Origin of the sequence: Pseudoalteromonas sp. BSi20311, assembly GCF_000239875.1 — a bacterium.
In the GTDB taxonomy this organism is placed as follows: Bacteria; Pseudomonadota; Gammaproteobacteria; order Enterobacterales; family Alteromonadaceae; genus Pseudoalteromonas.
Map to the genome: position 1 here is coordinate 1 of NZ_BADU01000134.1, position 54,221 is coordinate 54,221.

A 54,221-nucleotide genomic window follows, 5' to 3' on the forward strand; every position below is an offset into this window, starting at 1 on the left:
CGAACTGATCTTTAAGATCTAGACTATTGAATATAGGATCTCAGCGCGTTTTCATGCTAGAATTTGCGCAATTTTTTTGTACTCGATAAGTAGCACTGTAATGATCTTAGATGATATTCGCATCGTTTTAGTTAATACCTCACATTCTGGCAATATTGGTTCTGCGGCACGCGCCATGAAAACCATGGGATTATCAAAGTTATACCTTGTAGATCCAGCCTGTGAAATAGACAGTCATGCCAGCGCACTGGCTGCAGGTGCTACTGATGTACTTGGTAATGCGGTTATTGTTGATACGGTTGCCGATGCGATTGCTGATTGTGCATTAACGATTGGTACTAGCGCCCGCTCACGTACGTTGTCGTGGCCTATGGTAGAGCCGCGTGAATGTGGTGAAAAGCTTGTTGGCGAAGCCGTAAATGGCCCTGTAGCGCTTGTATTTGGTCGTGAAAACAGTGGTTTAACAAACGAAGAATTACAACTGTGTAATTACCATGTGTGTATTCCTGCTAATCCAGAATACAGCTCGCTAAATTTAGCGATGGCAGTACAAACCTTATGTTATGAAACGCGTATGGCATTTTTAAATCAACAGCCTAAAGCGGAACAGCAAGAAGACGAAACCCTATATCCATCGTCTAAACAAACAGAATTGTTTTACGAACACCTTGAAGACACCTTGTTTAAAACAGGCTTCATCATTAAGCAGCACCCAGGCATGGTAATGACTAAGCTACGTCGTTTGTTTAATCGTGCTCGCCCTGAAGATGCAGAAATGAACATATTACGAGGTATTCTTACCTCAATTAATAAGTCTATAAAATAGCAATTAGTTATAAATAGCGCCCTTTATTGCTCTACTAATACTTGACTAAATTACTCAGGTAATTACAATAGACCCAATACTTGACCAAAACAGTCGGGTATTACAAGTTTTTTAGAACCTAGAACCTAGAACCTAGAACCTAGAACCTAGAATACTTGACTAATCTACTCTGGTAATTAAAATTTGCACTCTTTTGTGCGGGGGGCGTTATGAAGTTAACATCAAAAGGCAGATACGCCGTTACAGCCATGCTGGATGTTGCACTACATGCAAATATAGGCCCTGTAGCGCTTGCAGATATTTCGCAGCGCCAAGAAATTTCTTTGTCTTATCTTGAGCAATTATTTGCCCGTTTACGTAAAAATGGGCTAGTGAGTTCTGTTCGAGGTCCTGGTGGGGGCTATTTACTAGGACGTGAGGCCGATGTAATTTCAGTTGGCGATGTTATCAATGCGGTAGATGAATCTGTTGACGCTACTCGGTGTCAGCGAAGCAATACTGGTTGTCAAAGTGGCATGCGTTGTTTAACCCATACATTGTGGTCAGACTTAAGCGCACGAATTGAAGAATTTTTAAATAATATTACCTTAGCTGAACTGGTTGAAAAGTCGGACGTTAAAGCGGTCGCTCTTCGCCAAGAAAACAGCGTTAATGATGCAATTAAGCAGTTGGAAAATATTCAAGTAAGCTGTCAACTTTAAGGTTGACCTGCAGCGGAGAGAGAAATGAAGTTACCGATTTATTTAGATTACGCAGCAACTACGCCCGTTGACGAACGAGTTGCCAAAGAAATGATGCAGTGCCTGACTATGGACGGTAATTTTGGTAATCCAGCATCGCGTTCACACCGTTTTGGTTGGCAAGCTGAAGAAGTCGTTGACCAAGCACGTACTGACATTGCTGATTTAATTAATGCAGACCCACGTGAAATCGTATTCACATCGGGTGCAACAGAATCAAATAACCTTGCTATTAAAGGTGCAGCTCAGTTTTACAAGAAAAAAGGTAAGCATGTTATTACCGCTAAAACTGAACACAAAGCAGTTATCGACACATGTCGTGAGCTTGAGCGTCAAGGGTTTGAAGTAACCTACATGGACGTTGAAGAAAACGGCCTACTTGATCTGCAAAAATTAGCAGACACCATGCGTGACGACACCGTGCTTGTAAGTATTATGCATGTAAATAACGAGCTAGGTGTAATCCAAGACATCAATACTATTGGTGAAATGTGCCGCGAACGTAAAATTATGTTCCATGTAGATGCAGCACAAAGCGCGGGTAAAGTTTTAATTGACGTGCAACAAACCAAAGTAGATTTTATGTCATTCTCGGCGCACAAAGTATACGGCCCTAAAGGCGTAGGTGCTTTGTATGTTCGTCGTAAACCACGTGCACGTTTAGAAGCACAAATGCACGGTGGCGGCCATGAACGTGGTATGCGTTCTGGTACATTAGCAACTCATCAATTAGTGGGTATGGGCGCAGCATTTAGAATTGCAAAACAAGATTTTGAAAAAGATCACGCACACATCAGTGCGTTGCGTAAACGCCTAATCGACGGCATTTTAACGGATATGGACGAAGTGTACTTTAACGGCACGCAAGACCAATCAGTACCTGGTATTGTCAACATTAGCTTTAACTTTGTTGAAGGTGAGTCGTTATTAATGGCTGTTAAAGATATTGCGGTATCGTCAGGTTCAGCCTGTACATCTGCAAGTTTAGAGCCTTCTTACGTATTACGTGCATTAGGTCGCAACGACGAGCTAGCGCACAGCTCGATTCGTTTTAGTATTGGCCGTTTTACCACCGAAGAAGAGATTGATTACACCGTTGAGCTAATGAAAAACTCGATTGGCCGTTTACGTGAAATGTCTCCTCTTTGGGAAATGCACCAAGAAGGTGTTGATTTAGATTCAGTTGAATGGGCGCACCACTAATTAGTGGAGCCCATACCTAGCAGGTAGTGAGGATAGAATTATGGCTTACAGTGATAAAGTAATCGACCACGTAGAAAACCCACGTAACGTAGGTGCTCTAGATAAAAACGATCCGTCAGTGGCAACGGGTATGGTAGGCGCACCAGCATGTGGTGACGTAATGAAGTTGCAAATTAAAGTGTCAGCAGAAGGCGTGATTGAAGATGCAAAATTCAAAACGTACGGCTGTGGTAGTGCAATTGCTTCATCTTCACTGGTAACAGAGTGGGTTAAAGGCAAAACATTAGACGAAGCTGCAACTATCAAAAACACCGATATCAGCGCAGAGCTAGAATTACCGCCAGTGAAAATTCACTGTTCAATTTTAGCCGAAGATGCAATTCAAGCAGCAATTGCAGATTACAAAAGCAAACATACAAACTAAGAGATATTCATGGCAGTGACATTGACAGATGCGGCAGCAAACCGCGTACAATCATTTTTAGCAAACCGTGGTAAAGGCATTGGCCTGCGAGTTGGCATTAAAACGACGGGCTGTTCAGGTCTTGCTTATGTTCTAGAGTTTGTTGATGAGCTAAACGATGACGATGAAACATTTGCGGCCAAAGGCGTTACTTTAATTGTTGACGCTAAAAGCTTAGTTTATATCGACGGCACTGAGCTCGACTACACTAAAGAAGGCTTAAATGAAGGGTTTAAATTTAATAACCCTAACCAAGCCGATGAGTGTGGCTGTGGCGAAAGCTTTACCGTTTAAGCTCAAACTTGTTTTAAGATATAAATAAGCCCTGCCAGTTAATGTAGGGCTTTGTCATTTGTGAGAAGTTATGCGTTATTTTGAGTTATTTGCAATACCGGTTGACTACAATATTGACTTAGCAATGATCAACAAGCACTACTTAGAACTTCAACGTGCTGTACACCCTGATCGTCATGCTAATGCCAGCAGTCGTGATAAATTAATGGCCGTACAAAGTACCGCTGAAATTAACGACGCATTACAAACACTTAAGCATCCGGTTAAACGTGCAGAATATATGCTGAGCGAGCTGGGCGTTGATATTCGCGCTGAGCAGCAAACACTGCAAGATCCCATGTTCTTGATGCAACAAATGGAACTGCGCGAAGAGCTTGAAGAACTTCCCTCTGCAAGTGATCCAGATATCGCTATTGCTAATTTTGAATCACAAATAAAGCAATTAAAAGCCCAGTATAGCAACGAATTGGCTGAGCAACTTGCAAGCAACGATGAGCAACAATATCAACACGCTGCTGACAACATTCGCAAATTAAAATTTGTATATAAGTTACAAGACGAACTTGAACGCATTGAAGACAGTTTATTTGACGATTAATTACTTGCTGCAAAGCGAGCAACACGAGTTTAAAGAGCATTATGGCATTATTGCAAATTGCTGAGCCGGGGCAGAGCGCGGCACCACATGAACACAAATTAGCCATTGGAATTGATTTAGGCACTACAAATTCATTAGTGGCAACCGTACAAAGCGGCGAAGCACGCACTATTACTGATGAGTCAGGCGAAGCAATGTTACCGTCGGTTGTTCGTTATCAAGCCGGTGGTATTACTGTGGGTAGCGATGCGGCTCAAGCTGCAACACAAGACCCTGCAAATACACTTATTTCGGTAAAGCGTTTTTTAGGTAAAACACAGGCTGAAATAGAGCACAGCTACGGCCAATTACCGTATCAATTTTGTGAAGATAATGGCTCGCTTGCTATTCAAACTGAGGCTGGAAAAGTCAGCCCAGTTAAAGCGTCAAGCCACATATTAGCCGCGTTGAAAGCGCGTGCAGAACAAAGTTTTGGTAATCAAGAAATTTTAGGGGCTGTTATTACCGTTCCTGCGTATTTCGATGATGCTCAGCGTCAAAGTACTAAAGATGCCGCAGAGCTTGCTGGCATTAATGTATTACGCTTGTTAAACGAGCCAACAGCGGCGGCTGTTGCCTATGGTTTAGATTCGGGCCAAGAAGGTATCATTGCCGTTTACGACTTAGGCGGTGGTACATTTGATATTTCTGTTCTTCGTTTACACCAAGGTGTGTTTGAAGTAATGGCAACCGGCGGCGACTCAAGTTTAGGTGGTGACGATTTTGATTCACTACTCGTTGACTACTTTAAGCAGCAAACCGGTGTATCAGCGTTATCACCTTCGGTTTTACGTTTATTTATTAACAAAGCCAAAGCCTGTAAAGAAGCGTTAAGCCAATACGCAAAAGTAAATGTAGGGCTTGAATTTGACGGGCAAAACCACACGGTAGAAGTAACGCGCGAAACATTCGACGAAATGGCGATGCCACTGGTTAAAAAAACACTGCGTTCGTGTCGCCGAGCTGTTAAAGATGCTGGCATTGAAAACGAAGAAGTTTTACAAGTTATTATGGTCGGCGGTTCAACGCGTATGCCACTGGTACGCAGCCAAGTACATAGCTTTTTTGATAAAGAACCGCTAACCTCAATCGACCCTGACCGCGTTGTGGCATTGGGTGCAGCACTGCAAGCAGACGTGCTCATTGGCAATAAGCCAGACTCAGATATGTTATTGCTGGATGTGTTACCGTTGTCGTTAGGCCTTGAGACCATGGGTGGCTTGGTTGAAAAAATCATTCCACGCAATACCACTATTCCAGTTGCACGTGCGCAAGAATTTACTACGTTTAAAGATGGTCAAACGGCTATGTCGTTGCATGTATTACAAGGTGAGCGTGAACTGGTTGACGATTGTCGATCGCTGGCAAAGTTCAGCTTAAAAGGCATTCCACCTATGGCTGCGGGAGCGGCGCATATTCGCGTTACCTTTAAAGTAGATGCTGATGGTTTACTAAGCGTATCAGCCATGGAAAAATCAACCGGCGTTCAAGCAGAAATACAAGTAAAACCGTCGTTTGGTTTGTCTGACGACCAAGTTGCTAATATGCTTAAAGAGTCGATGAGTAACGCTAAAGTCGACATGCAAGCGCGTATGCTTAAAGAGCAACAAGTTGAAGCGCTTCGTGTAATAGAAGCAATGGAAGCCTCTTTAGCAGCTGATGGCGATTTACTTGAGCCTGAGCAACTAGCGGCGCTAAAAGTGGAAATAAACGAACTTGCAAAAGTACGCGAGAGTGCACAAGAGCCAAGCGAAATTAAAGCAGCCATTGAAAAAATGGACAATGCGAGTAGTGATTTTGCCGCGCGTAGAATGGATGCATCAATTAAAAAAGCCTTAACAGGCCAGTCAGTAGACAATATATAAGAGAGATTAGAATGCCACAAATTGTTTTTCTTCCCCATCCGGAGTTGTGTCCTGACGGTGCTGCAATAGAAGCGCCCGCTGGCGAAACGGTACTTGATATCGCGCTTAAAAATGGCATTAGCATTCCTCATGCCTGTGAAAAGTCATGTGCATGTACAACCTGTCACTTAGTGATCCGTGAAGGTTTTGACTCATTAGATGAAAGTGACGACCTAGAAGATGACATGCTAGATAAAGCTTGGGGTTTAGAGCCTGAGTCACGTTTAGGTTGCCAAGCAATCATTAGAGATGAAGACTTAGTGGTTGAAATACCTAAGTACAATCTCAATATCGTTAATGAAGAACACTAGTTTTTAATTAACGACTATTATATTAAAAGCCGCTGTTTGATACAGCGGCTTTTTTGTTTTAGGCGAAGATTTATGCCGCGCAGACAAATCTTTTGTAGACGTAGAGCTTTCTCAAGTTAGCCTTGCAGCGGCTCATTGTTTGATTTTTTAGTGATTTATTCACCACAGAGGGCACAGAGAAAGTGAGCAAAGGCAAAGGTTTAGTGTTATTTACCTTAACCCCTCGGTGTAGCGCGAAGCGCCTTTGTATTCTCTGTGGTGTAAATATTTTGTAGGCGGGGCTTTACGCCGCGCAAATGTGGTTAAAGGTAATAAAATTATGCACAAAGAGGTTAAGAGACGCTGCGCTTTTAGAGGAAGTGACAAAACAATTAATCACTCAGGCTAATGGTTAGTGCTTTCTCATTTTCTTCTCATTCACTTCTCTTTGTGCATATGCTTTTTAAAGCGGTTTTATTCCGCGTTTGTTAGTAATTTTATTTACCACAGAGATTACAGAGTGCGCAGAGGAAGTGAATAAATACAAAGGTTGAAGGTAAAGGGTTACGGGCGGCAGGTAAATTAAAATTAAAAAGTCTTGTAGCGTTAACCACAAGGCTTTTTTAATTTATCGAAGCCCGAAGCTCGAAGCTCGAAGCTCGAAACCCGAAGCCCAAAAACCAAAACCCATTTCGGAGGTATATTTTGAGTGATCTTATTTTTTCAGACTCGTTTATTAACGGTGAATTTTATCAAACCAACTCACGCTTTAGCGTTGATGATCCGGCCACCGAACAAAGTATTGTTGATGTAAGTGATATTGACGAGCAAGGCGTAAAAAATGCCATAACAGCAGCAAAAGGCGCTTTTGTAAAATTAAAAGCCACCAATGCGACCGAGCGAAGTGACACCTTGATGCGTTGGTATGATCTAGTGATAAAGCACAAACAAACCCTTGCTACACTTATGACTAAAGAGCAGGGAAAACCGCTTAAAGAATCGCTTGGTGAAATAGATTATGGCGCCGGTTTTATTAAGTGGTTTGCAGAAGAAGCTAAACGCAGCTACGGCGATGTGATCCCCGCCACCGATAACAGTCATCGTTTAACTAGCTTCAAGCAACCTATTGGCGTGGTAGCAGGTATTACGCCATGGAATTTTCCTGTTGCTATGGTGACTCGAAAAGTCGCGCCGGCTTATGCCGCGGGCTGTAGTTTTATACTCAAGCCTTCTGAGCACACACCATTATGTGCTATCGCTTTAGCTTATTTAGCTGATCAGGCTGGCTTTATTAAAGGTGCATTTAATGTGCTTGTGTCACAAGATGCCAAAAAGGTTGGCAAAATGCTGACAGACTCAGAGGTGGTACGTAAGTTTACTTTTACTGGCTCTACAGGTGTTGGTAGCCAATTACTTAAGCAATGTGCCGACATGGTTAAGCGTACCTCAATGGAATTAGGCGGCAATGCGCCGTTTATCATTTTTGATAATGCGGATCTGGATGATGCGATTGACGGGCTTATGGCGGCTAAATTTAGAAACAGTGGCCAAGCATGTGTAGCCGCAAACCGCATTTTTATTCAGCGTAGTGTTATCGATAAAGTATTGTCGAAAATTACGCCTAAAGTAGCTGCATTAAAAGTAGCCAATGGGTTTGAAGAGGGCGTAGATATTGGCCCGCTAATTTACCCAAAAGCGAAAGATAAAGTGCAGCAGCTTGTGCAAGATGCACTTGATAAAGGCGCAGACCTAATAGGGGATAACAGCAGTTTAGGCGGCAGCTTTCAAAACCCGCTCATTGTTACTAATGTAACGACTGAAATGGATATATACCACGAAGAAGTATTTGGCCCTGTGCTAACGGTCATCCCTTTTGATGAAGAAGCAGAAGTGCTTGCGCTTGCTAATGATGTGCCCTATGGTTTAGCCGCTTATTTTTATAGCCAAGATTTAAAACAAGTTTACCGCATTAGCGAAGGGCTTGAATTTGGAATGATAGGCGTAAATGAAGGGGTAATATCAAACCCCGTTGCTCCGTTTGGTGGGGTAAAACAATCTGGCTTAGGGCGAGAGGGTGGACACCAAGGACTTAATGAATACCTAGAAGAAAAGTACGTGTGTATTAAAATTTAATAGCAATCCGCGATTTTACGCTTAAGGTTCTTAGGCTGTGTTTCGGTAACGTTTGTTTATTACAATAATATGGCGAAATCATGAACTTTTCTTTTTGCTATTGATACAGCAAGGACTAAGTGCTACCTTTGCCACATATTTTTTGTTAATAAAACAACACTAAAAACCAAATAAAAAGTAAAAAAATTTCTATAAGTAGAAATGCCCCCGTGTGTAAATGCCACCATTTGGTGGCATTTTTTTTAGCCCCTTTTTTGGCGAACCTTATCGCTTCGGTCTAAAATTACTCTAACAATTGTAAACATGAACATCGACATGGCCAACGCACTTGGCGTAAATAGCGTGGCAGAAGGCGTTGAAGAAACGGCGCAATTCAATTACTTAAAACAACGTGGCTGCGACTTGTTTCAAGGCTATTTATTTTCAAAGCCACTGCCTATTGCACAGTGGAAAGAACGCCTTTAATAAACGGCAACGGAGCGCGGGCAACGGGCAACGAGTTTCGGGGAACCACCGCGTTTTAATTGTTTTGTAGATACCATCTCTCTTTATAGGCTTCAAGATCGTATTTAACTTTCTTGGATCTTAAACGCTTCTTGATTTTTTATTACACCAAAACATATATGAATGAGTTTACGCATATTGGCGCCAATGATTTGCATCGACGTTTTGCCATTATTCAGCAAGGCTATTTTTTGCTGTTGTATCTTATAATTCCACTGCCCAGCGACTACTGCTGCCATATAAAGTTTACTTCTTATTTTTGAGGGCCCTAGCTTGCTCATAGTTGTACGGCCCTTCATTTTCCCAGACTCATGCAGCCGCGGTATTAAGCCACAGTAGGCAGCAGCTTGCTTAGCTCTGCTGAAATTTTTAGCGGCGAATATATACGTCAGCTCCCGAGACATAACAGGCCCAATACCGGGGATTGTTTCTAGTAACGTTCTATTCTTCTTTAAGTCAGGAAAGCTATTTATGTGACTATCAATATCTGACTTAAGTTTTTTTATCTCATCATCTAGAAAGTTAATCGTTTCTTTTAATGATTGAGTGACTCGCTCAGATGTCGCATTAAACTCACTTGCTTCTAATCGATTCTGCTCTCGTTGTTTATTGGACTCCAATGCATCAAGTCGACGCAGTAAGGCTTTAAGCTCTCTAATTTCCTTTGCTTCAGGTTGCCAGAAGTTAACGGTTGATTGCTTAGCATAACCGTAGCTTGCAAGCATTATCGCATCTGACCTATCTGTTTTATGAACAACATTTAGAGCCTCAGCATATTTTTTTGCTTTGCTAGGGTTAGCGAGAATAATATTGAATCCTTGCTGGTATAAAAAGTACATTAACGGCTCATGGTAAACACCGGTTGGCTCTACCGTGATAACGATTTCCTCAGCTATAGTTTTGGTTGTACTTAAAAGCCATTGCTTAATTTCCCTGAAAGCTAGGTGGTTATTTTTAAATACTTTTGTTTTCTTTTTATTAGTGATTGGATCTCTCAGCCAACATAAATCAACTTTATCTTTACTGATATCAAAACCAATAAACATCATCTCTACTTACTCCCCTTGTACATACAGCATCAACTTAATCTAAGAGTGCTTGGATACCATTCAGTTTGTTGAGAATTGGAAGCTAGGGCTTAATCTACGGCTCAGTATCAAGTACTGGGCGGGGCTACAAGCTCACTAACTTCCGATGTAATAAATGATAGCTAATCATCTATTACAGAGAGATACAAGGCGGGGCTTTACGCCGCGCACATGTAACTTTTTTAAAGATTAAAGGCGAAAGGTTACGAGCGACGTGGCGCGGGTAAATTAAAATTTTTTGTAGACGTAGAGCTTGCTCACGTTAGCCGCAGGGCGGCTTATTGTTATATTTTTTAGTTATTTTATTTACCACAGAGGTAAAGAGAACACAGAGGAAGTGATTAAAGTGACTAGGTGCTAGGACTTATAGCCCGCTATCCGCCCGTGGCTTTTCTCTGTGTAGCGCGTAGCGCCTCGGTGTTCTCTGTGGTAAAAAATATTTTGTAGGCGGGCTTTACGCCGCGCACATATAGCACGGTGTTAGGGTTAAGAGTAGCCCGTTACACGCAGCTCGTGGCTTTTCTCGGTGTATCAAATAGATAAACTATAATTTGATTTTTAATAATGAAGTTATGAATTAACTTTGAATATTACTGAGGATACTTAGAAATAGTGGGGCGATTGACGGGGCTCGAACCCGCGACAACCGGAATCACAATCCGGGGCTCTACCAACTGAGCTACAACCGCCACATACATACACCTTGTTTGGTGTGGCGCGCATAATACATAATATCCCCATGCTTGTGAAGCAAAAAATCAAAAAAATTAAACTTATTTTAAGTATTCTATATTTAAGCTATTGGCAACGGGCAACGGGCAACGGGCAACGGGCAACGGGCAGCTCGAATCCCTAATCCCGCGCAAGATTTTCTTCTCTGCGTAGCGCCCCGGTGTACTCTGTGGTTCAAAATGGTTTGTAGGCGGTGGTTATCCCGCGCATTTTATTAAACCTGCGCGAGGTAAACTCCCGCCTACGGGCATAAAAAAAACCTTGCTATATTAACCGTAAGGTTTTTAAATTCCTCGAACCTTGTAAAACGCTGTTGCAAACACGTATTAAAGATTTACAATACAACAAACAATATCGCTAAACTGCTAAATAACACGATCAGGAGTTAATATGGATTCAATACTCAATTGGCTGAATGAAAATTCAGGCTTAATTTTACACTATGGTATTCAAGCAGTCATAGCGCTTGTTATATTTTTACTGGGTGGACGAATTGCTAAATTTTGTGCAAAGTTAACCGAAAAAGCATTCGACAAGAAAAAAGTAGATAAAGCGGTTTCATCGTTTGTCTCTAGTATTGTATATGCCATTGTATTTGCAGCCACTATTTTAATGGCGCTGTCACAAATTGGCATAGAAACCACGTCATTCATTGCGATTTTAGGTGCGGCAGGTTTAGCCGTTGGCTTAGCACTGCAAGGGTCGTTATCTAACTTTGCGTCAGGCGTATTAATTATTCTACTTCGCCCATTTAAATCAGGTGACTATGTTGAAGCGGGCGGTAAAGCCGGTACGATTAAAAAAATCGAAATATTCTCAACTGAAATGCGCACTCCTGACAACAAAGTAATTGTAATGCCAAATTCAAAAATCATGTCAGATGCAATCATTAACTACTCACGCGAAGCAACTCGCCGCGTTGACCTTGTGATTGGTGTTGGTTACGACGCCGATTTGCGTAAAGCAAAAGAAGTACTTAAATCAGTACTAGATAACGAGCCACGAATTTTAAAAGATCCTGCATATAACGTATCGGTTTCTGAACTTGCAGATTCAAGCGTTAACTTTATTGTGCGCCCGTGGGTTAAGTCAGAAGATTACTGGCCAACATATTGGTCGTTAATGGAAAACATTAAAATAGCGTTAGACGACGCAGACATTACCATTCCATTCCCGCAAATGGATGTTCATTTACATAAGCAAGACTAATTTTTAAAATATTTATTTTATTAAGGCAGCGATCATATGAGATTGGTTAGCATGTGCGCTGCTTTTTTTAATAAGTATACATATTATATTTACAGGGTTATTTTTTAATGAAACTTAAGCTTTTATCAATTTTAGTAGCAGCCTCAGCTACAACCAATGCATTTGCAGCAGAAGAAGAACAAAAAACCTGGGAAGTTACCAGTGAAGTAGGCGCTATTATTACCAGCGGTAATACCGAAACAACCACCCTAAAAGGCGGTATTAAAGTATTACATAACTTAGAAAATTGGAACAACGAGTATAAGTTAGACGGCATCTACAAAGAAGACGAAGTAGAAAACGAAAACGGTACTAAAGAAAAGCAGCGTACTAACGAAAAGTACTCTATTTCAGCGCAGGGTAATTACAAATTAAATGAGAAACACGCTCATTTATTTATTTATGGGTCGCACGTATCTGATTACTTTGGCGCATACCGAAGCGAGTCGGTTATTTCAGCGGGTTATGGTTTACGTTTATTAAACGAGTCAAACATGAAACTAAATGCTGAAATTGGTCCAGGTTATAAGTACTTTAAATACCCAGATGTAAGCGAAGAGGTTGATGAAAACGGCAACTCACTAGCGGGTGAATACGAAGGCGAAGTAATTGCCTTAGGTAAAGTAGATTTTAGCTGGAAAATTTCAGACAACGCCCGTTTTACTCAGTTAGTGTCTGTTGAATATGGTGATACAAACACTAAAACTCGCTCAGAAACCGCACTGCTGACTAAAATTAATGGCTCACTACAAATGAAAGTAGCCTACAATATCACTAATAACTCAGATGTTGCTGACGATAAAGAAGCAACTGATACAGAGACCTCATTAACATTGGTGTATAGCTTTTAACCAATAGCGGTTTTAATAACAATTATGTAATAAAAGAGGCGGTTGCCTCTTTTTTAATTACGCGAAAATGGTGTATAATTCGGGCATTATCGACTGTAGACCTAGGGAAATACCTACTCGTGAACGTTTTTAAACACTTATTTAGTGCTTTAGTATTAATATGTAGCTTTAGTGCATTAGCATTCACCCCGAGTGCGTCGCAAATAGAGCAATTTAAAAAGCTACCAAAGTCTCAGCAGCAGGCATTGGCAAAGCAGTACGGTGTTGATCTATCGGTAATAACTGGGTCAAGCCAATCAAGTAATCAACCTCAAGTTGAAGAACCAACAATCGGCCCTCGTTTAGTACAACAAGAGCAAGCAGCAAAAGCAGAACCATCAAAACAAAACCCTAATACAGTTAAGCCATTTGGTTATGAGCTTTTTGCAGGTGAACCTACTACATTTATGCCTAGCGAAACGTCAGCAGTACCCGATACGTATTTAGTTGGCCGAGGCGATCAGTTATTAATTAACTTTTATGGTAAAGAAAGCGCAAGTTTTGAAGTGATTGTTGACCGTGAAGGCCGCATTAATATTCCCGATTTAAGCCCTGTACAAGTAGCGGGTTTAACGTTCGCTGAAGTTAAAGAATTAATAAAAGTAAAAGTAGAGCAAGAAATTATTGGTGTTAAAGCGTTTGTATCGCTCGGCCAGTTACGCAGCATGCGTATTTTAGTACTTGGCGAAGCATACAAGCCTGGTAGTTATAATGTATCGTCTTTAACTACTGTATCGCATGCATTATTTGTAAGCGGTGGTGTGTCGGATATTGCTTCACTGCGTAACATTCAAGTAAAGCGTGCGGGTAAAGTAGTTGCTAATTTTGATTTGTACGACCTACTTATTCATGGCGATAGCAGTAACGATATAATTTTAAAGCCAGGTGACGTAGTATTTGTACCTTCAGTTGGTGCACAAGTAAAAGTAGAAGGCTTAGTGAAACGCCCAGCTATTTTTGAACTTAAAAAAGGCGAAACGGCGAAAGAATTACTAGCTATGGCTGGCGGCTTAAAACCTGGTGCCTATACTAAAAATGCCGTGGTAGAGCGTTTTAAAAACAACCGCAAAGAAGTACTTACCGTAGACTTTTCTGCTAGCAATATAAATTACATTCCGCAAGACGGCGATCGCATTCGTTTTAACACGGTAAGCGCACAATATAATAACGTTGTAAATTTAGTGGGGGCAGTAGTTCGCCCTGGCAGCTACCAGTGGTATGAAGGTAAGCGCATTTCCGACGTGTTAAAGTCGGTACGTGGTGATCTACTACAACAAGCTGATTTAAGTTATGGCTTAGTAATTCGTGAAATAAATATTAGTGGTGATATAGAAGTGCATCAGTTTGATGTTGCGCAAGCCATTGTAAAAAATGCTAAAAACGACTTAACCCTTAACGCAAACGATAAAATTATTATATTTAGTGAGTTTGAGCAAAAGCAGCAAGAGCAACTTACTTTATCAACTACAGGCTCAGGTACTAAAAAAGATAAATCTATTGAGCAAGCTGCTCAAGATGAAAATAGTAACGATTTAAGCGCTGATAGCTATTCACCATACAGCCGTAATAATTTACTAGCGCCAATAATTAAACAGTTGAAGCAACAAGCTTCAACGAATAAAGCAATACAACTAGTAGAAATTAACGGCAAAGTAAGTCACCCAGGGGTTTACCCTTTAACCGTAAATGGCCGTGTAGCTGACTTAATAACAGCCGCTGGGGGCTTGTTAGAATCGGCTTACACCAAAGAAGCTGAAATAACCCGCATGGTTGATGGCGATGCTTCACAAGTAGAACATGTAAAAATAAATCTTGAACAACTAATAGGTAGTAACGAAAGCAGCCTTGCTTTGCAAAGCAAAGACAGCTTAAATATTTTTGCAATTCCTAACTGGCAAGAAAACGTTAAGGTAACTTTAAAAGGTGAGTTTAAATTTCCGGGCACCTACACCATTCGCCGCGGTGAAACACTTAGTAACTTACTAGAGCGCGCCGGTGGCTTTAGTAATTTTGCAGAGCAAAATGCCGCTATATTTACCCGCTTATCGGTAAAGCAACAAGAGCAGCAACAGCTAGCACGTTTAGCAACAGAGCTGCGCCGTGATGTGGCATCAAAAAGCTTTCAAGACTCAGTCAGCACAAGTGCACTATCGTATGATGAAATGAACAAGTTACTCAATGACCTCGCAAGTGTAGAAGCATTAGGCCGTTTGGTAATAGACCTGCCGCTTATTCAAAATAACCAGCAAACCTTAGTGCTTCAAGATGGTGACACTTTATATGTACCTAGCAAACGCGACTCTATTAGTGTTGTGGGTGAAGTAAACTACTCAACCACCCACCTTTATAAAGCAGGCATAAGTGTTGATGACTACCTAGAACTAAGTGGTGGCTTAAAAGAACGCGCTGACGATGACCGTATTTATATTATTAAAGCCAATGGCGCAGTAAGCATACCTAACTCAGGTAATTGGTTTGCTCCAGGTAATGAGCAAATGCTAGAACCAGGCGACACCATAGTAGTGCCAATGGATGCAGGCCATATGGATAAGCTAACGCTGTGGAGCACTGCAACGCAAATACTTTACCAACTAGGCGTAGCAGTAGCTGCTATAGGCAGCCTGTAATGTAGGGTTATAAGCAACGGGTATCGGGCTGTGGGCTATTAGCTTAGGGCTCGAAACTCGTAGCCAGTGGCTCGCAGCTAAAATGTTTTTTAAAGCGGGGCTTTACGCCGCGCAAAGGTAGCAGCGACTTTATGTCGCGTCTATAGTGATTTTATTCACCACAGAGGGTAAAGAGCAGTTATTAGCTGTCATTTTTCAGCAAGCTTTTTCTCAGTGTAGCGCGCAGCGCCTCGGTGTACTCTGTGGTTCAAAATGATTTTGTAGGCCGGGCTTTACGCCTCGCAAAGGTAGCAGCGACTTTATGTCGCGTTAAAGTGATTTTATTTACCACAGAGGGTAAAGAGAAGCCGTTAGGGATTAAGGAAGTGACGAGTTGCGAGCTTCGGGGTTTAAATAGCCTGTAGGCGGGGCTTTACGCCGCGCAAACTTGTTTCTCAGTGTAGCGCGCAGTGCCTCGCGTGCTCTGTGGTTCAAAATGATTTTGTAGGCCGGGCTTTACGCCCGCAGGTGTTTACTTAAAGATTATGAACCTAGAACCTAGAACCTAGAACCTAGAACCTATTTTTTTATCAGACCGTAGGAACTGCAACCTAGGGGCGGAAGCGTGCCCGAAGGGCTAGACAAGCAAATAGTTTTGCTTTCAAGCTGGAGCGAGAGGAGCTCTGCGACGAACTAGAACGTGGAGCGTGCCTGAAGCTCGAAGCTCGAAACGTCTGTTAGTGATTTTATTCACCACAGAGGGTAAAGAGAACACAGTGGAAGAGATTAAAGGTAAAGGCTTTTATCAATATAAGCTTTTCTTCTCAGTGAAGCGCGCAGCGCCTCGGTGTACTCTGTGGTTCAAAATGGTTTTGTAGACGGGGCTTTATGTCGCGTAAATGTAGCAGCAGGTTTGGTGTTATGAGGAACGAGCTAAGGTTCCTAAAACCTAAAACAATAACTTGACCTAATGTTCTCGTTATTCAATTTTTGATAGCTGATAGCTGATAGCTGATAGCTGATAGCTGATAGCTGATAGCTGATAGCTGATAGCTGATAGCTGATAGCTGATAGCTGATAGCTGATAGCTGATAGCTGATAGCTGATAGCTGATAGCTGATAGCTGATAGCTCGCGGCCCGAAGCCACTCACTAGAACTTATGAGATTTAAATGGAAAACAACTCAAACAATCTAAACCAAGCAAATATGCCAATGCAAAATAACATTGCCGATGATGAAATCGATTTACGCGAACTCTTTGCGGTCATTTGGCAGGGTAAGTGGCTAATTATAGCAATTACAACTTTATTTGCTGTGGCTTCAGTTTTTTACGCCATTAATCAACCTAATATTTATAAGTCTGAAGCATTATTAGCTCCAGCAGAGCAAGAAGGTGGCGGCGGTTTGAGTGCATTGGCAGGGCAGTTTGGCGGTTTAGCGAGTTTAGCGGGTGTTAACTTAGGTGGTGGCTCAAGTAATAAAGCCCAATTAGCCATTGAGGTATTAAAGTCACGCCAATTTACCAGCGACTTTATTCAAAAGCATAACATTCTCCCAGATTTAATGGCCGCTAAAACATGGAATATGCAAACGAACACCATTGTATACGATAATGAAATATACGATGCTGAAAACAATAAATGGGTGCGTGAAGTAAAAGCCCCCTTTGCGCCTGAGCCTTCAATGCAAGAAGCGTATAAAGAATTTAGTAAAATTATCAGTGCCAACACAGATAAAGAAACCGGTATGGTTAAAATCTCAATAGAGCATGTTTCTCCTTATGTTGCACAGCAATGGGTAGATTGGTTAATTAAAGATATTAACCAAACCATGAAACAGCGTGATGTATTAGAGGCAATAAAAAGTACCGACTTTTTAACACAGCAGCTAGAGCAAACAAAAATTGCTGATATACGTGCGGTACTATACAAGCTAGTTGAAGAGCAAACTAAAACAATCATGTTTGCTAAAGTACGCGACGAATACGTATTTAAAACAATTGACGCAGCATTAGTACCAGAAGAAAAATTCAAGCCTAAACGCGCTCTAATTTGTGTGCTTGGCGTACTTTTAGGTGGAATGCTAAGTGTAATGATAGTATTGATCAGACACTATGTAGGTAACTCTAAATCCTAGAACCTATTTCTAGAAGGCCTATTGGGCACTTTTAAATAAAAGTACAAAAACAAGCAATTACAATGAGATAGTCTAAATTGACTGTCTCAATTTAGAAAAAAGTGTCTCAGTGGGTTGTAATAAAGCTGAGATACTAAATTGCAAAAATACAATTTAATGGTGAGCTTTTAATTTAATTAAACTTAGAAAGTTGATTTATAAATGCGCTTTTTATTTGAAAGTTTTCGAATTGTACATTAAATAATTTATATAAATGGAAGGTCAGTTTATGAGTCCGGAAGTTAAAGTAGTAGAAGCTGAAAAGTGCTCTTCCGTTAGTAACTTAGATGTAATGGAGCCTGTTTTTATTACGAATAGTTTTAAATCTAAATCAGAAGCGCTTAAACAAAGTGTCATTTATGTGTTTTGCCCTCCAGAAAGTGCTGAAAAAATTGGTAGTATTATTGATGACTATTCATTTGATATTGTAATTAATGATTACTCAATTAATGATTTTACTCAAAAAGTAGTATGCCATTATCAAAGTGCTCACTTAACTAAAGAACAGCGGCATTTTTTAGTGAATGCGACAGAATGCGGGGCATGGGTTGAGCCATTAGTAAGCTACCTTGATGATAGGCTCAAATATACAGAGGTACGCTTGCTGCATAGTAGTTATTTTTTGCATCAAAAAGCATTCTCTATCTTATCAAACCAGCGTACACAAATAATGAAGCGCGTGATAGATATATTTAGTGCAATTTTTCTTCTTTTGACAACATTGCCTTTATCCTTTATAGCAGCTTTGCTTATCAAAATTGAAAGTCCAGGGCCTGTTTTGTACAAGCAAAAACGTACGGGGCAATATAATAAAGAATTTAAAGTTTATAAATTTCGCTCAATGCGTAACGATGCAGAAAAAAATGGGGCTCAATGGGCATCAAAAAATGATGCGCGAGTAACTAAAATAGGTAAATTTATCCGTAAAACACGAATAGATGAAATACCTCAGCTCATTAATGTTCTACAAGGTACTATGTCTATAGTAGGTCCTAGGCCGGAGCGTGAGGTATTTATAAAAGACTTAGAGCAAGAAATACCTTATTACCGTTTTCGCCACGCAGTTAAACCAGGAGTTACTGGCTTAGCTCAAGTGAAATACCCATATGGTGCATCAGTTGAAGATGCAATATGGAAGCACAAATTTGATATATATTACATAAAACATCACTCTGTGTTATTGGACGTAAAAATATTACTTTTAACAGTTAAAACAGTTGTTTTTGGAATGGGGCGTTAAATGCAAGAATTAGTTTCTATAATAATGCCCTCATATAATGCAGAAAAGTTTATAAGGGAAAGTATTAATTCAGTACTTGAACAAACATATCAAAATTGGGAATTACTAATTACTGACGATGTTTCTAAAGATAATACCGTTTCGATAGTTAAACAATACACTAAAAATGATCCACGCATTCGCTTAGTTGAACAAAGTGATAATGGTGGCGCTGGCTTAGCTAGGAATGATTCAATTTCAAGAGCCAAAGGGAAGTACATTGCTTTTCTTGATTCAGATGATTTATGGGTACCTGAAAAGCTGCACAAGCAAATAAGCTTTATGCAAAAAAACAAAATACCGTTTTCATATACAGGTTATCAAAAGTTCACAGGCGACAAGCAGCTATTAGGGCAGGTAATTCCTCCAAGCGAAACAACATACAATGAACTGCTGAATAGTAATGTAATAGGTTGCTTAACTGCTATTTATGATTGCCAAGCGCTAGGCAAACAATATATGCCGACTATACGAAAGCGCCAAGATATGGCTTTATGGCTAAATATTCTCAAATTAACTCCTAAGGCTTATGGCATACAGGCATCACTGGCCTACTACCGAGTGGATGTAGGAATGAGCAGTAATAAAATTGAAATATTAAAATGGCAGTGGCGACTATATAGAGATGTAGAGCAGCTGAGCATTATCAAGTCTTTAAAACATTTTGTAATCTATGCCTTAAAGGGTTACCTAAAATACAAGAAGTAAGCGAACAATCATGGAAAACATACTTAAGCTAATCGGAAGAACAGAGCTTTTATTCAAAAGTGACATAGCAACTAACGAGCAGAAATTATCAGAAGTTGTGTCAAATTCAAAATTTCTTGTACTTGGTGGTGCAGGCTCAATAGGCCAAGCTGTTACAAAAGAAATTTTTAAACGGAACCCTAAAAAGCTCCATGTTGTTGATATTAGTGAAAATAACATGGTTGAATTAGTGCGTGATGTACGTAGTTCTTTTGGCTATATCGATGGCGATTTTCAAACATTTGCATTAGATATTGGCTCAGTTGAGTACGATGCATTTATTAAAGCTGATGGTCAATATGACTATGTACTAAATTTATCAGCACTTAAACATGTTCGCAGTGAAAAAGATCCATTTACGTTAATGCGTATGATCGACGTGAATGTTTTTAACACAGATAAAACAATTCAACAGTCGATAGACTGCGGTGCAAAAAAATACTTTTGTGTTTCTACAGATAAAGCAGCTAATCCCGTTAATATGATGGGTGCATCGAAACGTATTATGGAAATGTTTTTAATGCGTAAAAGCGCAGACATCTCTATTTCTACCGCGCGATTTGCAAATGTGGCCTTTTCTGATGGTTCACTTCTGCACGGTTTTAATCAGCGTATACAGAAACAACAGCCGATAGTCGCTCCTAGTGATATTAAGCGGTATTTTGTAACACCTCAAGAATCTGGTGAGTTATGCTTAATGTCGTGTATTTTTGGTGATAATAGAGATATTTTCTTTCCAAAACTAAGCGAAGCCCTGCATTTAATTACTTTCGCAGACATTGCTGTTAAATACCTAAAAGATCGCGGTTACGAACCTTTCCTATGTAAAACCGAAGATGAAGCACGTGAGCTAGTAAAAACCCTACCTGCTCAAGGAAAGTGGCCATGCCTATTCACTGAAAGTGACACCACAGGTGAAAAAGATTTCGAAGAGTTCTTTACGGATAGCGAAACATTAGACATGGAGCGCTTTGAAAACTTAGGGATCATTAAAAATGATGCGATTTTCGAACAAGCATTATTAGCCGAATTTGAAGAAACAATCACGCAAATGAAAACTAATAAAGCTTGGACAAAAGACGAAGTTGTCTCACTTTTCTTTAAAATGCTTCCTGATTTTGGACATAAGGAAACAGGCAAATATCTCGATGGTAAAATGTAATTAGGCAGAAATATCATGACTAAACAGCTTGTTTCATTTGTAAAAGAGCTCTACCAAACTAACGAGTTTATTCCTCTGCATGCGCCAACTTTTTCAGGGAATGAACAGCAATATGTTGCCGAAACTATCAGTAGTACATTTGTGTCAAGTGTTGGTAAGTTTGTAGATGACTTTGAAAAGCATATTGAAACTTACACCGGAACAGCAAAAGCTGTTGCTACTGTAAATGGTACCGCAGCATTGCATGCCGCATTGTATATGGCAGGAGTAAAAAATAACGACATCGTTATTACGCAAGCGCTTACTTTTGTTGCAACATGTAATGCATTACATCACATGGGGGCCGAACCCGCTTTTGTTGATGTATCACCAACTAGTTTGGGTTTATGCCCTAAAGCGCTAGCAACATTTTTAGAGCAACATGCAGTATTAACCGAAACTGGACCAGTGCATAAACACACTAAACAGCGCTTTCAGGCCGTCGTGCCAATGCATACATTTGGCCATCCTGTTGAGCTTGATGAGTTAGTTAGAGTATGTAATGAGTGGCAGATTGTTTTAGTAGAAGATGCAGCAGAAAGTCTCGGCTCTTTCTATAAAGGTAAGCACACAGGTACATTAGGTGACTTTGGTGCTATTAGCTTTAATGGTAATAAAATTATCACCACTGGTGGTGGTGGTATGGTTTTATGTAAAACTTTAGTGTCGGGGCAGCAAACAAAGCACATAACCACCACGGCTAAGGTTCCTCATCCGTATGAGTTTTTTCATGATGAAGCTGGTTTTAATTACCGTATGCCTAATTTAAACGCAGCCCTTGGTTGCGCGCAAATGGAAAGTCTTAGCGCGTTTATCGACAATAAACGACAACTAGCAAATTTATACCAAGATTTTTTTAAAGGAACTGATTTTCAGTTTGTAACAGAGCCCACCTATGCGAAATCGAACTATTGGTTAAACGCTATTATTTGTCCAAATCATAGTGAGCGAGAAAAGCTTCTCAAGCATACTAATGCTGATGGAGTTATGACAAGGCCAATATGGCAACTAATGCATAGATTACCTATGTTTAAAAATTCGCTACATGGAGATTTAACTCACTCTGAGTTTATTGAAGCCCATTTAGTTAATATACCAAGTAGTCCAAGAGAAAGGAGATATTAATGTTGGTTTGTATTTTAGGAACCGGTGTCATGGGTACCGGAATTGCGACCTTATTTTGTTTATCACAAGATGTGAGTCGAATATTGCTCTGGGGAAGAAGCCAAAGTAAGCTAGATACTAGTTATATTAAAATCAAAAAAGAAATTAGTAGATTTGCAAGGAAAAATAAACTTTCTCTTGATGAAGAAGAGTCGCTTCTTTCAAAAATATCATTTGAAACAGAATTTAGTCAACTTCGTGACTGCGAGTTATATATAGAAGCAGTAGCTGAAGATTTTGATGTGAAGTCGCAACTTTTTTCTGAGTTAAATGCACACATACCTGATACAGCTATAGTTGCAACAAATACTTCATCATTATCAATAACTGCCTTGGCTATGAAAGTGAGTGTTCCCGAAAACTTTATAGGAATACACTTTTTTAATCCTACATCCGTGATGTTACTAGTTGAAGTTATAAAAGGACTGGTTACTTCGAAAGAGACTCTGAATAAAGTTATTAAGTTAGTAGAAACGTTAGAAAAGAAGCCTGTGATAGTGAATGAATCTCCTGGTTTTGTTGTAAATCGAATGCTTATACCTATGATAAATGAAGCAATTGCTATTTACTCTGAAGGTGTTGCTACCAAAGTTGACATTGACAATGCAATGAAATTTGGCGCAAATCACCCGATAGGTCCACTAGCTTTATCAGATTTAATTGGAAATGATGTTTGCTTATCTATTATGGAGTCTCTTCATAAAGAAACGGGGGATCCTAAATATAGGGCACATACACTACTTCGGCAGTATGTAAGAGCTGGATTTCTAGGTAGGAAAACGAAGGTAGGTTTTTATGATTATTGAGGATGGTATAGAGTTTATTGATATAGATAATAAAAAAGAGCTTTTGGGTTATTACCCAAAGATTGCACTTCTTTTTGAAGAATCATTTAATAGACCTTTAGACAAAGAACTTTGGGATTGGGCATATTTAGATAATCCATTCGGTCAGCCTTTAGTTTCAATTGCTATGGTGGAAGGTAAAGTTGTAGGTCATTATGCACTAGTGCCGATGAATTTAGAAAATGATTCATCTGAGTTATCTGGCTATTTATCTATGACAACAATGGTTGCTGTTGACTACCGTAGACATAAACTCTTTCAGAAGTTAGCTGAAAGGGTCTATATGAAAATAGAAAAATCACTTTTACCAACAATAGTTTTTGGTTTTCCAAATGATAATTCAGCTCCCGGTTTTGTCAAAAGACTCGGTTGGAAAATTTCAGAAGATTACAAAGTTGTAAGTTTAAAGCCTGAACAATTTGAGAGTGTGGCTTCTTTTCTTGATAAGCATTTGACTGAAGATTTTTACACTTTAAATATAGATTCAGATGTAGTTAAGAACTGGCGTATATCAAAACCGAATCAAGAATGGGGTTATAAAAATGGTTTTGGCTTAAAAGAAATTGAAAATGGCTATGATCTTATGCATGTCAATTGTGCTGAATCTTTTAAAAAAAGCAAAGTAAATACTCCAGTAAATATGTTGTTAGAGATAAATAGTGAGCTTGAGCAAGAAGATATAGAAATTTCTTTCCCCTACAGATTTGGTTATAGATTATTTAACATTAATAAAGAACCAAAACTGTTCGTACAGATGTCAATGTCGGATATATTTTAATGAAAATTTTAGCACTTACTTCAATTAGGTCTGAATATGATTTAATGTCGCCTCTTTTTTTTCAATTGAAAGATGATCCTGATACTCAATTGAAATTATTAGTAGGGGGCGCGCACAATTCTCCGACGTTTGGTTACACTTGTAAAAATATTATAGATGATGGGTTTGAAATTTTGTTGGAGGTTGAAAGCTTACTTGATACAAACTCAGGTTCAGGGCGTTTGAAAAGTGCTTCATTATTATTGCTGTCATCGATCGACATTGTTAAATCCTTTTCTCCAGACCTTATTATATATGCAGGTGACCGCGAAGAAGTAATGATAGGTGCTCTGTTAGGTGGATATTTAGGGATACCTACATTACATCTATACGGAGGTGATCATGCTGCGGATGGGCATATAGATAATCCTATTCGGCATGCTGTTTCTAAACTCTCTACGTGCCACTTTGTATCTACGGAAGAGCATAAACAGAGATTGCTGCAGCTTAGAGAGCCTGAATACCGTATCTTTAATATTGGTAGCATTGCCTTAGATAAGTTTAGATTGGTAGAAACCAAAAGTAATATTATTGATGAAGTTGCTAAAAAGAAAATAAATAAGCCTGCCGCAATATTTATTTATCACCCTATAGAAAGTGAAATTACTAATTCCCATAGTATAGTAGAGAATACTATCATATCTGTAATTGAAAAGGGTTATCATTGCTTTGTAGGCCTACCTAATTCAGACCCAGGCAATAATCAAATACGAAATGTAATAAAAACACTTGCAAATAAAAATAGTAACATTACTGTTTATGGTAATTTAAGCAGAGAAGACTTTGTTAGTTTGTTCAAGTCATCATCGTTGATTATTGGTAATTCATCTGCTGGGCTTTTAGAGGCTGCAAGCGTTCCTATACCTTGTATAAATGTAGGGGAGAGGCAGTTTGGTCGTGCGTGTGGCTGTAATGTTGTATTTGTAAAAGCTCAAATATGTTCGATAAAAAATGCATTGGATACTGTATCTAGCAAAGAATTTAAAGAAAACATTAGAAAAATGGTAAATCCTTATGGAGATGGTTTTTCTGCAAATAAAGCATATTCATTGATCAAGACAATAGATTTTAAAAAGATGCTTGCTAAAAAAGAGGATCCGCTTTGTGATTAACCTTAAAACTATTTTAATAGTGGCCCCACATGCAGACGATGAAACATTAGGCTGCGGTGGAACAATATTGAGATATATAAAAGAAGGACATGAAGTCCACTGGCTACTAGTTACAGGGATGAAAGAAGAATTCGGTTTTTCAACTGAACAAATAACAATAAGAAATAAAGAAATTGATAAGGTGAACAAACTTTATGGTTTTAGTAGTCTAAATAAACTTAATTTTCCACCTGCAGCACTTGAAAAGGTAAGTAAAGGAGAGTTAATAGGTGCTATTTCGAAAGTTGTTAACGCAATAAAACCAGATGAAGTTTTTACTACTTATCGAAATGATGCGCATAGCGATCACGAGATTGTATATGATGCAGTTATGTCATGTACTAAATCTTTTCGTTACCCTTTTGTTAAAAGAGTTTTGGCATATGAGACTATTTCTGAAACAGATTTTGGCTTAAAGCCTGAAGATGGTGGCTTTAGGCCAAACACTTTTATTGATATAGGGCCTTTTCTGCAAGAAAAATTGAATATTCTTGAAGTATTTGAATCAGAAGTAGGTGAGTTTCCTTTTCCTAGAAGTCGAAAGTCTTTAGAGTCTTTAGCATTTGTTAGAGGGGCGCAATCGAATTGTAATGCAGCCGAGGCTTATTTTTTGATCAAGGAGGTAATATGAAGACATTAATCATTGCAGAAGCGGGTGTTAATCATAATGGCAGCGACGAATTAGCTTTTTCACTTATTGACGCTGCGCATCAAGCTGGAGCCGATATAGTTAAATTTCAAACCTTTAAAGCTAAAAATTTAGTAACTGAAGAAGCCGAGCAGGCAGAGTATCAAATTACTAATAGTGGTCAAAAAGAGACCCAGTATTCAATGTTAAAGCGCTTAGAATTGAGTTACGAAACACATCATAAACTAGTTAAATATTGTAATGATTTAAACATTGAGTTTTTATCTACCGCATTTGACTCAGAAAGTCTTTCATTTTTAGTTGATGATTTAGGTTTAACCCGACTTAAGCTGCCTTCCGGTGAAATTACAAACGCACCATTAGTGCTTGAGCATGCTAGAACCGGCTGTGATCTAATCGTATCAACAGGTATGGCAACACTTTCTGAAATAGAACTAGTGTTATCAGTGATTGCTTATGGTTATTTAAATCCTAAAGGTAACCCTACGGATGAAGCACTACAAACAGCATACTTTTCAGAGCAAGGTAAACAGTTACTTAAAGACAAAGTTACGCTTCTACATTGTACAACCGAATACCCAGCACCATTTAATGATATAAACTTAAATGCCATGGATACACTGAAAGATGCGTTTAAGTTAGAAGTGGGTTATTCAGATCATAGTGCTGGTATAGTAGTGCCTATTGCTGCTGTGGCTAAAAGTGCTGTGTTAATTGAAAAACATTTTACTTTAGATAAAGCTTTGCCTGGGCCAGATCACAAAGCATCGCTCAACCCAATTGAATTAAAAGAAATGGTTGATGGTATTCGTATTGTAGAAAATATATTGGGTGATGGTATTAAAGGGCCTCGGCCATCTGAAGTCAAAAACAAAGTCGTTGCGCGTAAAAGTTTAGTTGCAGCACAAGCAATTAAACAAGGAGACATATTGACTGAAAAACATATTTCAGTAAAACGACCTGGGGGCGGTATTGCACCAATTAATTTTTGGAAATTATTAGAGACCCCGGCCACTAAAGATTACTCCGTTGGTCAATTAATTGATGAAAAATAAACCTCTTGTAATGATTGGTGGCGGAGGCCATGCCGCCGCTTTGCTGGAAATCCTTTTACTACAAGGAAGAGATATTATTGCTGTTGTCGCACCCGAAATAACAGCAAGCAAGGCATTATTTAAAGATATTAAGCATTTTAAAGACGATAATTCTATCTTAGACTTTGCCCCTGATGAAGTTGAACTTGTAAACGGCATAGGTGCAATGCCTGATTCTGGACTAAGGACCAAGATCCATATAGAGTTTAAAAGCAAATCTTATGAATTTGCTACAGTTATTGCAAGCTCAGCTAATGTGTCTGTATATGCAACCATTGCACGTGGAGCGCAAGTTCTTGCAAATGCTACAATATGTATAGGAAGTGAAATTGGTTTTGGAACTATAGTAAATACTTCAGCTAGCATTGATCATGATTGTAAAATAGACACATTTTGTCACATTGCACCCGGTGTTATAATGAGCGGAAACGTTCACGTGAAAGAATCTGTTCATATTGGAACTGGTGCAAAAATTATAAATGGTATTCAAATAGGTAAAAACGCAATAATAGGTGTTGGTGCCAATATTTTAAAAACACTCCCAGACTCAGCTATCGCTTACGGAACAAGACCATGCATAAAGCTGGAAGGTAGATTATGACAATAAATTTTGAAAATATTTTGATTTCTCCAGATGTCAAAATACGAGACGCGCTAAAAGTAATAGACAAAGAAGCGATACATGCTGCTTTAGTCGTTTTAGAGTGTAATAAGTTAATTGGCTTAGTAACCGATGGAGATATCCGTCGAGGGTTAATTAACGGAATTGGACTTGATGAATCTGTGATTGAGGTAATGAATACTTCCCCAATGGTTGCTATATCTTCTATGTCTAACGAGGCATTAAAGGGAATGATGCAAAAAAAGAAAATTTTGCTTCTACCTATTCTTGATGATAATGGCCGACTTGTTAATGTAAAAACTTTACATGAAACACTTGAGGTTGAAAGGCGAGATAATCCTGTATTTTTGATGGCAGGAGGTTTTGGAAGTCGATTGCGCCCGCTTACAGACAAGTGTCCAAAGCCTATGCTTAAAGTGGGAGGGAAGCCAATGTTAGAAACGTTAATTAATCATTTTAAAAGTCATGGTTTTTATAAGTTTTATATTTCAACTCACTATTTACCAGAAGTAATCATGGATTACTTTGGTAATGGTAGTCAGTACGATGTAGAAATAACATATGTACATGAAGATTCCCCTTTAGGTACCGGTGGCGCACTTTCGTTACTCCCAAAGTCAATTCCTAAGCTACCTCTTATTATGATTAATGGAGATATCCTTACAAACGTTGACTTTAGGAAGGTTCTTGATTTTCATAATAAAAACCAATCCAGTGCTACGATGTGTGTTCGTGACTACGAGATTAAAGTACCTTTTGGAGTTATTGAAGGTGAAGGTAATGATATTTCAAAATTAGTTGAAAAACCAACTTATCGTTACTTTGTAAATGCAGGCATATATGTAATTTCAAATAAAGTAATTGAGTCTCTATCAATTAATGAGCACTTAGATATGCCAACATTATTCGAAAATTTGAAAGAAAAAAACAAGAAGATTTTGAAGTTTCCGATACATGAATACTGGTTAGATGTTGGTCGTCATGATGACTTCAATCGTGCACAAATAGATATTCATGATCTTGGGGTGCTTTAATGAACAGTAAAAAGACCATTTTAGCGATTATACCGGCTAGAGGTGGCAGTAAACGCCTTCCAGGGAAAAACATCTTACCATTAGCAGGTAAACCAATGATTAATTGGTCAATTGAGGCCGCGAAAAATATACCCTCAATATCCCGAGTAGTTGTAAGTACAGATTGTGAGGTAATCGCAAATATAGCTAGAACGGCTGGTGGAGAGGTTCCTTTTTTAAGACCTGCTAGTATATCGTCCGATAAAAGTAGTAGTTTGGATTTGGTTTACCATGCACTTGAATATTTTAAAGGTAAAGGGGAATATTTTGATTACGTACTATTACTGCAGCCGACATCGCCTTTGCGCTCATCAGATGATATAGAAGGTGCGATAAATTTATTAAATACTAAAAGTGCTGATTCAGTGATATCTGTTTGTGAATGTGAGCACTCTCCACTATGGGCAAACACATTGGATGATTCATTATCTTTAAAGAATTTCCTTCCTAAACATGTTCAAAATATACGCAGTCAAGATCTACCACAATATTATCGATTAAATGGTGCAATTTATTTAGCTAAAGTCGAGCAGTTTCTGAAAGAAGGTGTTTTTATGACAGGCAACAGCGTAGCTTATAAGATGGATAGGCATAGCTCTGTAGATATCGATACAAAATTAGACTTTATAATTGCTGAAACCATTTTGCGAGAAAAAATATATGAATAAAATACTTATTATTGGAGCTGGGCAGTTAGGAAGTAGGCATTTGCAAGGTGCTTTGCAGAGTACCTTACAACTTAGTATTACGGTTGTGGATCCATCAAGCGAATCTTTAAATGTTGCAAAAGAAAGAGCTGAACAGATCACAATAGTAAACTCAAAAAGTAAAGTACAATATATTCAAAGCCTACCAAGCAAAGAGTCTTTCGATGTATGTATTATTGCAACCTCTGCACCTGTGAGAGCAAAGGTTACAGCCAGCTTACTTGCCGAAAATAAAGTTTGTTATATTATTTTTGAAAAGGTACTGTTCCAAGCGCTGCATGAATATACAGAAGTTGCAGCATTGCTTAAAAAACATAACGTAATTTCTTGGGTTAATTGCCCTCGAAGGCTTTCCCCCTCTTACCAGCAAATCAAAGAACTGTTAAATGCCGACGAACCACTTTCTATGAAAGTTTCTGGCAGTGGCTGGGGAATGGCATGTAATAGCATTCATTTCATCGATTTGTTTTCTTATCTATGTAGTGAATCAAATTTACAAGCAACTGAGAGTAATTTAAATGCAGAGTTATTAGAAAGTAAAAGATCTGGTTTTTACGAGTTAACAGGTAAAGTAAAGTTTATGATTGGCAAGCATTCCTTAGAGCTTGAGTGTACAGCGACTGATGAAGTAGCAATACAAGTATCTGTTTTATCGAATTCTAACACGATAAAAGTTGATGAAATTGAAGGTATTATTAATGCGACAGGTACTTCATTGGAGCAAAAATTTAAGCACGAGGTGAAGTATCAAAGTGAGTTAACGGGTTTAAATATTGATGAGATACTAAATACCGAGACTTCATCATTAACGCCTTTTAAAGAGTCATGTCAACTACATACCCCTATGATTGAACTATATCTTAGACATATAAATAACGTGCTAAATAAAAGCTTATTAGCGTGTCCAATAACATAAAAGGATAACAAAATGATTTGGTTAGTTGGCTCAGGCCCTATGTCTATTGAGTATGCAAAAGTTTTAGATGCTCAAAATCGCGATTATCTCGTTATTGGCCGTGGTAAAGTATCTGCAGAAGAGTTTACCAACAAAACAGGTAAAGAGGTTATTCAAGGCGGACTTGAAGGGTTTTTAGAAACAGCCCCTGCATGCCCTGAAGCTGCAATAGTTAGTGTAGGTGTTGCGCAGTTATATGCAACTACTAAAAAGCTAATGCAACACGGCATAAAACACATATTAGTTGAGAAGCCAGGCGGAGTAACATCAGAAGAGCTAAACTCTTTACATGAGCAGAGTATTAAAGTTGCTTGCGATGTCTTTATTGCTTACAACAGGCGATTTTTTGCTTCAGTTATAGCGTTAAAAGAAAGATTGAAAAGTGAAGGCGGTGTAACATCGTTTAACTTTGAGCTAACAGAGTGGGCACATGTTATTGAAAAATTAGATAAGCCCAAAGATGTATTTAGTAAATGGTTTTTAGCTAATTCTACCCATGTAGCTGATCTTGGTTTTTATTTAGGAGGACAACCTAAGGAAATGGCTAGCTTTGTTTCTGGTGGGTTAAATTGGCACCCTGCATCTTCAGTCTTTTCTGGGGCTGGTATTAGTGAAACCGGAGCATTGTTTAACTATGCTGCTAACTGGGAGTCGGCCGGTCGTTGGAGCGTTGAGGTGTTTACTAATAAAAATAGGTATATATTAAAGCCAATGGAATCGTTATTAGTACAAAAAAGAGGAACGATACCTCAGCTAAGTGTCGAAATAGATGACTCATTAGATAAAGAGTTTAAACCTGGGTTATACCAACAGCTATGTGCATTTTTACAAGGGGATATAACAAATCTTTGCTCATTAGATGAGCAGCGTAAAATGTGTAGTATTTATAATAAAATGGCAGGTTATGAGTAAGTATCAAGAGTGTGGGTTAAATGTTTTTTATGTGGAGTCTCCTGGGCAGTTAATAAATGCCATGGAGGCAATATATAAGTTTCAAAATAAATGGAAGTTACTCATCCGCTTGAATGGTGATTTAGTAAATGATAAGCAAATAGAAAAAGTACTTAGTTTTTATATGGGCAAAAGTGAACAAGTATTTACAAGTGGAGAAGTTTTAAGAGTTTACTCATTCATTGGGTTTATAACTACTTTTTTGAGTATTTTATTATTTAATAGGCCAGCTAAAAAATATGTTGGTTGTCATAAAAGTAGGTTTTTAAAACCTTTCCATTTACTAAGAGTTTCAATGACTTTAATGGATGATGGAATTGCTACATTAGCTTATTTAAATAGGCTTGAAAATGAAAAAAAAGGATTTATTCAGCGAGTGTTTTCCACTCTTAACACTATGGATTTATTTACTGCACTAGATTTATCTAAATTTGATGTGGGAAATGTAACTGTCGAAAAACATAATTTTAGCTTTTTAAAAAGTTTAATGACAGCCAATAATGACTCATCAAAGATCTATTTTTTTGGTGCTAAGTACATAGAGGTAAAGATACTTAGTGAAAAATCATACGAAAAATTATTAACTCAAATTATAAATGTTTATAGAGGAAAAGACGTATACTACCTCCCTCACAGGGGGGAAGAGCGAGCTAGGTTAAACAGGTATAAATCAATTGGCTTTAAAGTTTATGAGCCTGATTTTCCGTCTGAGTTAGAGCTCGTATTAACTGAAAGCAAACCGACTGTCGTGGCCGGTTTTTTTACAGCTTCGTTATTTACTACTAGTGTAATTTCACCAACTACGCAAGTTACGTCGTTTAAAATACCTAACTCTCTAATTAATACCACATCACTAAATTATATTTATGACCACTTTTCGTCATTTTCTAATATCTATGAATTAGAACCGTGAAATGAAAAAGCTTTTTACATTAAGTTTAATTACACTAGTATCATCTAGTGTTGCATTCTTATTTTTACCTTATATTTCTGCAAGCCTTTCAATGGTATCTTTTGCTGATTATTCTTTTTTGTACTCTTTGAGTGCAGTTTTGTCAGGCGTTTATATATTTGGTACAACAGCTAGTTACTCATTGGCTGCGGCTGAAGAAAATGATGTGTATGCATCTGATTCTTTGCAAATGTTCTTCAGCGTAAATGTGCTCTTAAGTGTGATTGCTTTTATTGTCACGCTAGTTGCGATAATAAGTTTTAACATTTCTTGGGCTCTGTTAGCCCTGCCCATATTAATTTCAGGTAGAAGTATTTTTCAGGTTACATCACATTATTTTAGAGTTCATAAGAACACCTCTAAATTTGCTTATTATCAAATAATCACCTTAACAGCATCTTTTTTAGTACCTTTATTGTGCAGTGAGCTGATCGATGGATTCTCTGGAGTAGACTTTATTGCGGTAATGGCAGTTATATTATTGATAGCTGCGTGTGTTGGTCTTGGGATTTTATATAATGCTGGTCTTTTGAGGTTTGCCTTAATAAACCCTATAAAAGTTACATTTTTTAGGTTTGGTTTGTTTGCAGCACTACATTCATTAGCGGCAGCCCTAATAACCATTATGGATAGGTTTATCTTAATTGGGGTTATAGACAAAAATACATTCGCGCTTTATGCTCTTGCAGCAACTCTAGCATCAGCACTAAGCTTATTTTTTACTATAGTAAATCAAAATATAGCGCCCGACTTCTATGCAAAAATGAAGGTAACGGGCGATAAAATGAAAGTGTTTTATCAATACCTTTTAGTATACTTTGCCATTCTAGTTATTGCTTTTGGTTTATATCAGGGGTTGATTAGCTATGTTGTAGATGTGTTTTTTCCTAAGGAATATGCAGGGGCTGTCAAGTTTGCGAGAATACTAGCATTCGCTTCACTTATTCAAGGAGCGTACTTTTTTGGAGCGTCAGTATTAATGTATTTTAATTTATCTGAAAAGCTCTTTAAAATTACGATTATTCTTGGTGGTATTAGTATTGTTTTTGGCATTAGTGCCTATAACTTTTTTGGTATATCTGGCGTGATATATAATTGTATTTTAATTTGGTTTTTATATACTTTAAGTGCCTATTTTGTAGGTTACAGAGAGCTAAAACGTGTAGTTAATTCGGAAATAGTATGTTCATAATAAAAAGTTTACTGAGGTTTTTTTATCAACTTATAGCGAGAGCGAGAATAGGTTCGTATAAAGAAGCGCCTAGAGTAAACGGCTTCACCCTGTTGACAAAAAAAACGCATTTAGGGGCTAATGTTAACTTTAATGGCTTTAGGGTTTATGGTAATGGAAGCGTGACGATTGGCGACAACTTTCACAGTGGTTCGGGTTGTTTTATTATCACTCAAGTTCATAACTACCAAGGTAAACGTATTCCTTACGACAATACCTATTCATATAAAACAGTAACGATACAAGATAACGTATGGTTTGGGATGAACGTATCGGTACTTTCAAATTGTGTAATAGGAGAGGGGGCTATAATTCAGGCAGGCTCGGTAATTGTGAGTGATATTCCTAAATATGCAATAGCAGGGGGGAACCCTTGTCGAGTTTTTTCATCTAGAGATGTAGAGCATTACCAGCGATTAAAGGCGCAAGGGAAGTTCCACTAAATGGTAAGAGGTAAATTACTTAACAAGATATTTTTTATCTTTTTTGTGTCTTTCTTCTTCCAGCAATTTTGGTTAGTAAATATAGGCACGCCATTAAAGCCATATATGTTGCTGGTGATTTTAATCTCACCAGTATTATTTTTTATCCCCAAAATTAAAGTTTATTCACCAAACCTACTTGTATTACCCTTTTTATTTTTTTTATACATGCTTTTTAGTTTTTACCAAGCAAAAAATTTTAATTTAGTAATAGTTAGATTTATCGGAATTGCACTATTAATTATTGCTTACTTAATTTTAGTTATTTCATCTAAGCACATCACATTAGAATCGTTTTATACTTTTATTAAAAAATTCTCTTATGCGTATTTAGGTTTTAGCCTAGTTTACTACTGTATGGGGCTTGCTGGGTTGTTGCTATTTGGCATGGAACTAGATGGCGATAGAAAACTATTTGGCTTATACATGGAAGGAGTACTTCCTAGGCTAAGAGGTGGAGCAGATAGCCCTAATAACTTTGTGCTATTACTGTTACTTTTGAATGTGGGCTATTTAGTTAGCGCAAGTATGCTTAATAAAAAAATAAGTTCAATTATTATGCTATGTTCAGCCTTATGCTTACTATTAACAATTTCAGTAACTGGCTATGCAGCTTATACATTACTTGTAGCTATTCTTAGTTTAAGAAAAGTTAAATATTTACTGAGTTTAATTATTTTCTTCTCTGTAGCTATGGCGCTACTTGCCACTGCCTATTTTCAATTGGAGTGGTTTCAGAAAATAATTAATGCGAGAGTCGATAGGGTTAGCAGTGGTAGTGGTCGCTCGGACCTTTTTGCATATATACTTCATTTAATTAGTGAGCAGCCATTTTTTGGATTTGGCTTAGCACAAGTACGTGAGTATTTAGTGGGTTTCCATGGTCGAGATTTGCAAAGCTCGCATAACTCCTTTTTAGAAGTGTTTTTTGAAGGGGGCGTGCTTGCAGTGCTGCTGTTTATATTATGCTGGATTATGCTGGTGTTAAAAGTTGCTGTTAGTAAAATGCCTACTTATATAAAATTAATCTTATTAAGCCATATAGGCGGTTTGCTTCTTATTTCAATGGCTAACATGATGGTTTATGTTGAGTTAATGATTCTGAATTTGTTCGCGCTGGTATTTTATAGCCGACTGGCTGAAGTGTATGTTAATAAAAAGTAACGATGCGCTATTACCGGTAACTATTCTTAAATGTTAAACAAGCGCTGCACGAAAGCACTTATTTGGTCGATTAATTTCTTTATTGGCAAATGGATGTAGGTAAAAACTGGGAGAATGACATTCAAACTTTGCTCTTTTTTTACTTATTACTACATGGGGCAATTTAGGTGGATAACAAGGAGCAGTTATCGAGCCCTCTAGATTTATAAATATCGCTTTGTGATAGAATATTAGGCAAATTTAATCTTGAGAAGGGTAACAGGCCTCGGCAGGAATGGTTTGAAATTTTCGTTGTACGGCATATAAGTGGTGTGGCGAATAATAGCGAACCGCTAGGCGAAGGTAAGCAACATGTATTTAGTTAAATTAATAAGGTATAAATAATGAAAATTGCAATTGTAGGCACAGGGTATGTTGGCCTGTCTAACGCTATGTTATTAGCGCAACACAATGAAGTGGTTGCTCTGGATATTGACGAGCAAAAAATAGCGTTATTAAATAATAAACAGTCGCCTATTGTTGATACCGAAATTAGTGAATTTTTAGCGCGTAATGATTTAAATTTTACAGCCACAACAAATAAAGCGGCGGCTTACGCTAATGCCGACTTTGTGATTATTGCAACGCCAACAGATTACGATGCAGAAACAAACTTTTTTAATACCAGCTCGGTTGAAGCGGTTATAAAAGAAGCAATAGTACATAACCCAAATGCAGTTTTAGTGATAAAGTCGACGATCCCGGTAGGGTTTACCTTGCGTATTAAAGATGAGTTAGGCATTAGCAACTTATTATTTTCGCCTGAATTTTTACGTGAAGGTAAAGCACTTTACGATAATTTATATCCATCGCGTATTGTAGTGGGTGAACAAAGTGAGCGCGCCGAAGTGTTTGCTAACTTACTTAAGCAAGGTGCGGTAAAGCAAGGCATTGAGGTGCTATTTACCGACTCCACAGAAGCTGAGGCAATTAAATTATTCTCAAACACCTACTTAGCAATGCGTGTAGCTTACTTTAATGAGCTAGATAGTTATGCTGAAACACATGGTTTAAATAGCAAGCAAATTATACAAGGTGTTAGTTTAGACCCTCGTATAGGTAGCCACTATAATAATCCTTCGTTTGGCTATGGCGGATACTGCCTACCAAAAGACACGAAACAGCTCCGTGCCAACTATGCTGATGTACCTAATAATATTATTGGTGCAATTGTTGATGCTAATACCACGCGTAAAGACTTCATTGCAGCCTCTATTCTAAAACGCAACCCTAAAGTTGTGGGCATATACCGATTAGTGATGAAGTCTGGATCTGATAACTTTAGAGCCTCATCTATTCAAGGCATAATGAAGCGTATAAAAGCTAAAGGGATTGAAGTTGTAGTTTATGAACCCGTACTTGAGGAGAGTGAGTTTTATCATTCACGTGTAATTAAAAACTTAAATGAGTTTAAACAAATTTCAGATGTAGTTGTATCAAACCGTATGGTTGAAGAGCTTAGTGATATTGCAGATAAAGTATATACACGCGACTTATTCGGCAGTGATTGATAAATATTTAAGGCTTAGGGTATCGGGTAAAGGCTAGATGAATATGAGCAAGCATTAGAGCCTAGAGCATTCAAAACACCGAGTTCAATCTGAACTCGGTGTTTTTTGTTTGTGTAGAGAGTACTTTATATTACACAGCACTTTAAAAAAGATTAAAAATATTCAGCTTAGATATATTGCTTAGCTGTTAATTTGTAAAAACACTTGACGAATAAACTAAAGGACTATCTGTGAAAGCTGTTATCCCTGTTGCCGGTTTAGGCACGCGTATGTTACCTATGACCAAAGCCATTCCTAAAGAAATGCTACCATTGGTTGATAAACCATTAATACAATACATAGTAAATGAGTGTGTTGCTGCGGGCATAAAAGAAATTGTATTAGTAACGCATAGCTCTAAAAATGCGATTGAAAACCATTTTGATACCAGCTTTGAGCTTGAAGCTACGCTTGAGAAGCGTGTTAAGCGTGTTTTACTTGATGAAGTACGATCTATTTGCCCAGCAGATGTTACTATTATGCATGTTCGCCAAGGTGAAGCTAAAGGTTTAGGCCATGCTGTATTGTGTGCAAAGCCCATTGTGGGCGACGATGATTTTATTGTTTTATTGCCTGATGTAATACTAGATGCATATACGGCAGACCAAAAGACAGAGAATCTTGCAGCGATGTTAAAGCGCTTTAGCGAGACACGTGCAAGCCAAATTATGTTGGAGCCTGTAGCGCAAGAAGATGTAAGTAAATATGGTATTGCTGATATCGATGGTGTGCAGCTCACTCCTGGCAATAGTGCAGCTATTAAAACCATGGTTGAAAAACCGGATGCAGACAAAGCCCCCTCTAACCTAGCGGTGGTAGGGCGCTACGTACTGAGTAAAACTATTTGGCCACTACTTGCTAAAACACCGGTTGGCGCAGGCGGCGAAATACAGTTAACTGATTCAATTGATGAGCTAATGAAACAAGAAACGGTGGAAGCCTTTCATATGAGTGGTCGCTCGCACGACTGTGGCGATAAGCTAGGTTACTTAAAAGCGATTGTTGAGTACGGTATGCGCGATGAAAGTTTAGGTGATGAGTTTACTGAACATTTAAAATCGCTTGTAAATTAGGATTGGCTGTAAAAAAATAATTGCAGTCATTCTTTGTAGTTCAAAAAAACACTCGTTTAACTACTAAAAACTATAACGTATAAATCATATCAGCCCGCCACTTAACGGGCTGATATGATATTCACTTGCCTAAATTAAACCTCGCCAAATAGCCATTTAACATTAATCGTCGTTGCCACGAGGAACAGTGTAACTTCCACACTCACCGCTATCTAAATCAATAAACGCAATAGGCTGGTCACTCTGTATTGTGTTGGCGTAATTTTTAATAAACGGAATAACAAACAGCTGCCTAAGCCTATCGTCACACATGAACTCTGTTGAATTGGTGCTCGTCACGTTATAGTCGTCCGACATATCATTGCGTATTAATAGCGGATTGTTTTCAGGCTTTTTAAGCCAATATTCTAATTGGCCTAATGCGCTATCCCCCCAATTACCGCTAAACGGGATAGGGGTTGAAATAAGCTCAATGTTAACCTCATTAGCAACAAGATTATGTGAGCGACAGTAGTTTAATTGTCGGTTCATGACCGACTGCACACACTCATCGACTGTATATGTTTGCTTATCGGCCCAATTAAAACGACTTATGCCAAATTTATAAATAACCTCCCTAGTATCTTCGGTTTGAATAATACCGCTCCATACATAAAAAATAATATGGGTATGCGAAAAAGGGCCATAAGCCGGCACGCTTTTTATTTTCTTATCACCAGTTGGTAGTAATAATATAGGCTGGTCGACCCCCGGGTAGTTTGAAAAATTCCTCACGTAGTCAGTTTCACCATTTGTGTATGTAATGTGAGCATGAATGCGCTGCTTACCTGTGCTTTCTTTTTCACCCCGTTCTACCTGTACCGACCATATAGGGTATATTTTAAACTTATTTGAAATTCGGTATAAGTCGTTAATAATTTTTGCATCACTGCTTATCATGTCACACACCTTTGCACCGTCTTGTCTTTTTCTAAGTGAAGACAATGTTGTGCGTGCTATAAAGTAATCGGCAATAACAATATCAATGATGTACTTATCTTTTTGTTTAATATAGTTTTTAAAGTCTGGGCGTTGATACTCAGGAACATAATCAGATGTGTATACTTTAATATCAGTTACATGCGCTGCATCACTAAATCTTTGTAGCTCTTTTTTCACGCTTGCTTTAAATGTTTTAATTTTTTGAGGTGTGTTCATGTCTTCAAGATCATAAGACACCGCCTGTATATTTTTTGCATATTTGAGTAACTTAGTGGATGTTTCGGCTATGCGCTTTTCAATTTTATTTCTTGCCTCTGAAAATTCAGCGATTAAGGTATAGCGATAATCGCGTTTTGAGTGAACATAATTCACTTCAACAGTTAACGATAATAAGTTTTGATCTGCGACTCTTCTATTATCAAGTATGTTATCTAATTTATGCTGTAACGTTGTTTGAAGCTGCACTGCATGGTTTGTTTTTTGCGCTATTAAGGCACAAGGGCACAGCGTAATATTGCCCTCTTTAGTAATATACTGAGATAAATAGCTCAACATTCGCCGACGCGGTTTTGATGGCTTTTTGGTATACCCTAAAAATTGTGTAATGTGTTTTTGACACGCCCGCTTATGGCTAGAGGCAGAGTGAGGAATGGTGCACTCGTACTGTTTAAACAAACCAATAATAGGTTGAAACATCATCCTGTTACTAAATTCATCATACCATTGGCTTTTGTTGAGCTGCTTTAATGGCATATCCATTAGCTTAGCAAACGCAGTTTGAGCTACTTCTAAATCTATCTCAAACTCTTTAGTTGATGGGTACGCCAACGTATTACCTGGGCATTGTTTGCAAATCATAAGTAACCTCTTTTAGGTTAGTAGTAAATTAAATGCGCATAAGCGCGGTATTAGTATTAAATGGTATAGGTGTGGCATGCGCTTGTTTGGCGTTAAGCAATCAAACGCATAGCCATTACCTGTGTGTGCTTTATGCAATCCCGCGTTCAATCATCATTTCATTAAACGCAAAGCCATCTTGTCTTGACGCATTGGCAACATAGGGTGCGTATACGTCAAACAATAAACGTGTGTCGCTGTGGCCCAGCATGTGCGAAATGTACAGCGGGTTTTCATGCGCTGCGATATGCAGTACAGCAGCGGTATGGCGTGTTTCGTAAGGGCGGCGGCGTGCAAGACCCGCTTTATTAAGTGTGGGGTACCACAGTTGAGTGCTTACAAAGTGGGTATCAAGCGGTTTGCCTTTGTGAGTAAATACAAATTCACTGGTTGTTTGTTTTTGTAAGCGTTTAAATAGCGAAAAGAGTGTATTACACATTTTTAAGTCGCGGCGCGACTTAGGTGTTTTTACATCCCCCAATTCACCATTAACCCAATTGTGACGAATACGAATAAGGCGATGATTAAAGTCGATATCTTCCCAGCGCAGGCCATGTATTTCACAGCTACGCATACCGGTCCAAAAACGCACGGTAAAATAATCACGCCATTGTGTAGGGGTACATTCTAAAAAGCGTTGTACTTCATCTGCGGTTAGTGGCAGTGAATTAGCGCGCTCTTCTTTTAAGGTTTTATAGCGGCGTAATGGGTAAGTAAAGTCATGCTCTTCGGCGGCTAAACTTAAAATAGCCACAAACGGCCATAAAATACCGTTAATGCGTTTATTAGAGAGTTTACGGGCCCCTTTGGTATCGCATATCATTAAGCTTTCGCGAAAATAGTCCACATTAGCCAACTTGATCTCATTAACTAATATATTGCCAAACTCAGGAATAAGGTAACGGTCGAGGGTATTACGCACCACGCTTTGATAGCTGCTTTTCCATTTTGCTTTTTGGCGATCGAACCATTCATTCGCGTAATCGTTAAAAAACGGATAAAGGCGATCGGGATCTTTAGCGCGCTGCAAGGCTTCAAACTTAGCGACCTTTTTACTTTCAGGGAAATAATCACGGTATTGAAAAGTTTCTAAATCAATTTCAGCATTGATTTTTTTAAGCGTTGCATTGGCTTTTTTAATATTAACAGGGGTTGCCATGAGCTTAGTGCCTTCACGAAAGCGCTGCCCATAAATGTGTAAATCAAATTGAATACGCCCATTGGGGCGAATGCGAATGTGAGCCATAAAGGCCTCCATCAGTTAATGGATCTATAAATAGATCTATCCCTCACCGATGGAATTCGTTAGAATTGGATCATCGGCTGGGTCACGTTAAAAGGGTGCAGCCGGTACGGGGTAGGGAGGTTGCCGCCTCTTTACCCCAACTGCTTATTTATCTTCAGTTACACCAATACCATACACTAAGTACGAAATCGCGCAACTGATTAGAATTTCATTATTAAAATATAGCAAGTGCTGTCTATTTGTCCAGTGTTTTGTTGTTTTTTAATATTCCTCCTCTTTATCCTCTACCCACTCGGGATCAAACATCAAGCTCCCCTTGTGCTCCTTGCGGTTTGTGTTGATTTTTATCTGTATCGGATGGTTGCTCAAGTTGTGATGGCTTATAATCCTTGTGTAACGCTAAAACTTCTTTAAGCCGACTGTCATCCCTTTCAACAGAAAGTACACTGAGTGGCACAGTACTTTTTGAACATTTAAAAATCTCTAGAAGTAGTTGTCCAACCTGGTTTTCAGTGACCTGAAATAACATTTCTTCTATTTCTTTTGTACTTTTAAGTTTTAGATCTTTAAAGTCTTTTACTGTAAAGCGAAATACGTACTCCTTTGCTTTTTCAATCTTATCAATACTAAAAATAGTTAAAGGTCGTGTGAAATTCTCTCCTTCGTTATTTAGGTCCCCATCGTCACCTATATTGTTGATAGATACTAGGCTTTCACTAATGTATAAGTGTCCAGAATTTATTGATTTATAGGATTTTTTACAATTTAGCACTTCCATATTCAATGCGAAAAAGTCTATTTTTCCTTTAATAATGACATCTGCTAGCATTCTCTTTTTCTTTCTAAACTCCTCAATACCCGCTAACGGGCATGTGATAGATATATCAGAGCCTTGCAAAAGGAGATCATTACCTCGCTGTAAAAAGTGAATGCATCGGTCTGTGTTTTGGTCGAGCATCTGTTTTATGTCCTCTACCGCTAATTCATTTAATATTAAAGGGACTGTTAATTTAATGTTTTCATCTACTGTTACCTGTGACACATGACCGTTTTTTTGAATAAAAATAGCTTTATTTACTGGGTCAAATTCAATAAAGTCAAAGCTGTCATATTTACTTGCTAAAAAAACAACCATTTCAAAAGTAGCCTTTGATATTGGATCCCCTTCAATTTTTTGATGATCATCTAGGTATTTTAAATGAGTTTCTTGGCCCTCAGTGCATTTATAGCTTTTAAAGCCGGGGAGCTGTGGATGGTTTTTACTTGACTTAATAGTATGATCAGTAACACCTAATTTAATGAGCCCCTTTTCTTGCGTAATAGATAAAACTGGGCTTTTTGAGAAATATAAAGGCAGCTGAGTCAAAAATTCGGCATTGACGGAAAAAGAACAATTTTTGAGCTGCCCTGAGGTTTTGTTAAGGTTTAAGTTACATGTATACCAGTACGGTTCTTCCCCTGCTATAAGGGTTAGTTGTTTTGTCTTTTTATCAATGACACCTGTCACATTTTTACATTTGTTCTTATTTTTTGAACTAGATATGGATTTAGTGAATCCTTTTAACTTACGTATTTCTTTGTCTGTAAAGTAAGCGTCCATGACGACCTCCCTAATGTTTAATTAATTTAATAAACTGTTCTACATATTCAAGTGTATGGATAGATATTTTGCTCTTTGGCTTTAGGTAAATAGTCAATGAACTTGGCCCTTTTTGCTGACGTAAAACGTTGATATGTTTGTATTCACTTTTCTTTGCATAATGCTTTTTAACCATTTCTAACGGTCGCTTACTGTCTACTTTTCTATTTATGTGAAGCTCAAATTCACATCGCACCCATGCCCACTCTGTATGTCTAAATACAGTATTAAACGCAGACGCACCTTTGGTGGTACAGGCAATATTTAAACGTAATGCGTGTTTGCGTTTACACACTGTTATGTTGGGGAATGATTTATATGCTGTTAGATATTTATTATTGATAGGCTGAGAGCGGTGACGACACCCACATTCCCAAATAGCACTAATAGACTCAAAGTTAATTATTGCTTCTTCACCATTAGGAACAGGGTTTATTAGCTTATCAAAAAGAAAGTTAGTTAGTGTTAACTGGCTCTTTTCAAGCGTACTCAACCACTTTTCTTCCAAGTATGTATTGCTTAGTGTGTCAGTTATATGCTCCTTTTGTGCGGCTTGGCTTAAATTATCTATCTGAAACACATGTACCCTTAGTGCGTGTTCAGTTACTGTTATTGATTGACATCGTTTTTCAGCAAGTGTTTGCTGATCATAATCAGGAATAATATGGCTTAGTAGTCTAGATAAATCATTAGATGACGCACTTAGCCCCATCAGGTAGCGTAACGCAGAGTGTGAAAACTGCTTGTGAGTATGAGGATTATGATACTTACTTATTATTGGTAAAAGCCAATCGATATCATGTAGGTAAGACCACCGTGTAGTTGCATAAAAAGTATGGCCAATTTGTTTTCCCATATTATCTAAAAAAGCAGCACTATTAACCTCAATTGCCTCTCTACCTTTGAACCAATAATCTAATCGAACGGCCACTGATTTTTCTGATAGCACTTCCTGCTCTAGAGGTGTTTCCCCGCGCAAATTGTCGGGCGTATAACTAACGCAATGTAACATTTGCAGCATAAATATATGCACACCGCTGTGACGTAAATGGTGAAAGTTAAAGTGAATACCAAATAATATTCGTAATGCCCTCGATACGGGTACTAAATAGGATATAGCGCGAGAGGATAGTGTCTCAAGATCATGACCTATAAGTGGTAAATCTTGATTACTATGTTTTTTAATATCAAGCAGGGTATAAAAAAAATAGCGGTATCGTGTGGGTATCGTTGTATAAACCATACGGGAGGAGCCACTTTTTGTTTTACCTTCACGAGTGTTGGTAATATTGAGTGTTAAAAGCCCCGTCTCACTTTTAAATTGAATATCTTTAATGCGTAATCTAAGTACTTCACCACGGCGCAACATAGCGTAAAAACCGAGCAAAGTAGCAACAATACAAAATAAAATATGTAATGTGGGCTTTGTTGCTCCATTAACGATAAGTGCATTTATAAGCGAGTCACATTCATCTACGCATAAGCGGGCAGCGCTAACAGAAGGGGGAATTATTGGTGTGCTAAAATTAGATAAATCCAGAGCTTCGGTTTTCTCTTGCCAGCTTAAAAACGCTAAAAATTTATAAAAGGCTTTTTTTACTGCATCAGACTTAATTGAAACAAAAATAACCTGTGCCCACTCATTAATCGACTCCTCAATGAGTGCATCAGTTAAAGTCAGAGGAAAGGGGGTTAGTATCTTTGTGAGTGACGTATACGTTCTAATAGTTCCCTTTTCAAGCGCTGCTTTTTTAGGGCCGCCATTAATTATCCAATCTTTTGTGAAGTCAAACATCAAGCGTGGCAAAATATTATCAGTATCCCAAGGAGGGGGTTCTATTTCATTTACCTCATTTATGTCGACAGTTCTAAGTAACTTTCCATGTTGCCATGGGTTCTTAGGCCTATGTGTTGATAATGACGTAAACAACGTCGTATCCTGATTATTCTTGTAAATATCAGCTAATTTTTGTTTGCAGACATTATCGTCAGTTATTAGCCCCACATGACGTTCAGGTTGAGCTAAATCTTTAATAAAAATTGGATTTATTTCATATTGGTTATACCAATGAATTTGAAATAGTCTCGACCATTGTGTTTTTGCTATGTGTTGAATGCCATTTGTATCCAGCCAGTGCTTAAGCTCTTTTACTAAAGACGCTGTTGTGGTTATCTTAGCTTGTTGTGCATAGTAATCATGCAGTAATTTTTGACTTAATAATGATAAAGAATAATGAGTAGGAAAATGGGGGATATCTGTATTTTTACACTGGTGTTTAATGCGAAGTCGAGGATAAGGACATTCATTAGTTATCGATTGGGGGTCATTTAAAATAGCTGATATATCGCCAAGCGATAAAGGCGCTATCTCAAAACCAATCATAATCACCATAAAAGCAGTGCTAAGCTTACGCTGCTCATAAAAAGTATTGAGGTCTATTTGATAGCGTGAGAACACACAATGTGATAGCCCAGCTTCGTTCGCTATACTTTCAAACCACTCATGATCTGCGTCAGTAAGTAAAGATTTAACAAGTTCAGAACCATCCTGAGACTCCGGCAACTGCCACTGGCATGCATAACGTAAATAATAAAGAATGTTTTGCAGAGCTCTAATGTAGTGTACTCGCTTACCTGTTGGCACAGTTGCTATTATTTTTTGTGCTCTCTTTATTTCTTTTTCTTTTAAGGAACGCGTTTGCTGCTGCATTACCGGCCATTTAGTTAAAAGATCAGCAATAACTTGTGTATCAGCACACGGCTGTGCCGTTTTACTTAGGTAGTCTTGGATATCTATTACATGTATCAATGCGGGGTTAGACATAATGTAACTCCTTAACGCCGATATGTTGGTCTAGCCCGTTTAAGTAAGCTTTTAGAACGCCAATATTTTTTGGGAACATAATGTCGCTACCTAAATGTTCTCCTGTATTTTCATGGCCCATTAGGCGATCAATATCTTGAGCCGTAAGTGGGGTAAGACTAATAATTGTATGAGCACATTGAGCAAAATAGTGTCTGAGCTGATAAGGAACAACACCAGCCCAATGTTTGTTCATAAATACGCGTAACGCACGAGCACTTAATGGTGTTGGAGTCTCTGAGTTATCATAAATGTACCAAAGCTCAGGTAAATCATCATGTAAGCTTAGTTGGGAATGAAGTGATGCTTTTAGCTCAGTGTAATGCGTAATTTCTTTAAGCAGGTAATCACTTAAAATAACTTGCCTTAAGCGGCCTTTATCTTTGACAAATGTAATGTGCGTGAATGAAAAATAATGAGAGAGTAAGCTAATACTGTGGGTTGGCCTTACTCCTGTTAATACAATAAATAGCAATGCTATGCGAAAGCTGACTGCATTAAAGTAAGCTAACCACTGCGCACGTGAAGCTCTATTGTTTGGTTTTAGTTGTTTAACATAATTATCAATACGATTAAAAAAGTCAGTGACGTCTTTATCTTTAGGAACACGGCGACTACCGAGCATAATTGCAGGCACTGCAACATGATCACTCTTTCCTTTTGTTTTAATGATTTTATATTGACTCATACTCCCTTTATGTTTCAGATTTGGATCAATATTTTCGTAAGGCGTGTCTCTTAGGCGCTCAGTAATAAGGTTAACCGTTTTACTTTCGAGATGAACTTTGAAATACGAATGCAAATTCTCTTTTCGTATGAATTCAAATAAAAAGCCGATATATCTGTTATGGGCATCAAAAATTTTAAATCTCAGACGGTCGCTGCTGAGCCGTTGATAGCATATAGCGCTAGTATGGTGTGCTTTAACTGATTTTACTAAATGCTTTCTTGGGATAGGGGTCAAGGTTTCGTCTGCCCGAGCACATAACGATATATAACGATAAAAGGTATTTTTTCTCGCCGGCTTAAAAGTTTTGAGTACTAGTGGCGTCTTCCAATGGCTATTTATTAATTTAAAAAGTCGCTGTTTAACGCGATCAGTTAAAAGGGGGATATTATATCTTAGATCACTGAAATAAGGTTGGAAAATACAATTCAAATAGCGCGGGATCGGTTGCCATACGTAATAAGTGTGTTGATTATCTTTTACCTCATGAGCGTACTCTACCCAACTATTATTACCTCGTGTAAAGGTACGAAAAGTGAATGGCTGACAATTAAACGTTCCTGATATACGAGTAAAATTTGGAATATCTTTGTAAGATTTAATACTAGCCCACTGCTGAGTGAGCCAAAGGAAAAGAGTAATAATAGTCATTACAAGACGATCTTTTTTGTTTTCTTTATTTAGCTTTATCATCAAGATAGTAAATGTTGTAGCATGCTCCATTGCATCTGGATAGCAGCCCCCCGCATTGTTTAAACGATTACTTCTCGCTATGTGTGTATACATACTCATATTGACTTTCCCATTACCGAAAAGTAGACGGTGAGGTATTAGCTAAGTTTGCCAATATCGTTTTTTTAGGGGCGTGTATACCGTGCGCTTTAAAGCAAGCATGTCGCTGTTGAATATTAGCGCCCAAGGCGTTCTTTAAATAAAGTGTTAGCGCACAGTTATATAGCAAGGTAACCCTTAATACGTGATCAACAGCATCTGCTGGGTAAATATATACTTTTAAAAAAAGCTTTTTACTTAAAGGGTGGGCTTTAAAGCGCTCCAGTACTCCGCTCGGTGCAAGTGTCAGGTAACAATCATCATTAGTATCAAGTGTCACTGGCAGTGGATGTAAATCTAATGACATTTGTATGACATCAATCGGTAACTCACTAATGCACTGGTTTACTTTTAAATTTACGACATCATTTTTAGTCAGCTCCCTTAATAGTGGATGACTTTGTAATTCTGCTTCGGTTAACTGAATCTTTTTTTGCTTATAGTGCTTATAGTGCATATAGCCCACTCTATTTAATTAACGTATTCATGTTTAATTTATGGTAACCCTTTACCATTGTTGCTTTGACGATTATGTCCGGCTATGTAGGCCTACTTATTTAGTGCGAATACACCACTCGCGTTTTGTAAAAAAAACTCTTAATAGGTAAGCGCCAAAAACATTTATCTTGTCCATAATAAAGAATAAAAAAATTTTTGTGTGTGACAGAGGTACCTATTTTTGATGCTCTACCAATTTTTTTTAAAAAATTGAAAACTTTTGCGTTTCATAAAAACCTCCGGCATTTTTTATAAATGAATTTATTCATTTATTTATGTTTAATTATGGTAACGCGCTTTTTTTGCTACTGCGGCGATTAACTCCTGCTTTGTAGGCATACTTATTTGGCGAACTAAACTTAAACATCCTCACGCATTAAAATGACTCAATAGCTAAAATGTGAATAAAATAAATAGTAAAGGAATTTTTGAAACGAGTTTCAGATTAGAGACCCCTTTTTTAGCACCTGAAAAAAACTCACGTGATAAAAATATTTTTTTGTAAAAAACATCATTTGTTTGATAGTGGTTAATATTGTTTATTTTCAATAGCTTAGGGGGTGTTCGCTTTTTTCTTTATTAAAATAAATGTCTCTTTGAATTTTTAAAATTTTTGTGAGTTTTTTGATTGTTTTATGTTGACGATGGGGTTTTTAAGAGTAAATTGGTGTTTTGTATGGTTTTGTGTACAGTTTTTTGAAGGGGGGTTAGCGGATATGTATTTTCTGCTCGCTGCTTTATTTAAAATTTGTTGCGTATTCTTGTTAACTTTAACGCTGTTATTGCGCTAAATATTTTTTACCAACAATGCCAATGATTAAACATCCAGATATTTAATCACTGCATTTAATAATAGGAATATCAGACCAACGTGTTGTGTAATGCGGCGACAAAAAAGCACGCTTCATATTCCAGATTTGACTAAGCCTTTCACTGCCTATTGATAATGTACCTGCACCGTAACGTTTGTTTATTGCATCTAAGCACTTCATCATTTTAGGGTTGTCGGCATTAACACTGAACATATCAGCTTGTTGATACAGCTCACTTTCTAATTCTATTGCACCAATACCACAGCGATAAAACCGCGTATTAGCCTTGAAAATATCATTAATTACATCAGAGACTGCATTAGCCAATACACTCGTATCTGATGTAGGGATAGGGAAGTCATAAAGTAATGATTTTTTGTAATACAGGTCTTCGTGGGGTGAACTTGCAGCAAATATTACAATACGCTTTGTTAGCGATTCAAGGAGGTGTTTTTTGTCTTTCTTAATTGACTTGATATGTTTTTGATACCAGAATATATTAAATATTGGTATTGGAGGTTGGCATGGCGAAAAATACAAGTGTTACATTAGGTGAGCATTTTGACTCATTTATTAGTCAGCAATTAGAGACTGGTAGGTATGGATCTGCAAGTGAAGTTCTAAGAGCTGGATTAAGAGCCTTAGAAGATCAAGAATTGAAAATGAACAATCTAAGGAATATGTTGGTTGAGGGAGAAAACAGCGGAATAGCTGACTATTCATATGACACACTATTAAGTGACTTAGATAAAGAAAATCATTGATATGAAATTTCATATATCTAAAAAAGCTAAATCAGATTTAATTAAAATCGCTCGTTACACGCAACTTAACTGGGGCAGGCAGCAGAGAAATGACTATTTAAAATTACTTGATAGCGTTTTTCATCAAATTGCAGAAGAACCAGAGCTAGGTTATATTTGTGATTACATTAGAGAAGGCTATAGAAAGCGACCGCAAGGGAGTCATGTCATCTATTACAAAGAATTCGGCAAGAAAGAAGTTGTAATTATTCGAGTTCTTCATAAAAGCATGGATATACACCGGGCTCTCTGAAAACGTAACTGGCCAACAATACTGTCCCAGATAGACTCAAGTGGATCTATACGCGTTCGCCATTGGCGTTTATTAGACAATGGCTGCTCATCCAGTTTATCAATGCGCCTTGCTGAACGTTCAGAAATACCTGCTTTCGCAGCCGCGATAACTTGGCTATTACGCTTTCTATGTTTCATATAAATAGTGACCTGCTGATCAGTGATTCGTGTTCCCGGCACAGTGAACTCCTCCGTTCTGCTGTACCGAACCTTATCAGATAAACCGGCCAAGATAATTGTCGCTAGACCGGCCACCGTAATTGTCGCTTAATAACTTGGGCAACCGGCATCTAAAAGTAGCGTTGGCAGATTTTTGAGCCTTTTGGCTATTTCTTGAAGGTATGCAATCAATTCATTTGGATCACACATAGGTGAGAGTTGCTCGGCTACTTGCAAAAAGTTTACCTTGCCTCCACGTTCAAAACCGTCACCCCACTTAAACAATCGCGTTACCATTTCAGGATCTGCTTTCATTGGCGCAAAGTCATAAATAGGCGCAAACGAAATCTTATTCTCTTTTTTGTTGAAGTACCCCTTGATAAATCAAGGGGATTCTTGTCGTCAACGGTTTAAGCATTGTGATACTAGATCACTTTAGACTTCTAAAACCTCTTACAAGCATTTAATGTGTCGGTACTACCTACCGCCACAAATTATTTAAGCTATTAGCCTTAATCTCTCATTATGGATATTAATAGCGTAAGCGCACTGTTTAAATGCTCGCTTACAAACAATTGAAATATTAGACTCATGACCATCCCAGGAAGAATACTTCCGAAAATTACAATTTTTATGATTAAAAGGGAAGTAAACTTCTGTTTTGTGGGAATATCGTACGAGGTGTCAGAAATATATTTTAACTTGTACTCTGGTATAAATTTAATACAATCAGTAAATCAATATATAAATACAGGGTCGTTATGGGTACTATAAGTTTTCGTGTCGATGATGATGTGAAAAAGCGTTCTTACGCTGCACTAGAAAAATTAGGTATAACTCCGTCAGAGCTACTAAGGCAGACACTAGAATACGTTGCACAAAGAGAGGCGTTGCCGTTTAAATCCGCGCTACTGACAAGTGAGGATGAAGCGTTAATTACTGTAGCAAAAGCGCGTTTAGCTGCTCCCAAAGTAGGTGTCAAAACCTCGCTAGATACCCTATGAACATTACGCAAATTTAATGCTCGATATCTAATGAACCACCTTTAAATAATCATATGGTAAATATTAATGAATTACTAAGAGAAGAGTAGCTACTTTGATTTGGCTCTAATTTGCCAGTAGTGTTACTTTTCTTCTTACTAAGTATTTTTTAAAATTTAAAAGAGGGCAGTTACACCAGGCTCATTATAAACTTGAGGAAATCGACTTCACCCCATTTTGGCGTTTTATACACCATAATTATTAATTGCTGATAACTATATATTCCCCAAGCCGTCTAAGCCACTACCTAATTCAGCATAATTAACCTATCACTATGAACCTGATTAATAACACTAGCCATAATTTTAATATCGCAACAAATTCATATAGCTTTGGTATTTTTTAATATTGATAGTTCATGGATATTTTTAAAATATAGCCACAGGTAAATTGCTATACAAAGGGGCGCAAACATGAATAACATATCACGAAAATTAGCAGATTCGCTTGAGCAATTACAGCAGCTTCAGGCGTCAACCGCATTATCATGATAATACGATTGCTGAATTTTTTGCCACGATTAAAAAGCGAATAATTAAGTGTAAGAGATACCCACACGATAAGATGCGAAAGCTGGGAAGCCCAAACCAACCTCAAAAACTAAATATTCTGTCGACGCTTGCTGTAAAAAGTATACTGATATATCCTAATCAGGCTCCAAGATGTCAAATAAAAGTTAACTAAATGTTTTTATAAATCAAAATTTCTCTCCATATGATTCATAAGGTATAGGCTTTTAAATCACAATTAGGTATAAAGTGATTTATAACGGAAGAAGGTTTAAATCACATGTATCATTGGCAACAAAAAAATTGGCCTCAATTTGAATATGACACAACACGCTTTGAGGCAAGTGTCAGCGAGTATTCGAAAAAAGCTTACAGTATTGAAGGGGCATTATCGCAAATACCGTTAAGTGACCATAATGATGCATTTGTCCACTTACTAGTGGAAGAAGCATTAAGCACCAGTGCCATTGAAGGTGAAAAACTTAACCGTGAAGAGGTGCGCTCATCAGTTGCTCGTTTTCTAGGGTTAAAAGAGCCAGAGCGTGGTGGTTACTTCCCTAAAGAAAAAGGCATTGCGGCAATGCTTGTTGATGTGCGCAAAAGCATTAAAAGTGCTATGTCTAAAACCTTACTTTGCCGTTGGCACACGCTACTATTACACGGTAGTGAAGATTATTATGTAAATCCTATTACAAAAGGCGATTATCGAGACTCGTCCATTGATGTAATAAGAGAAGACTTATACGGCGACAGTGAAATCATCTACAAAGCACCCGGTAATAATCGCACTGAGGTTGAACATGAAATGGATGCTTTCATACAGTGGTATAATAGCGCCAATTGTTCAGGCCCTGTGAACTACCCACCGACGCCACTACGTGTCGATCAATGGGCTTCTACAGCCTAGATTTTTAATGCTAGGCTACTTCTTTTTTCTCAGTTCCAACAGCAAACTTCGACAACTCGAAGACTTTCGTTTTAATAGCTGATTTCTGCTGAGATGTGGGGGCTACCCTTGCGACGATCCCAGCCGCAATTAAATTTAACTCACCTGTTTTTGCTATACTTTTAGCCGCTGACAAGTCTCGGCTTTGGTAAACTTCGCAAGCTTTACAAGTGAAATTTCTGTCGTTCAATGTTAAAACATGGTGCTGGCCGCATTCTGCGCAAATCCCAGTGGATTTTTCAAACCTGCCAATCTCGTGATAGAGTTTACCTTCAAGCTCAGTTTTGTATTTTGAAAGCTGAGTTATCAGAGCCATCACATTGTCAGCTACCATACTGCCATTGAATTTTTGCATCGCTTTTACATTTAAATCTTCAAACACTAAAATATCATTTTCATTGGTTATCTGTCGTGAAATTTTATGTGCAAAGTCGAGCCTTTGCCGTGAGATCTTACCGTGTAATTTATTGATGCGTTGTTTGGTTTTGTGCCAGCGATTTGAACCTTTAGTTCGGCGTGCAAGCTGACGTTGCAATTGATTTAACTTTGTTTTTGACTGTGTTAAAAACTTTGGATTGTCGGCCACGTAGCCGTTCGAGCCAACTACCGTTTGCTTTGAGTTAATGTCAAAACCTGTGATGTTTTTTAGAACTTGCTTGGCTGTCTTGCACTCCACTTCTTGAGTAATACTGCATTCCCATTTACCGTGGCGAAACTGAACAGTTACCGTTTTGATTTTGCTAGCCAGTTCGCGATGTAAAATGATAGGCACTTTACCAACTTTTGGAATACTGATAGTGCCATTTTCAATGCGGATACAGTTCGAGTTATTGACCGCTCGAAAACTGTCATTGTGAAGCTTTTTCTTTTTGTATGAAATCTTGTGTTTTGGGAAACGTTGTAAGCGCCCCTTAGAAAACGCATTTTTCATTGCCGTTTCTAAATCACGAGCAACTTGCTGAGCTGCTGCCGAGTCAAAAGACTTAATCCACGTAAACTCTTCAAAAGGCTTTATTTCCTTAAGAAGCGAGACCATATCATTGTAGAACAAGAATGTTTTATCGAACCCATATCGACGCATATTTTCAGACAGTAATAAGTTCCAAATGCCACGCGCTGTCGCGCCAAATTCAACGAGTTTAGCTTCTTGCTCTGGCGTAGGGTTTAGCCTGTAGTTGTATCTAAGCGTCTTTTTCATATACTGTATAGACTACTGTATGGAAATGAGTTGTCAAGATGGAATATGAGACTAAATCACACTGCACTACCATTCTCATCAAGAACAGGGCTAGTTATTCCGATTCATCCCACCGACGCCGCTTCGCGTCGATCAATGGGTTTTCTCGGAAGGATTCGATAAAAGCAGCAGTTGCTCATTTATGGTTTGTCGCTATTCATCCGTTTCAAGATGGGAATGGCCGTGTTGGTAGAGCCATAGCCGAGCATGCGTTATTTCAAGACTTTTCGAGACCGCCGCTTTTTAGTATGTCGAGCATGATTAATACTAATCGAATGGAGTATTATCAACAGCTTAGAAATACTAATGCTAGCTTACAAATTAATGAGTGGATAGCGTGGTTTGTTGAGCTAGTTAGAACTTCGCAAGATAAGTCACTTGAGTCCGTTGAATTTGTATTGCAAAAATCAAAATTTTGGGCTGAATATGCAGAGGTCAAACTCAACCAACGCCAAGAGAAAGTGATGAAAAAAATCTTCACTGTCGGCGCTGACGGCTTTGTGCGTGATGGTTTAACTAATGAAAAATATCGAGCCATAACCGGTGCGCCACCGGCAACCGCTACAAGGGATTTAAAATCATTGGTTGATAATGGCTTACTCTACTCATCAGGTGAAGGTAAACGTGGCTTACGTTACTTTGTGAACTTCCCGCAAGATAACAACCTGTTTGTAGGTAAAGAAAATGATCCATTGGTGGATGATATTAGCTTAAGCAAAATCTTAAAGAAAATAGAGCGTAATATTGAATATTTTCGTGGTGAAAAAAACTCAGGCTTAACAAAGCTTATTGATGAATATAGGGCTCTATCATTAGATGATAAAGTAGCGGATCGAAAGTTAGAAAAGCTTTTAGGACGAAACAGGTAAATTAGTTAGACCCTCTTTTGGGTCTGACGGATATTTTGTTTGCTCTGTTGGAAATGTGGCTGCTGATACAATTCGAAAATACATTCAAGAGCAGGGCTAACTATTCCGATTCATCCCATCGACGCCGCTTCGCGTCGATCAATGGGTTTTCTCGGAAAATTTCGATAAATCAATAGTTTATATCAAAAATGCATTTTTCAATATAATAACCCCATTGGAATGTTTTTAGCCACTTAAGGACTCTACTTTAGCCTTAAATTGAGTTGTAATTTTATGGCAGAGCCAGAGGAGTTATCTAGAGTAAGAAAGCCTTACTTATTTCAAGAAAACAATCTTACCGAACGCAGTCGTTCTATACATGGAGTTATCTGACGACACTGGATTAGA

50 protein-coding genes, 1 tRNA gene and 1 pseudogene are annotated in these 54,221 nt (G+C 38.2%); 40 read left to right on the top strand and 12 right to left on the bottom strand.

Features of this window, described 5'->3' with window-relative positions:
* Positions 1-100 precede the first annotated feature (100 nt).
* From trmJ to P20311_RS18740, 10 genes are all read left to right on the top strand, one after another.
* Positions 101-826, top strand: a complete 726-nt coding sequence (gene trmJ, locus P20311_RS13795; protein ID WP_008113920.1) for a tRNA (cytosine(32)/uridine(32)-2'-O)-methyltransferase TrmJ — start codon at positions 101-103, stop codon at positions 824-826.
* A 209-nt stretch (positions 827-1,035) separates the two neighbouring features.
* Positions 1,036-1,527: a Fe-S cluster assembly transcriptional regulator IscR gene (iscR, locus tag P20311_RS13800; RefSeq protein WP_008113921.1), complete on the top strand. Its 492-nt coding sequence runs from the start codon at positions 1,036-1,038 to the stop codon at positions 1,525-1,527.
* Between the two features lie 24 nt (positions 1,528-1,551).
* Complete coding sequence (locus P20311_RS13805; RefSeq protein ID WP_008113922.1) at positions 1,552-2,769, top strand: IscS subfamily cysteine desulfurase; 1,218 nt, start codon at positions 1,552-1,554, stop codon at positions 2,767-2,769.
* 40 nt (positions 2,770-2,809) lie between these two features.
* The gene (gene iscU, locus P20311_RS13810; RefSeq protein ID WP_008113923.1) at positions 2,810-3,193 is read left to right on the top strand and encodes a Fe-S cluster assembly scaffold IscU; all 384 of its coding nucleotides are present in this window, start codon (positions 2,810-2,812) and stop codon (positions 3,191-3,193) included.
* Positions 3,194-3,202: 9 nt separating this feature from the next.
* Positions 3,203-3,526, top strand: coding sequence for an iron-sulfur cluster assembly protein IscA (gene iscA, locus P20311_RS13815; RefSeq protein WP_008113924.1), 324 nt, complete (start codon positions 3,203-3,205; stop codon positions 3,524-3,526).
* A gap of 70 nt (positions 3,527-3,596) precedes the next feature.
* Entirely contained in the window at positions 3,597-4,124 is a 528-nt protein-coding gene (hscB, locus tag P20311_RS13820; RefSeq protein WP_008113925.1) for a co-chaperone HscB, read from the top strand.
* 41 nt (positions 4,125-4,165) lie between these two features.
* Positions 4,166-6,028, top strand: coding sequence for a Fe-S protein assembly chaperone HscA (gene hscA, locus P20311_RS13825; protein WP_008113927.1), 1,863 nt, complete (start codon positions 4,166-4,168; stop codon positions 6,026-6,028).
* Positions 6,029-6,039: 11 nt separating this feature from the next.
* The gene (gene fdx / locus P20311_RS13830; RefSeq protein ID WP_008113929.1) at positions 6,040-6,378 is read left to right on the top strand and encodes an ISC system 2Fe-2S type ferredoxin; all 339 of its coding nucleotides are present in this window, start codon (positions 6,040-6,042) and stop codon (positions 6,376-6,378) included.
* A 684-nt stretch (positions 6,379-7,062) separates the two neighbouring features.
* Positions 7,063-8,490 (top strand): NAD-dependent succinate-semialdehyde dehydrogenase, encoded by a 1,428-nt coding sequence (locus P20311_RS13835; protein ID WP_008113931.1) that lies wholly within the window; start codon positions 7,063-7,065, stop codon positions 8,488-8,490.
* A gap of 282 nt (positions 8,491-8,772) precedes the next feature.
* On the top strand, positions 8,773-8,955 hold the full coding sequence (locus P20311_RS18740; protein ID WP_370587344.1) for an EAL domain-containing protein: 183 nt from the start codon (positions 8,773-8,775) through the stop codon (positions 8,953-8,955).
* A gap of 104 nt (positions 8,956-9,059) precedes the next feature.
* Here the strand turns inward: P20311_RS18740 and P20311_RS13845 are convergent, their stop codons facing one another.
* Both P20311_RS13845 and P20311_RS13850 read right to left on the bottom strand, forming a co-directional pair.
* Entirely contained in the window at positions 9,060-10,043 is a 984-nt protein-coding gene (locus P20311_RS13845; protein WP_008113936.1) for an IS110 family transposase, read from the bottom strand.
* Positions 10,044-10,695: 652 nt separating this feature from the next.
* A tRNA-His gene (locus P20311_RS13850) sits at positions 10,696-10,771 on the bottom strand.
* Positions 10,772-11,204: 433 nt separating this feature from the next.
* On the opposite strand from P20311_RS13850, the gene P20311_RS13855 reads away from it, so the two are divergent.
* The 24 genes from P20311_RS13855 (at position 11,205) to galU (ending at position 37,480) form a co-directional block, all read left to right on the top strand.
* On the top strand, positions 11,205-12,023 hold the full coding sequence (locus P20311_RS13855) for a mechanosensitive ion channel family protein (protein ID WP_008113937.1): 819 nt from the start codon (positions 11,205-11,207) through the stop codon (positions 12,021-12,023).
* Positions 12,024-12,130: 107 nt separating this feature from the next.
* Positions 12,131-12,913 (top strand): YdiY family protein, encoded by a 783-nt coding sequence (locus tag P20311_RS13860; protein ID WP_008113939.1) that lies wholly within the window; start codon positions 12,131-12,133, stop codon positions 12,911-12,913.
* Positions 12,914-13,032: 119 nt separating this feature from the next.
* Positions 13,033-15,579 (top strand): SLBB domain-containing protein, encoded by a 2,547-nt coding sequence (locus P20311_RS13865; RefSeq protein ID WP_008113940.1) that lies wholly within the window; start codon positions 13,033-13,035, stop codon positions 15,577-15,579.
* 1,150 nt (positions 15,580-16,729) lie between these two features.
* Entirely contained in the window at positions 16,730-17,695 is a 966-nt protein-coding gene (locus P20311_RS13875) for a Wzz/FepE/Etk N-terminal domain-containing protein (protein ID WP_008113945.1), read from the top strand.
* 268 nt (positions 17,696-17,963) lie between these two features.
* A complete protein-coding gene (locus tag P20311_RS13880) occupies positions 17,964-18,974 on the top strand; it encodes an exopolysaccharide biosynthesis polyprenyl glycosylphosphotransferase (RefSeq protein WP_008113947.1) in 1,011 nt (336 codons plus the stop codon).
* Positions 18,975-19,721 (top strand): glycosyltransferase family 2 protein, encoded by a 747-nt coding sequence (locus tag P20311_RS13885; RefSeq protein WP_008113949.1) that lies wholly within the window; start codon positions 18,975-18,977, stop codon positions 19,719-19,721.
* Positions 19,722-19,731: 10 nt separating this feature from the next.
* Entirely contained in the window at positions 19,732-20,922 is a 1,191-nt protein-coding gene (locus P20311_RS13890) for a UDP-N-acetylglucosamine 4,6-dehydratase (protein WP_008113950.1), read from the top strand.
* 15 nt (positions 20,923-20,937) lie between these two features.
* Positions 20,938-22,086, top strand: coding sequence for a LegC family aminotransferase (locus tag P20311_RS13895; protein ID WP_008113952.1), 1,149 nt, complete (start codon positions 20,938-20,940; stop codon positions 22,084-22,086).
* Positions 22,086-22,931, top strand: coding sequence for a 3-hydroxyacyl-CoA dehydrogenase family protein (locus P20311_RS13900; RefSeq protein WP_008113954.1), 846 nt, complete (start codon positions 22,086-22,088; stop codon positions 22,929-22,931). Before P20311_RS13895 ends, P20311_RS13900 begins: the two co-directional genes overlap by 1 nt.
* Positions 22,921-23,748: a GNAT family N-acetyltransferase gene (locus tag P20311_RS13905; RefSeq protein WP_008113955.1), complete on the top strand. Its 828-nt coding sequence runs from the start codon at positions 22,921-22,923 to the stop codon at positions 23,746-23,748. The genes P20311_RS13900 and P20311_RS13905 overlap by 11 nt, the downstream gene beginning before the upstream one ends.
* Positions 23,748-24,899: a UDP-N-acetylglucosamine 2-epimerase gene (gene neuC / locus P20311_RS13910; protein ID WP_008113958.1), complete on the top strand. Its 1,152-nt coding sequence runs from the start codon at positions 23,748-23,750 to the stop codon at positions 24,897-24,899. Before P20311_RS13905 ends, neuC begins: the two co-directional genes overlap by 1 nt.
* A complete protein-coding gene (locus P20311_RS13915) occupies positions 24,892-25,569 on the top strand; it encodes a PIG-L deacetylase family protein (RefSeq protein ID WP_008113959.1) in 678 nt (225 codons plus the stop codon). The genes neuC and P20311_RS13915 overlap by 8 nt, the downstream gene beginning before the upstream one ends.
* Complete coding sequence (neuB, locus tag P20311_RS13920; protein ID WP_008113960.1) at positions 25,566-26,642, top strand: N-acetylneuraminate synthase; 1,077 nt, start codon at positions 25,566-25,568, stop codon at positions 26,640-26,642. Before P20311_RS13915 ends, neuB begins: the two co-directional genes overlap by 4 nt.
* Positions 26,632-27,282 (top strand): NeuD/PglB/VioB family sugar acetyltransferase, encoded by a 651-nt coding sequence (locus P20311_RS13925; protein ID WP_036985219.1) that lies wholly within the window; start codon positions 26,632-26,634, stop codon positions 27,280-27,282. Before neuB ends, P20311_RS13925 begins: the two co-directional genes overlap by 11 nt.
* Complete coding sequence (locus tag P20311_RS13930; RefSeq protein ID WP_008113963.1) at positions 27,279-28,337, top strand: nucleotidyltransferase family protein; 1,059 nt, start codon at positions 27,279-27,281, stop codon at positions 28,335-28,337. Before P20311_RS13925 ends, P20311_RS13930 begins: the two co-directional genes overlap by 4 nt.
* Positions 28,337-29,044, top strand: a complete 708-nt coding sequence (locus P20311_RS13935; RefSeq protein WP_008113965.1) for a cytidylyltransferase domain-containing protein — start codon at positions 28,337-28,339, stop codon at positions 29,042-29,044. The genes P20311_RS13930 and P20311_RS13935 overlap by 1 nt, the downstream gene beginning before the upstream one ends.
* Positions 29,037-29,999 (top strand): Gfo/Idh/MocA family oxidoreductase, encoded by a 963-nt coding sequence (locus P20311_RS13940; RefSeq protein ID WP_036985221.1) that lies wholly within the window; start codon positions 29,037-29,039, stop codon positions 29,997-29,999. The genes P20311_RS13935 and P20311_RS13940 overlap by 8 nt, the downstream gene beginning before the upstream one ends.
* A gap of 12 nt (positions 30,000-30,011) precedes the next feature.
* Positions 30,012-30,950, top strand: a complete 939-nt coding sequence (locus P20311_RS13945) for a Gfo/Idh/MocA family oxidoreductase (protein ID WP_008113970.1) — start codon at positions 30,012-30,014, stop codon at positions 30,948-30,950.
* Positions 30,943-31,902: a hypothetical protein gene (locus P20311_RS13950; protein WP_008113973.1), complete on the top strand. Its 960-nt coding sequence runs from the start codon at positions 30,943-30,945 to the stop codon at positions 31,900-31,902. Before P20311_RS13945 ends, P20311_RS13950 begins: the two co-directional genes overlap by 8 nt.
* A 1-nt stretch (position 31,903) precedes the next feature.
* Complete coding sequence (locus tag P20311_RS13955) at positions 31,904-33,133, top strand: lipopolysaccharide biosynthesis protein (RefSeq protein ID WP_008113975.1); 1,230 nt, start codon at positions 31,904-31,906, stop codon at positions 33,131-33,133.
* A 92-nt stretch (positions 33,134-33,225) separates the two neighbouring features.
* Positions 33,226-33,615 carry an acyltransferase gene (locus P20311_RS13960; RefSeq protein ID WP_008113977.1) on the top strand — a complete coding sequence of 130 codons (390 nt, stop codon included), beginning with the start codon at positions 33,226-33,228 and terminating at the stop codon, positions 33,613-33,615.
* Positions 33,616-34,818, top strand: coding sequence for an O-antigen ligase (locus P20311_RS13965; protein ID WP_008113979.1), 1,203 nt, complete (start codon positions 33,616-33,618; stop codon positions 34,816-34,818).
* 383 nt (positions 34,819-35,201) lie between these two features.
* Positions 35,202-36,368 carry a nucleotide sugar dehydrogenase gene (locus tag P20311_RS13970; protein ID WP_008113982.1) on the top strand — a complete coding sequence of 389 codons (1,167 nt, stop codon included), beginning with the start codon at positions 35,202-35,204 and terminating at the stop codon, positions 36,366-36,368.
* Between the two features lie 230 nt (positions 36,369-36,598).
* Positions 36,599-37,480, top strand: a complete 882-nt coding sequence (gene galU / locus P20311_RS13975; RefSeq protein ID WP_008113984.1) for a UTP--glucose-1-phosphate uridylyltransferase GalU — start codon at positions 36,599-36,601, stop codon at positions 37,478-37,480.
* Positions 37,481-37,642: 162 nt separating this feature from the next.
* Here the strand turns inward: galU and P20311_RS13980 are convergent, their stop codons facing one another.
* The 7 genes from P20311_RS13980 to P20311_RS14010 all read right to left on the bottom strand — a co-directional run bounded on the left by P20311_RS13980 (position 37,643) and on the right by P20311_RS14010 (position 48,301).
* Complete coding sequence (locus tag P20311_RS13980; protein WP_008113986.1) at positions 37,643-39,319, bottom strand: hypothetical protein; 1,677 nt, start codon at positions 39,317-39,319, stop codon at positions 37,643-37,645.
* 130 nt (positions 39,320-39,449) lie between these two features.
* The gene (locus tag P20311_RS13985; protein ID WP_008113990.1) at positions 39,450-40,604 is read right to left on the bottom strand and encodes a site-specific integrase; all 1,155 of its coding nucleotides are present in this window, start codon (positions 40,602-40,604) and stop codon (positions 39,450-39,452) included.
* A 298-nt stretch (positions 40,605-40,902) separates the two neighbouring features.
* Positions 40,903-42,204: a hypothetical protein gene (locus P20311_RS13990; protein WP_008113991.1), complete on the bottom strand. Its 1,302-nt coding sequence runs from the start codon at positions 42,202-42,204 to the stop codon at positions 40,903-40,905.
* Positions 42,205-42,214: 10 nt separating this feature from the next.
* A complete protein-coding gene (locus P20311_RS13995) occupies positions 42,215-45,067 on the bottom strand; it encodes a site-specific integrase (protein ID WP_008113992.1) in 2,853 nt (950 codons plus the stop codon).
* A complete protein-coding gene (locus P20311_RS14000; RefSeq protein WP_008113993.1) occupies positions 45,060-46,625 on the bottom strand; it encodes a hypothetical protein in 1,566 nt (521 codons plus the stop codon). The genes P20311_RS13995 and P20311_RS14000 overlap by 8 nt, the downstream gene beginning before the upstream one ends.
* 13 nt (positions 46,626-46,638) lie before the next feature.
* A complete protein-coding gene (locus tag P20311_RS14005) occupies positions 46,639-47,121 on the bottom strand; it encodes a hypothetical protein (RefSeq protein ID WP_008113994.1) in 483 nt (160 codons plus the stop codon).
* 874 nt (positions 47,122-47,995) lie between these two features.
* Positions 47,996-48,301, bottom strand: a complete 306-nt coding sequence (locus P20311_RS14010; protein WP_008113996.1) for a DUF4113 domain-containing protein — start codon at positions 48,299-48,301, stop codon at positions 47,996-47,998.
* A gap of 197 nt (positions 48,302-48,498) precedes the next feature.
* On the opposite strand from P20311_RS14010, the gene P20311_RS14015 reads away from it, so the two are divergent.
* Positions 48,499-48,738, top strand: coding sequence for a type II toxin-antitoxin system ParD family antitoxin (locus P20311_RS14015; protein ID WP_008113998.1), 240 nt, complete (start codon positions 48,499-48,501; stop codon positions 48,736-48,738).
* 1 nt (position 48,739) lies between these two features.
* Positions 48,740-49,030, top strand: coding sequence for a type II toxin-antitoxin system RelE/ParE family toxin (locus tag P20311_RS14020; RefSeq protein WP_008114000.1), 291 nt, complete (start codon positions 48,740-48,742; stop codon positions 49,028-49,030).
* Here P20311_RS14020 and P20311_RS19545 read toward each other — a convergent pair.
* On the bottom strand, positions 48,997-49,251 hold the full coding sequence (locus P20311_RS19545; protein ID WP_008114002.1) for a hypothetical protein: 255 nt from the start codon (positions 49,249-49,251) through the stop codon (positions 48,997-48,999). The two genes, P20311_RS14020 and P20311_RS19545, sit on opposite strands and share 34 nt — an antisense overlap.
* 87 nt (positions 49,252-49,338) lie before the next feature.
* Positions 49,339-49,545, bottom strand: coding sequence for a hypothetical protein (locus P20311_RS14025; RefSeq protein ID WP_024606882.1), 207 nt, complete (start codon positions 49,543-49,545; stop codon positions 49,339-49,341).
* Positions 49,546-49,991: 446 nt separating this feature from the next.
* Here P20311_RS14025 and P20311_RS14030 point away from each other — a divergent pair, with 446 nt between their 5' ends.
* Both P20311_RS14030 and P20311_RS14035 read left to right on the top strand, forming a co-directional pair.
* Positions 49,992-50,234, top strand: a complete 243-nt coding sequence (locus P20311_RS14030; protein ID WP_008114006.1) for a type II toxin-antitoxin system RelB/DinJ family antitoxin — start codon at positions 49,992-49,994, stop codon at positions 50,232-50,234.
* Positions 50,235-51,062: 828 nt separating this feature from the next.
* Entirely contained in the window at positions 51,063-51,689 is a 627-nt protein-coding gene (locus P20311_RS14035) for a DUF4172 domain-containing protein (RefSeq protein ID WP_008114008.1), read from the top strand.
* Between the two features lie 10 nt (positions 51,690-51,699).
* Here P20311_RS14035 and P20311_RS14040 read toward each other — a convergent pair whose 3' ends face one another.
* Positions 51,700-52,926, bottom strand: coding sequence for an RNA-guided endonuclease TnpB family protein (locus P20311_RS14040; RefSeq protein ID WP_008114010.1), 1,227 nt, complete (start codon positions 52,924-52,926; stop codon positions 51,700-51,702).
* 38 nt (positions 52,927-52,964) lie between these two features.
* Here P20311_RS14040 and P20311_RS14045 point away from each other — a divergent pair, with 38 nt between their 5' ends.
* Together P20311_RS14045 and P20311_RS19455 are read left to right on the top strand one after the other, a co-directional pair.
* The gene (locus tag P20311_RS14045; RefSeq protein WP_238529452.1) at positions 52,965-53,834 is read left to right on the top strand and encodes a Fic family protein; all 870 of its coding nucleotides are present in this window, start codon (positions 52,965-52,967) and stop codon (positions 53,832-53,834) included.
* A 13-nt stretch (positions 53,835-53,847) separates the two neighbouring features.
* Positions 53,848-53,934, top strand: a pseudogene (locus P20311_RS19455) (transposase); the annotation flags it as partial.
* Positions 53,935-54,221: the final 287 nt, after the last annotated feature.

What these genes read in the sequence shown, in the direction of transcription:
- trmJ (WP_008113920.1), top strand. Translation starts at nt 101, where the DNA reads ATGATCTTAGATGATATTCGCATCGTTTTAGTTAATACCTCACATTCT.
- iscR (WP_008113921.1), top strand. Translation starts at nt 1,036, where the DNA reads ATGAAGTTAACATCAAAAGGCAGATACGCCGTTACAGCCATGCTGGAT.
- P20311_RS13805 (WP_008113922.1), top strand. Translation starts at nt 1,552, where the DNA reads ATGAAGTTACCGATTTATTTAGATTACGCAGCAACTACGCCCGTTGAC.
- iscU (WP_008113923.1), top strand. Translation starts at nt 2,810, where the DNA reads ATGGCTTACAGTGATAAAGTAATCGACCACGTAGAAAACCCACGTAAC.
- iscA (WP_008113924.1), top strand. Translation starts at nt 3,203, where the DNA reads ATGGCAGTGACATTGACAGATGCGGCAGCAAACCGCGTACAATCATTT.
- hscB (WP_008113925.1), top strand. Translation starts at nt 3,597, where the DNA reads ATGCGTTATTTTGAGTTATTTGCAATACCGGTTGACTACAATATTGAC.
- hscA (WP_008113927.1), top strand. Translation starts at nt 4,166, where the DNA reads ATGGCATTATTGCAAATTGCTGAGCCGGGGCAGAGCGCGGCACCACAT.
- fdx (WP_008113929.1), top strand. Translation starts at nt 6,040, where the DNA reads ATGCCACAAATTGTTTTTCTTCCCCATCCGGAGTTGTGTCCTGACGGT.
- P20311_RS13845 (WP_008113936.1), bottom strand. Translation starts at nt 10,043, where the DNA reads ATGATGTTTATTGGTTTTGATATCAGTAAAGATAAAGTTGATTTATGT.
- P20311_RS13855 (WP_008113937.1), top strand. Translation starts at nt 11,205, where the DNA reads ATGGATTCAATACTCAATTGGCTGAATGAAAATTCAGGCTTAATTTTA.
- P20311_RS13860 (WP_008113939.1), top strand. Translation starts at nt 12,131, where the DNA reads ATGAAACTTAAGCTTTTATCAATTTTAGTAGCAGCCTCAGCTACAACC.
- P20311_RS13875 (WP_008113945.1), top strand. Translation starts at nt 16,730, where the DNA reads ATGGAAAACAACTCAAACAATCTAAACCAAGCAAATATGCCAATGCAA.
- P20311_RS13880 (WP_008113947.1), top strand. Translation starts at nt 17,964, where the DNA reads ATGAGTCCGGAAGTTAAAGTAGTAGAAGCTGAAAAGTGCTCTTCCGTT.
- P20311_RS13885 (WP_008113949.1), top strand. Translation starts at nt 18,975, where the DNA reads ATGCAAGAATTAGTTTCTATAATAATGCCCTCATATAATGCAGAAAAG.
- P20311_RS13890 (WP_008113950.1), top strand. Translation starts at nt 19,732, where the DNA reads ATGGAAAACATACTTAAGCTAATCGGAAGAACAGAGCTTTTATTCAAA.
- P20311_RS13895 (WP_008113952.1), top strand. Translation starts at nt 20,938, where the DNA reads ATGACTAAACAGCTTGTTTCATTTGTAAAAGAGCTCTACCAAACTAAC.
- P20311_RS13900 (WP_008113954.1), top strand. Translation starts at nt 22,086, where the DNA reads ATGTTGGTTTGTATTTTAGGAACCGGTGTCATGGGTACCGGAATTGCG.
- P20311_RS13905 (WP_008113955.1), top strand. Translation starts at nt 22,921, where the DNA reads ATGATTATTGAGGATGGTATAGAGTTTATTGATATAGATAATAAAAAA.
- neuC (WP_008113958.1), top strand. Translation starts at nt 23,748, where the DNA reads ATGAAAATTTTAGCACTTACTTCAATTAGGTCTGAATATGATTTAATG.
- neuB (WP_008113960.1), top strand. Translation starts at nt 25,566, where the DNA reads ATGAAGACATTAATCATTGCAGAAGCGGGTGTTAATCATAATGGCAGC.
- P20311_RS13925 (WP_036985219.1), top strand. Translation starts at nt 26,632, where the DNA reads ATGAAAAATAAACCTCTTGTAATGATTGGTGGCGGAGGCCATGCCGCC.
- P20311_RS13930 (WP_008113963.1), top strand. Translation starts at nt 27,279, where the DNA reads ATGACAATAAATTTTGAAAATATTTTGATTTCTCCAGATGTCAAAATA.
- P20311_RS13935 (WP_008113965.1), top strand. Translation starts at nt 28,337, where the DNA reads ATGAACAGTAAAAAGACCATTTTAGCGATTATACCGGCTAGAGGTGGC.
- P20311_RS13940 (WP_036985221.1), top strand. Translation starts at nt 29,037, where the DNA reads ATGAATAAAATACTTATTATTGGAGCTGGGCAGTTAGGAAGTAGGCAT.
- P20311_RS13945 (WP_008113970.1), top strand. Translation starts at nt 30,012, where the DNA reads ATGATTTGGTTAGTTGGCTCAGGCCCTATGTCTATTGAGTATGCAAAA.
- P20311_RS13950 (WP_008113973.1), top strand. Translation starts at nt 30,943, where the DNA reads ATGAGTAAGTATCAAGAGTGTGGGTTAAATGTTTTTTATGTGGAGTCT.
- P20311_RS13955 (WP_008113975.1), top strand. Translation starts at nt 31,904, where the DNA reads ATGAAAAAGCTTTTTACATTAAGTTTAATTACACTAGTATCATCTAGT.
- P20311_RS13965 (WP_008113979.1), top strand. Translation starts at nt 33,616, where the DNA reads ATGGTAAGAGGTAAATTACTTAACAAGATATTTTTTATCTTTTTTGTG.
- P20311_RS13970 (WP_008113982.1), top strand. Translation starts at nt 35,202, where the DNA reads ATGAAAATTGCAATTGTAGGCACAGGGTATGTTGGCCTGTCTAACGCT.
- P20311_RS13980 (WP_008113986.1), bottom strand. Translation starts at nt 39,319, where the DNA reads ATGATTTGCAAACAATGCCCAGGTAATACGTTGGCGTACCCATCAACT.
- P20311_RS13985 (WP_008113990.1), bottom strand. Translation starts at nt 40,604, where the DNA reads ATGGCTCACATTCGCATTCGCCCCAATGGGCGTATTCAATTTGATTTA.
- P20311_RS13990 (WP_008113991.1), bottom strand. Translation starts at nt 42,204, where the DNA reads ATGGACGCTTACTTTACAGACAAAGAAATACGTAAGTTAAAAGGATTC.
- P20311_RS13995 (WP_008113992.1), bottom strand. Translation starts at nt 45,067, where the DNA reads ATGTCTAACCCCGCATTGATACATGTAATAGATATCCAAGACTACCTA.
- P20311_RS14000 (WP_008113993.1), bottom strand. Translation starts at nt 46,625, where the DNA reads ATGAGTATGTATACACACATAGCGAGAAGTAATCGTTTAAACAATGCG.
- P20311_RS14005 (WP_008113994.1), bottom strand. Translation starts at nt 47,121, where the DNA reads ATGCACTATAAGCACTATAAGCAAAAAAAGATTCAGTTAACCGAAGCA.
- P20311_RS14015 (WP_008113998.1), top strand. Translation starts at nt 48,499, where the DNA reads ATGGCGAAAAATACAAGTGTTACATTAGGTGAGCATTTTGACTCATTT.
- P20311_RS14020 (WP_008114000.1), top strand. Translation starts at nt 48,740, where the DNA reads ATGAAATTTCATATATCTAAAAAAGCTAAATCAGATTTAATTAAAATC.
- P20311_RS14025 (WP_024606882.1), bottom strand. Translation starts at nt 49,545, where the DNA reads ATGAAAGCAGATCCTGAAATGGTAACGCGATTGTTTAAGTGGGGTGAC.
- P20311_RS14030 (WP_008114006.1), top strand. Translation starts at nt 49,992, where the DNA reads ATGGGTACTATAAGTTTTCGTGTCGATGATGATGTGAAAAAGCGTTCT.
- P20311_RS14035 (WP_008114008.1), top strand. Translation starts at nt 51,063, where the DNA reads ATGTATCATTGGCAACAAAAAAATTGGCCTCAATTTGAATATGACACA.
- P20311_RS14040 (WP_008114010.1), bottom strand. Translation starts at nt 52,926, where the DNA reads ATGAAAAAGACGCTTAGATACAACTACAGGCTAAACCCTACGCCAGAG.
- P20311_RS14045 (WP_238529452.1), top strand. Translation starts at nt 52,965, where the DNA reads ATGGAATATGAGACTAAATCACACTGCACTACCATTCTCATCAAGAAC.